The sequence below is a fragment of the Inhella sp. genome, from assembly GCF_041912635.1.
GTDB lineage: Bacteria > Pseudomonadota > Gammaproteobacteria > Burkholderiales > Burkholderiaceae_C > Inhella.
Map to the genome: position 1 here is coordinate 56,353 of NZ_JAYRMO010000012.1, position 55,768 is coordinate 112,120.

Annotated in this window: 51 protein-coding genes (2 of these 51 running past the window's edge); 19 read left to right on the forward strand and 32 right to left on the reverse strand. The window is 68.6% G+C overall.

Annotated elements, in window-relative coordinates:
- Both ACE3QP_RS09025 and ACE3QP_RS09030 read left to right on the forward strand, forming a co-directional pair.
- Positions 1–53: the 3' portion of a M3 family metallopeptidase gene (locus tag ACE3QP_RS09025; RefSeq protein WP_374435364.1), read on the forward strand. Its footprint begins 1,960 nt before the window's first position; only the last 53 of its 2,013 coding nucleotides appear in the window; its start codon lies beyond the left edge, outside the window; it ends in the stop codon at positions 51–53.
- A 24-nt stretch (positions 54–77) separates the two neighbouring features.
- Complete coding sequence (locus tag ACE3QP_RS09030) at positions 78–533, forward strand: type IV pilin protein (protein ID WP_374435365.1); 456 nt, start codon at positions 78–80, stop codon at positions 531–533.
- Positions 534–590: 57 nt separating this feature from the next.
- Here the strand turns inward: ACE3QP_RS09030 and ACE3QP_RS09035 are convergent, their stop codons facing one another.
- The 10 genes from ACE3QP_RS09035 to ACE3QP_RS09080 form a co-directional block, all read right to left on the reverse strand.
- Positions 591–3,596 (reverse strand): EAL domain-containing protein, encoded by a 3,006-nt coding sequence (locus ACE3QP_RS09035; protein ID WP_374435367.1) that lies wholly within the window; start codon positions 3,594–3,596, stop codon positions 591–593.
- Positions 3,589–4,200: a FecR domain-containing protein gene (locus ACE3QP_RS09040; protein WP_374435369.1), complete on the reverse strand. Its 612-nt coding sequence runs from the start codon at positions 4,198–4,200 to the stop codon at positions 3,589–3,591. The genes ACE3QP_RS09035 and ACE3QP_RS09040 overlap by 8 nt, the downstream gene beginning before the upstream one ends.
- Positions 4,201–4,318: 118 nt before the next feature.
- Positions 4,319–4,735, reverse strand: coding sequence for a RidA family protein (locus ACE3QP_RS09045; protein ID WP_374435371.1), 417 nt, complete (start codon positions 4,733–4,735; stop codon positions 4,319–4,321).
- Complete coding sequence (locus tag ACE3QP_RS09050; protein ID WP_374435373.1) at positions 4,728–5,156, reverse strand: acyl-CoA thioesterase; 429 nt, start codon at positions 5,154–5,156, stop codon at positions 4,728–4,730. The genes ACE3QP_RS09045 and ACE3QP_RS09050 overlap by 8 nt, the downstream gene beginning before the upstream one ends.
- Complete coding sequence (locus ACE3QP_RS09055) at positions 5,153–6,766, reverse strand: AMP-binding protein (protein WP_374435375.1); 1,614 nt, start codon at positions 6,764–6,766, stop codon at positions 5,153–5,155. The genes ACE3QP_RS09050 and ACE3QP_RS09055 overlap by 4 nt, the downstream gene beginning before the upstream one ends.
- A gap of 2 nt (positions 6,767–6,768) precedes the next feature.
- On the reverse strand, positions 6,769–7,905 hold the full coding sequence (locus ACE3QP_RS09060) for an acyl-CoA dehydrogenase family protein (RefSeq protein WP_374435377.1): 1,137 nt from the start codon (positions 7,903–7,905) through the stop codon (positions 6,769–6,771).
- 541 nt (positions 7,906–8,446) lie between these two features.
- On the reverse strand, positions 8,447–9,298 hold the full coding sequence (locus ACE3QP_RS09065) for an enoyl-CoA hydratase family protein (RefSeq protein ID WP_374435379.1): 852 nt from the start codon (positions 9,296–9,298) through the stop codon (positions 8,447–8,449).
- Complete coding sequence (locus tag ACE3QP_RS09070; RefSeq protein ID WP_374435381.1) at positions 9,295–9,804, reverse strand: MarR family winged helix-turn-helix transcriptional regulator; 510 nt, start codon at positions 9,802–9,804, stop codon at positions 9,295–9,297. Before ACE3QP_RS09070 ends, ACE3QP_RS09065 begins: the two co-directional genes overlap by 4 nt.
- A complete protein-coding gene (locus tag ACE3QP_RS09075; protein WP_374435383.1) occupies positions 9,801–10,556 on the reverse strand; it encodes an SDR family NAD(P)-dependent oxidoreductase in 756 nt (251 codons plus the stop codon). Before ACE3QP_RS09075 ends, ACE3QP_RS09070 begins: the two co-directional genes overlap by 4 nt.
- Positions 10,553–12,883, reverse strand: coding sequence for a bifunctional salicylyl-CoA 5-hydroxylase/oxidoreductase (locus ACE3QP_RS09080; RefSeq protein ID WP_374435385.1), 2,331 nt, complete (start codon positions 12,881–12,883; stop codon positions 10,553–10,555). Before ACE3QP_RS09080 ends, ACE3QP_RS09075 begins: the two co-directional genes overlap by 4 nt.
- Positions 12,884–13,037: 154 nt before the next feature.
- Between ACE3QP_RS09080 and rfbF the strand changes: the two genes are divergently transcribed.
- The 6 genes from rfbF to ACE3QP_RS09110 all read left to right on the forward strand — a co-directional run bounded on the left by rfbF (position 13,038) and on the right by ACE3QP_RS09110 (position 19,828).
- Complete coding sequence (rfbF, locus tag ACE3QP_RS09085) at positions 13,038–13,808, forward strand: glucose-1-phosphate cytidylyltransferase (protein WP_374435386.1); 771 nt, start codon at positions 13,038–13,040, stop codon at positions 13,806–13,808.
- A 184-nt stretch (positions 13,809–13,992) separates the two neighbouring features.
- A complete protein-coding gene (locus tag ACE3QP_RS09090) occupies positions 13,993–15,810 on the forward strand; it encodes a thiamine pyrophosphate-binding protein (protein WP_374435388.1) in 1,818 nt (605 codons plus the stop codon).
- Positions 15,800–16,849 carry an FkbM family methyltransferase gene (locus ACE3QP_RS09095; protein ID WP_374435389.1) on the forward strand — a complete coding sequence of 350 codons (1,050 nt, stop codon included), beginning with the start codon at positions 15,800–15,802 and terminating at the stop codon, positions 16,847–16,849. The genes ACE3QP_RS09090 and ACE3QP_RS09095 overlap by 11 nt, the downstream gene beginning before the upstream one ends.
- A 1-nt stretch (position 16,850) precedes the next feature.
- Positions 16,851–17,939, forward strand: a complete 1,089-nt coding sequence (locus ACE3QP_RS09100) for an N-acetylneuraminate synthase family protein (protein WP_374435391.1) — start codon at positions 16,851–16,853, stop codon at positions 17,937–17,939.
- A 4-nt stretch (positions 17,940–17,943) separates the two neighbouring features.
- A complete protein-coding gene (locus ACE3QP_RS09105; RefSeq protein WP_374435393.1) occupies positions 17,944–18,969 on the forward strand; it encodes an NAD-dependent epimerase/dehydratase family protein in 1,026 nt (341 codons plus the stop codon).
- Position 18,970: 1 nt separating this feature from the next.
- Positions 18,971–19,828 carry a class I SAM-dependent methyltransferase gene (locus ACE3QP_RS09110; protein WP_374435395.1) on the forward strand — a complete coding sequence of 286 codons (858 nt, stop codon included), beginning with the start codon at positions 18,971–18,973 and terminating at the stop codon, positions 19,826–19,828.
- A 44-nt stretch (positions 19,829–19,872) separates the two neighbouring features.
- On the opposite strand, the gene ACE3QP_RS09115 is transcribed toward ACE3QP_RS09110, so the two are convergent.
- The 4 genes from ACE3QP_RS09115 to ACE3QP_RS09130 form a co-directional block, all read right to left on the reverse strand.
- The gene (locus ACE3QP_RS09115; RefSeq protein ID WP_374435396.1) at positions 19,873–21,384 is read right to left on the reverse strand and encodes a hypothetical protein; all 1,512 of its coding nucleotides are present in this window, start codon (positions 21,382–21,384) and stop codon (positions 19,873–19,875) included.
- Between the two features lie 126 nt (positions 21,385–21,510).
- Positions 21,511–21,933 (reverse strand): GtrA family protein, encoded by a 423-nt coding sequence (locus ACE3QP_RS09120; RefSeq protein WP_374435398.1) that lies wholly within the window; start codon positions 21,931–21,933, stop codon positions 21,511–21,513.
- Positions 21,930–22,919, reverse strand: coding sequence for a glycosyltransferase family 2 protein (locus tag ACE3QP_RS09125; protein ID WP_374435399.1), 990 nt, complete (start codon positions 22,917–22,919; stop codon positions 21,930–21,932). The genes ACE3QP_RS09120 and ACE3QP_RS09125 overlap by 4 nt, the downstream gene beginning before the upstream one ends.
- Before the next feature lie 50 nt (positions 22,920–22,969).
- On the reverse strand, positions 22,970–24,451 hold the full coding sequence (locus ACE3QP_RS09130; RefSeq protein ID WP_374435400.1) for a peptide MFS transporter: 1,482 nt from the start codon (positions 24,449–24,451) through the stop codon (positions 22,970–22,972).
- Positions 24,452–24,624: 173 nt separating this feature from the next.
- Here ACE3QP_RS09130 and ACE3QP_RS09135 point away from each other — a divergent pair, with 173 nt between their 5' ends.
- Both ACE3QP_RS09135 and ACE3QP_RS09140 read left to right on the forward strand, forming a co-directional pair.
- On the forward strand, positions 24,625–25,650 hold the full coding sequence (locus ACE3QP_RS09135) for a diguanylate cyclase domain-containing protein (RefSeq protein ID WP_374435402.1): 1,026 nt from the start codon (positions 24,625–24,627) through the stop codon (positions 25,648–25,650).
- A 106-nt stretch (positions 25,651–25,756) separates the two neighbouring features.
- A complete protein-coding gene (locus ACE3QP_RS09140) occupies positions 25,757–26,521 on the forward strand; it encodes an ankyrin repeat domain-containing protein (RefSeq protein WP_374435404.1) in 765 nt (254 codons plus the stop codon).
- Between the two features lie 15 nt (positions 26,522–26,536).
- On the opposite strand, the gene ACE3QP_RS09145 is transcribed toward ACE3QP_RS09140, so the two are convergent.
- Positions 26,537–27,340: an MBL fold metallo-hydrolase gene (locus tag ACE3QP_RS09145; RefSeq protein ID WP_374435406.1), complete on the reverse strand. Its 804-nt coding sequence runs from the start codon at positions 27,338–27,340 to the stop codon at positions 26,537–26,539.
- A gap of 87 nt (positions 27,341–27,427) precedes the next feature.
- Between ACE3QP_RS09145 and ACE3QP_RS09150 the strand changes: the two genes are divergently transcribed.
- The gene (locus tag ACE3QP_RS09150) at positions 27,428–28,453 is read left to right on the forward strand and encodes a GlxA family transcriptional regulator (RefSeq protein ID WP_374435408.1); all 1,026 of its coding nucleotides are present in this window, start codon (positions 27,428–27,430) and stop codon (positions 28,451–28,453) included.
- Positions 28,454–28,488: 35 nt separating this feature from the next.
- Here ACE3QP_RS09150 and ACE3QP_RS09155 read toward each other — a convergent pair whose 3' ends face one another.
- Complete coding sequence (locus ACE3QP_RS09155; protein WP_374435410.1) at positions 28,489–29,649, reverse strand: MFS transporter; 1,161 nt, start codon at positions 29,647–29,649, stop codon at positions 28,489–28,491.
- Entirely contained in the window at positions 29,646–31,061 is a 1,416-nt protein-coding gene (rmuC, locus tag ACE3QP_RS09160; RefSeq protein ID WP_374435412.1) for a DNA recombination protein RmuC, read from the reverse strand. The genes ACE3QP_RS09155 and rmuC overlap by 4 nt, the downstream gene beginning before the upstream one ends.
- Before the next feature lie 83 nt (positions 31,062–31,144).
- Between rmuC and ACE3QP_RS09165 the strand changes: the two genes are divergently transcribed.
- Complete coding sequence (locus ACE3QP_RS09165) at positions 31,145–32,002, forward strand: alpha/beta hydrolase (RefSeq protein WP_374435414.1); 858 nt, start codon at positions 31,145–31,147, stop codon at positions 32,000–32,002.
- Positions 32,003–32,005: 3 nt separating this feature from the next.
- Positions 32,006–32,743, forward strand: coding sequence for a hypothetical protein (locus ACE3QP_RS09170; protein WP_374435416.1), 738 nt, complete (start codon positions 32,006–32,008; stop codon positions 32,741–32,743).
- Here ACE3QP_RS09170 and ACE3QP_RS09175 read toward each other — a convergent pair whose 3' ends face one another.
- From ACE3QP_RS09175 to ACE3QP_RS09190, 4 genes are read right to left on the reverse strand one after another with little or no spacing between them, the layout of a single operon-like run.
- Positions 32,744–33,700, reverse strand: a complete 957-nt coding sequence (locus ACE3QP_RS09175) for a 2-hydroxyacid dehydrogenase (protein ID WP_374435418.1) — start codon at positions 33,698–33,700, stop codon at positions 32,744–32,746.
- Positions 33,697–35,091, reverse strand: coding sequence for a sodium:proton antiporter (locus ACE3QP_RS09180; RefSeq protein WP_374435419.1), 1,395 nt, complete (start codon positions 35,089–35,091; stop codon positions 33,697–33,699). The genes ACE3QP_RS09175 and ACE3QP_RS09180 overlap by 4 nt, the downstream gene beginning before the upstream one ends.
- Positions 35,092–35,095: 4 nt before the next feature.
- Positions 35,096–35,800: a nitroreductase gene (locus tag ACE3QP_RS09185; protein ID WP_374435420.1), complete on the reverse strand. Its 705-nt coding sequence runs from the start codon at positions 35,798–35,800 to the stop codon at positions 35,096–35,098.
- Positions 35,769–36,737 carry a histone deacetylase gene (locus ACE3QP_RS09190; RefSeq protein ID WP_374435421.1) on the reverse strand — a complete coding sequence of 323 codons (969 nt, stop codon included), beginning with the start codon at positions 36,735–36,737 and terminating at the stop codon, positions 35,769–35,771. Before ACE3QP_RS09190 ends, ACE3QP_RS09185 begins: the two co-directional genes overlap by 32 nt.
- Positions 36,738–36,877: 140 nt before the next feature.
- Here ACE3QP_RS09190 and ACE3QP_RS09195 point away from each other — a divergent pair, with 140 nt between their 5' ends.
- On the forward strand, positions 36,878–37,426 hold the full coding sequence (locus ACE3QP_RS09195) for a phasin family protein (RefSeq protein WP_374435422.1): 549 nt from the start codon (positions 36,878–36,880) through the stop codon (positions 37,424–37,426).
- Between the two features lie 196 nt (positions 37,427–37,622).
- On the opposite strand, the gene ACE3QP_RS09200 is transcribed toward ACE3QP_RS09195, so the two are convergent.
- Positions 37,623–38,969, reverse strand: coding sequence for a ferric reductase-like transmembrane domain-containing protein (locus tag ACE3QP_RS09200; protein WP_374435423.1), 1,347 nt, complete (start codon positions 38,967–38,969; stop codon positions 37,623–37,625).
- A gap of 84 nt (positions 38,970–39,053) precedes the next feature.
- Here ACE3QP_RS09200 and ACE3QP_RS09205 point away from each other — a divergent pair, with 84 nt between their 5' ends.
- Entirely contained in the window at positions 39,054–39,785 is a 732-nt protein-coding gene (locus ACE3QP_RS09205; protein WP_374435424.1) for a transferase, read from the forward strand.
- A gap of 84 nt (positions 39,786–39,869) precedes the next feature.
- A complete protein-coding gene (locus ACE3QP_RS09210) occupies positions 39,870–41,261 on the forward strand; it encodes a hypothetical protein (RefSeq protein WP_374435426.1) in 1,392 nt (463 codons plus the stop codon).
- Here the strand turns inward: ACE3QP_RS09210 and ACE3QP_RS09215 are convergent.
- The 4 genes from ACE3QP_RS09215 to ACE3QP_RS09230 form a co-directional block, all read right to left on the reverse strand.
- Positions 41,253–41,741 (reverse strand): PepSY domain-containing protein, encoded by a 489-nt coding sequence (locus ACE3QP_RS09215; protein WP_374435428.1) that lies wholly within the window; start codon positions 41,739–41,741, stop codon positions 41,253–41,255. The genes ACE3QP_RS09210 and ACE3QP_RS09215 overlap by 9 nt on opposite strands.
- An 86-nt stretch (positions 41,742–41,827) precedes the next feature.
- Positions 41,828–43,195, reverse strand: coding sequence for a sensor histidine kinase (locus ACE3QP_RS09220; RefSeq protein ID WP_374435431.1), 1,368 nt, complete (start codon positions 43,193–43,195; stop codon positions 41,828–41,830).
- Positions 43,192–43,848 (reverse strand): response regulator transcription factor, encoded by a 657-nt coding sequence (locus tag ACE3QP_RS09225; RefSeq protein WP_374435433.1) that lies wholly within the window; start codon positions 43,846–43,848, stop codon positions 43,192–43,194. The genes ACE3QP_RS09220 and ACE3QP_RS09225 overlap by 4 nt, the downstream gene beginning before the upstream one ends.
- 2 nt (positions 43,849–43,850) lie before the next feature.
- The gene (locus ACE3QP_RS09230; RefSeq protein WP_374435435.1) at positions 43,851–44,183 is read right to left on the reverse strand and encodes a PepSY domain-containing protein; all 333 of its coding nucleotides are present in this window, start codon (positions 44,181–44,183) and stop codon (positions 43,851–43,853) included.
- Positions 44,184–44,287: 104 nt separating this feature from the next.
- Between ACE3QP_RS09230 and ACE3QP_RS09235 the strand changes: the two genes are divergently transcribed.
- Positions 44,288–44,992: a cytochrome b/b6 domain-containing protein gene (locus ACE3QP_RS09235; protein ID WP_374435436.1), complete on the forward strand. Its 705-nt coding sequence runs from the start codon at positions 44,288–44,290 to the stop codon at positions 44,990–44,992.
- A gap of 67 nt (positions 44,993–45,059) precedes the next feature.
- On the opposite strand, the gene ACE3QP_RS09240 is transcribed toward ACE3QP_RS09235, so the two are convergent.
- The 6 genes from ACE3QP_RS09240 to ACE3QP_RS09265 all read right to left on the reverse strand — a co-directional run bounded on the left by ACE3QP_RS09240 (position 45,060) and on the right by ACE3QP_RS09265 (position 51,726).
- Positions 45,060–46,121 (reverse strand): ABC transporter ATP-binding protein, encoded by a 1,062-nt coding sequence (locus ACE3QP_RS09240; protein WP_374435438.1) that lies wholly within the window; start codon positions 46,119–46,121, stop codon positions 45,060–45,062.
- A gap of 1 nt (position 46,122) precedes the next feature.
- Positions 46,123–46,968 carry a carbohydrate ABC transporter permease gene (locus tag ACE3QP_RS09245; protein ID WP_374435440.1) on the reverse strand — a complete coding sequence of 282 codons (846 nt, stop codon included), beginning with the start codon at positions 46,966–46,968 and terminating at the stop codon, positions 46,123–46,125.
- Complete coding sequence (locus ACE3QP_RS09250) at positions 46,965–47,843, reverse strand: carbohydrate ABC transporter permease (protein ID WP_374435441.1); 879 nt, start codon at positions 47,841–47,843, stop codon at positions 46,965–46,967. The genes ACE3QP_RS09245 and ACE3QP_RS09250 overlap by 4 nt, the downstream gene beginning before the upstream one ends.
- A gap of 283 nt (positions 47,844–48,126) precedes the next feature.
- Complete coding sequence (locus ACE3QP_RS09255; protein ID WP_374435444.1) at positions 48,127–49,365, reverse strand: ABC transporter substrate-binding protein; 1,239 nt, start codon at positions 49,363–49,365, stop codon at positions 48,127–48,129.
- 20 nt (positions 49,366–49,385) lie between these two features.
- Positions 49,386–50,543 carry a carbohydrate porin gene (locus ACE3QP_RS09260; RefSeq protein ID WP_374435446.1) on the reverse strand — a complete coding sequence of 386 codons (1,158 nt, stop codon included), beginning with the start codon at positions 50,541–50,543 and terminating at the stop codon, positions 49,386–49,388.
- Positions 50,544–50,676: 133 nt separating this feature from the next.
- Positions 50,677–51,726 carry a LacI family DNA-binding transcriptional regulator gene (locus tag ACE3QP_RS09265; RefSeq protein ID WP_374435448.1) on the reverse strand — a complete coding sequence of 350 codons (1,050 nt, stop codon included), beginning with the start codon at positions 51,724–51,726 and terminating at the stop codon, positions 50,677–50,679.
- A 118-nt stretch (positions 51,727–51,844) separates the two neighbouring features.
- On the opposite strand from ACE3QP_RS09265, the gene ACE3QP_RS09270 reads away from it, so the two are divergent.
- Together ACE3QP_RS09270 and ACE3QP_RS09275 are read left to right on the forward strand one after the other, a co-directional pair.
- Positions 51,845–53,584 carry an IlvD/Edd family dehydratase gene (locus tag ACE3QP_RS09270; RefSeq protein WP_374435449.1) on the forward strand — a complete coding sequence of 580 codons (1,740 nt, stop codon included), beginning with the start codon at positions 51,845–51,847 and terminating at the stop codon, positions 53,582–53,584.
- Between the two features lie 41 nt (positions 53,585–53,625).
- Positions 53,626–55,768, forward strand: partial view of a TonB-dependent receptor gene (locus ACE3QP_RS09275; protein WP_374435451.1) — the 5' portion only. 158 nt of this gene lie beyond the right edge of the window; only the first 2,143 of its 2,301 coding nucleotides appear in the window; it begins with the start codon at positions 53,626–53,628; its stop codon lies off the right edge, out of view.

Genomic DNA, 55,768 nt, shown 5'->3' on the forward strand with positions numbered 1-55,768 from the left:
GGGGACGGGAGCCGCTGGTGGATGCGTTGCTGCGGCAGCAGGGGCTGGGCTGAGCAGGCACCACGAAACCCGTCAACATGCCGAGCCACCAGAAACCCCAGCGCGCCGCCGGTTTCACGCTGGTGGAGTTGCTGCTCGCCATGGTCGTCATCGCGATCTTGGCCGCGCTGGCCTACCCGAACTTCATCAACCAGATCCGCAAGGCGCGGCGCTCGGAAGCAGTGGCGGCCCTGCTGGCCGTGGTGCAGGCACAGGAGCGCTGGCGGTCCAACAACCCCAACTACGCCAGCGACCTCACCAGCACCTGGCCCACCGGCCTGGGTCTGCCGGACAAGTCATCCGGCCAGTACTACGCCATCGCACTTTCCGCCTGCGCCCCGGCCGAACCGGCCACATGCTTTGTGGCCACCGCGACGGCCATGCCGGGCCGTTCACAGGCCGCCGACCAGGGTTGCACCCAGCTGACGGTGATCGTCAAGGCCGGGAGCCCCAGCTACCTACCCAGCGACAGCCACCGCTGCTGGTCCCAGTAGGCGCGCCCGTGGTCCGCGTGCGGCCCAGACTCCTCGTATGGCGCCTGCCGGGCGGGCTCAGACCCGGCCTTCCTTTTGCTGCTTCTCGATCATCTTCAGCGCCTCCTCCACCGGCAGCGCCTTGCCGAATAGCCAGCCCTGGCCGATGTGCACGCCCAGCTCATGCAGCAATTGGGCCTGGCGCTCTTCTTCCACGCCTTCGGCCAAGGCCTGCTTGTCGAGTGCCTTGACCAGGCCAACGATGGTGCGCACGATCTCGACGGCGTCTCGGCCGGCGTGCAGACGCATGACGAAGCTGCGGTCGATCTTCAAGGTGTCGAAGGGGAACTGGTGGAGGTAGGCCAGGCTGGAGTAGCCGGTGCCAAAGTCGTCGATGGAGATCTTGAAGCCCATCTTGGCGAGCTGCTGCAGGGCCTCGGCCGTCTGGTGCGGGTTGGCCATGGCCATGCTCTCGGTCACTTCGAGCTTGATGCGGTGCGGATCGAGACCCTGCAGGCGCGCCAGCACGTCGCGCGCATCGGCCATCAGGTCGCCCTCGGTGAACTGACGGCTGCTGAGGTTGACGGCGATCTCGCCGTCAAAGCCCAGGGCGTCCCAGGCACGCAGTTGGTCGGTCACCGCCATCAGGGTCCAGCGGCCCATGGCGACGATCTGGCCGGATTCCTCGGCGTAGGGGATGAAGTCGCCCGGCATGATGAAGCCGCGCTCGGGATGGATCCAGCGGATCAGGGCCTCGAAGCCGAGCAGCTTGCGGTCCTCCAGCCGCACCAGGGGCTGGTAGTACATACGAAACTCGCCGCGCACCAGGCCAAGATCGATGTTGTCGTGCAACCAGCGGCGGCTGGTTTCGAGCAACTGATCGGCCGGGTCGTAGGCGCGCACCCCACCACGCTGGCGGGTCTTGGCCAGGGCCAGCGCCATTTCTGCGCTGGCCAGTAGCTCGGCGGCATCCTGCGGGCCCTGGCTGCGGTGCGCCCAGCCCACGGTACCGGCCACCTCCAGCCTCCGCCCATTGACCAGCAGCGGCTCCCGCAATTGCTCTCGCACCCAGTCCGGCGTGCGCTGGGCGTCCTGCCCGGCCGGCAGCAACTCGGCACCGAACGCCAGCGCGAACACATCCGCCCCGAGGCGTGCCACCGATTGCCCCTGCCCCTCGCGCTGGCCCAGGCGGCGCGCCACGGCCCGCAATACGCCATCGCCCACCTGGGTACCCTCGGCCTCGTTCAGGGCACGAAAGTCGTCCAGGCCGAGCAGCACCACACCCAGCGGCGCGCCTGTGGCAAAGAGCTGCTCCAGGCGCTCGATGAAGAGGGAGCGATTGGCCAGGCCGGTGAGGCGATCGTGCAGCGCGTCGTGCACGAGCTGGCGCTGCAGGCGCAGGGTGTCGGAGATGTCGGTGAGCGAGCCGGCCATGCGCGTCGGCCGGCCTTGGGCATCGCGCGTGGCCATGCCGCGTACCAGCAGGGCGCGCTCCTGCTCACCCTCGCGGAACTGCAGCACATGGTGCAGCTGCAGGCTGCGGCCTTCCAAATGGTCCTGCAGCGCGGCATCGAAGGCAGAACGGGCGTTCGCATCCAGGGGCACGGTGAAGGCGTCCATGGCGCGGGCCTGGCTTTCCTCCTGCCCCATCAGGCCGAGCCAGCGCTCGCTGAAGTGCACCTCGCCGGCCGCCAGGTCCCAGTCCCACAGCCCGTCATTGGCACCCTGGGCGGCCAGCGCGTAGCGCTCCTCGCTGGCGCGCAGCGCGGCCACCGCGGCTTCCTTGCGCAGGCGCTCGCCATGGCCGCGCAACAGCGTGGCGCCCAGCACGGCGGTGATCATGGCCAGGCCCGGGTAGGCCAGCGACAGGAAGCGGTGATTGGCAACGAAATCCCATTGCGCCCAGCCCAGCAGCAGCAGGCCCAGCGCCCCCAGCACGGCGCCGGCGCGCCGGCCCGACCAGTTGGCCAGCGCCCCGGCCGCGGCCAGGGGCAGCAGCAGCATGGCGGCCAGTTCGATCAGCGGCGCGAACTCGCTGACGCGCAAGTTGCGCCCGGTGATGAGGTTGTCGGTGACGGTGGCCAGACGCTCCATGCCGGGAAGGCCGGAATCGAAGGGGCTGGGCACGGAATCGCTGGTGCCGAAGGCGGTGGCGCCGACGATGAAGATCCGGCCCTTGAGCTGATCCGCCGGCACCTTGCCGTTCAGCACGTCGATGTAGCTGAGGGTGGGGAAATGCTCGGCCTTGCCGTAGTAGTTGACCCATTGGCGCGAGGCGGCGTCCAGCGGCACCTGCAGCGGTCCCCAGCGCACGGCCTGACCGGCCACGAACTCGGCCTGGCTCCAGTCCAGATCCAGCGCCACGCCGGCCAGGCGCAGGGCCATGGTGGGGAACCATTCACCCTGCCAGTGCAGGGCCGGCAGGTCGTAGCGCAGGCTGCCATCCACACCACGCTTGGAACTGACATGGCCGACGATGCCGGCCGCCTCGGCCAGCACGGGCGTGGGCGCGATCAGGCCCTTGGGCACCATGGCCACGGATTCCGCCGCCAGCGCCTCGGCCTTCGCGCGCATGTAGGCGTGAGCCAGCAGCTGCTCCAGCGGCGCGCCGGCCATGGCCGAACTGTCGTCCGGCAGGGCCAGCGCAATGGCTTTGGCCATGCCGGGGGCTTGCAGGGCGGCGGCCAGGGCACGGTCGGCCTCCTCGCCGCCGGGCTCGGGCATCAGGATGTCCAGCGCCACCGCCTTGGCGCCGGCCGCGGCCAGGCGGGTGATGAGCTCGGCGTGGCGAGCGCGGTCGGGCGCGGCACCACCCAGGGCCTGCAGGGTGCGGTCATCGATAGACACCAGGGCCACCGGATGCCGGGTGCCCGGTGCCAGCGGGCCGCGCACCTGCATCTGCAGGTCCAGGGTCAGGCGGTCGATGCGCTCCAGCAAGGTGCCGGCGCGCTGCGACCACAGCACGATGGCCAGGGTGGCGGCCAGCAGGGCCACCAGCAGGTAGCCCCGTTCGGGCCGGTCCCGGCGGCTGGGCCGGGCGGGCCGAACGCCTGGCGAGGCCGCGTCCGCGGCCGGCTCAGACACCGCTCAACCGGTCCAGCGTGGCTTTGATGCGCGTCTCCGACCAGGCCGCCGCGGCGCTGCAGCCCTTGCCGGCCACACAGTCGGTGCCCATCAGCCCGGCCAGCGCAATCAGCGGCAGCGCGGCGGTGATGGAACGGGTCTGCGGCCGCGCGGGTTGCACGTCCACGCTGCCGCTTTGCATCAGCACGGCCGTCTTGTCCTCGGAGGGCACGTCGACCGCGAACTCGGTGCCGCGCACGGCTGTCACCGCACTGGGCGTGCGCAGGGTCCAGGCGCCGCCGGCACTGACCTTCTGCCCCACCAGGCCCAGGCGCAGGAAGAAGCGCGCATCCTTGCGCTCCGAGCCCTCGGCGCTGAAGGACTCGATGCGCAGCTGGCTGTTTTCGGCCAGCACCAGCGAGGAGCCGTCGACGCAGCGCAGGCGCACGCGCGATTTGGCACCCGTCTGCAATTCATCGCCCACGTTCAGTCCGCTGCCGGCCTTGAGCACGGTGCTGCCGCTGCGGGCTTCACCAATCAGGGCGGCCACCTCGCACACCGGCGCGGCCTGGCTGGCGGCAGCCATCAAACCCAGACCCAGGCCCCAAAGGCTTCGGAATGTCATCTCGTTCTCCTTGCGGTTGCCAGGATGCTAGTCCTGGTTTAGATGGTCCTACACCGAGGGGGCATCGAACAAGGTGCCAGTGGCCCGGAAACAGGGGAATGCCCGGTCCCGCAATCCTTCAAGGCACCACGGCGGTGCACTCAATCTCGACCTTGGCGCGGTCCTCGATCAAGGCCACCACCTGGACGGCGCTCATGGCCACCGCGTAGTTGCCGATCAGCTCCTTGTAGGCCTGGCCCACGGCGCGGCCGGCGGCCAGGTATTCGCGCTTGTCGGTCACGTACCAGGTCATGCGCACGATGTGCTCGGGCCCGGCACCGGCGGCGGCCAGCACGGCCAGCACGTTCAAAAGGGCCTGGCGCGCCTGTTCGGCAAAGTCGTCGGAGTGAAACTGCTGCTGCGCGTCCCAGCCGATCATGCCGGCCACAAAGACCTGGCGGCCCTGGGCCGCCACGCCATTGGCATAGCCCCGCGGGCGCGGCCAGCCCTCGGGCAGCAGGGTCTGATGGGGAGAAGGCTTGAAGACATCAGCCATGGGCGGCCTCCGCGTTGAAGCGCTGCAGCGCCGCCAGTACATCGGCGGGCAGCTCCATGGCGCGATGGGTGTCGAGATCGGTGCTGACGAGGGTCTGGCGCGCCGCCACGCGCAGCTCGCCGCCAGCGCCGCGCAGTTCCAGCGCCAGCGTGAACGAGCGCCGGCCAATGCGTTCCAGACCCAGGCTCAAGCGCACCGCATCGGCCTGGCGGCTGACGGCGCGGAACTCGGTGTTCAGCGCCACCGTGGGCAGGCCGACGCGACGCGGGCCGAGCAGATCGGCGTAGTCGATGTGCAAGGCCTCGTTGAACCAGTCCTCCACCAGGCCCTGGAACAACACGAAGACCTGTGGGAAGAAGACGATGCCAGCCGGGTCGCAATGGCTGAAGCGGATGCGTTCAGGCTTCTCAAAGCGGTTCATCCGAGCTCCTTCAGCTTGAAGCGCTGCAGTTTGCCCGTCTGGGTGCGCGGCAGCGCCTCCACGAACACCACTGAGCGCGGGTACTTGTAGGGCGCCACCGTGGCCTTCACATGCTCCTGCAGGGCCTTGGCCAGTTCCGGCCCGGCGGCAAAGCCCGGGCGCAGCACCACGCAGGCCTTGACGATCTGGCCGCGCTCCTCGTCCGGCACGCCGGTGGCGCCGCATTCGGCCACCGCCGGGTGGCTCATCAGCGCCTCCTCCACCTCGGGCGCGGCAATGTTGTAGCCGGCCGAGATGATCATGTCGTCGGTGCGGGCGTGGTAATGAAAGTAGCCCTCGGCGTCCATCGAATAGGCGTCGCCGGTGTAGTTCCAGCCGTCCTTGACGTACACGGCCTGGCGCGCATCGTTCAGGTAGCGGCAGCCGGTCGGGCCCTTGACGCGCAGCTTGCCCACCTCGCCCGGCGGCAGCGGGCGGCCGTCCTCGTCCACCACCTCGGCGCGGTAGCCGGGGATGGCCTTGCCGGTGGCGCCGGGCCGGGCCGCTTTTTCATCGGCCGAGATGAAGATGTGCAGCAGCTCGGTGGCGCCGATGCCGTCGATCAGTTCGATGCCGGTGGCCTGCTTCCAGAGCGCGCGGGTGGCGGCGGGCAGGGCCTCGCCGGCGCTCACGCATTTGCGCAGCCGCGTGGCGCGGATGGCGTCGCCCTGCTGGGCCAGCACGCGGTAGTTCGTGGGCGCAGTGAAGAGCACGGTGCCGCCGTACTGCCGCAGGCCTTCAAGCAGTTGCGGCGGCGCGGCCTTCTCCAGCAGCGCCGTGCTGGCACCAATGCTCATCGGGAACAGCACCAGGCCGCCCAGGCCGAAAGTGAAGCCGAGCGGCGGGCTGCCCATGAAGACGTCGTCGGCCTGGGCCTTCAGCACATGCGGCGGCCAGCAGGCACAGATGGCCATCACGTCGCGATGGAAGTGCATGGTGGCCTTGGGGATGCCGGTGGTGCCGGAGGTGAAGGCCAGGATGCAGGTGTCGTCGGCGGCGGTGGCCACGTTCTGGAAGGGCGCGTCGTGCCGGGCCATCAGCGCCTCCAACCCGCCCTCGCCTTCCTGACGGTAGCAGCGGATCTGGCGCAGCTGCAGGCTGGCGGCCGCGGCTTCGAGCAGGTCGGCCGCCAGCGTCGCATCGCAGAGCGCATGCGAGACCTGGGCGATCTCGATCATGGTCTTGAGCTCCTTGGCGCGCAGCAGCGGCATGGTGGCCACGGCGATGCCACCGGCCTTCATCACCCCGAACCAGCAGGCCACGGCCATGGGGTGGTTGGGCCCGCGCAGCAGCACCCGGTTGCCGGGCACCAGGCCCATGTCCTGCACCAGCACCTGGGCGATGCGGTCGGCCTGCTCGCGCAGCTGGCGGTAGGTCCAGCGGATACCGCTGCCCTGCAGGCACAGGCGCTCGCCCCAGCCCTTCTCATCGATGGCTTTGTCCAGCAGCTCGGTGGCGCAATTCAGTTGGGCGGGGAACTGCAGGTCGGGCAGCTCGAACAGGAACTCGGGCCACTGCTCGCGCGGCGGCAGGTGCTCGGCGGCGAAGCGGTCAACGTGCGCGGTGGACATGCTCAGTTCCCCTTCAGGAGTTCTCGACCAATGATGAGTTGCTGCACTTCGGAAGCACCTTCGTAGATGCGCAGCGAACGGATCTCGCGGTACAGGCGCTCGACCATCTGGCCGCTCACCACGCCCAGGCCGCCATGCAGCTGCAGTGCGGCATCGATGACCTGCTGTGCGCCCTCGGTGGCGGCCAGCTTGGCCATCGCGGCCTCCTTGGTGACGGGCCGGCCCTGGTCGCGCTGCCAGGCGGCGCGGTAGGTCAGCAGGGCCGCGCTGTCGAGCGTGAGCGCCATCTGCGCAAGCTTGGCTTGTGTGAGCTGGAAGTCGGCCAGCAGGCCGCCGAACATGGCGCGGCTCTGGGCGCGCTGCAGACCTTCATGCAGCGCGCGGCGGCCAAAGCCCAGCGCGGCGGCGGCGACCGAGCAGCGGAACACGTCCAGCGTGCGCATGGCCAGCTTGAAGCCCTGGCCGGGCTCGCCCAGGCGCTGGCCGATGGGCACGCGGCAGTTGTCGAAGCGCAGGCGCGCCAGCGGGTGCGGGGCAATGACCTCGATGCGCTCCGCGACCTGCAGGCCTGGGGTGTCGGCATCGACGATGAAGGCGGTGATGCCGCGTGCGCCCGGGGCTTCGCCGGTGCGGGCGAACAGCACATAGAAGTCGGCGATGCCGCCGTTGCTGATCCAGGTCTTTTCGCCGTCCAGCACATAGTGTTCACCGTCCAGCCGGGCGCTGCACTGCATGGCGGCCACGTCGGAGCCGGCCTGCGGTTCGGAGAGCGCGAAGGCGGCAATCGCTTCGCCGGCGGCCACGCGCGGCAGGTAGCGCTGCTGCTGCTCGGGTGTGCCGTCCAGGCTGATGGCACCGGAGCCCAGGCCCTGCATGGCGAAGGCGAAATCGGCCAGGCCGTTGTGGAAGGCCAGGGTTTCGCGGATCAGGCAGATGGCGCGGGTGTCGATGCCACGGCCTTGCTGGGCGACGGCGTGATGGAGCCAGCCGGCTTGGCCGAGTTGGTGGACGAGGTGTTTGCAGGTCTGGTCGACGTCGTTGCCGTGGTCGGCGTGGAGTTGCTCGCTAGCCCACGCTGCAAGCCGCTCCTCTAGGTCGCGATGGTGGGGTTCGAAAAAAGGCCAGTCGGTTTGCTTCATGGCTTAGGTCGCTTTGCGTGAGAGCCCGCCGGGTCTCGCCCCGGCAGGCGAGTTCCTTCTGGCGTGACCCAAAAGGAACCAAAAGGTCAAGCCCCGATGCGCATAGGGGCAGCAGCCCAAACAGCCAACAGCCGAGAACCGGCGCAATGGTTGAAGTCCGGGCTGTTCGGCTGTTGGCTGTATGGAGTTCCCCCTATGCCAAGCCGAGGGGCTGAGGCCGGACACAAACAGCCCATGCGGGCTGTTTGTGCCTGCCGAAGGCCAGCGCCTCTGGCGCTGGCACAGAAGAGCGGGCCCGCGCGCGTGAGCGCGCCTCGTGCTCTGACTTGGCGCAACTGTTTGAGCGGAGTGAGCGAAGCGAACGCAGCGAGTTTTGCGCCGGGCCCGCTCTTCGAGCACCGCAGGGCACCCCAGCCGCAGGCTGGGGCGCAGGCATCGGGGTCGCCTTTCTTTGCCTTCATTCTTTGGCGAAGCAAAGAAAGAAGGTCGCCTGCCGGGGCGAAATCCCGGCGGGCTCTCACGACGACACACCAAAGCCACCTCAATCGCCCTTGAACACCGGCCGCTCCTTCCGCACAAACGCCTCATACGCCCGCTTGAAGTCCTGCGTCAGCATGCAGATCGCCTGCGCCTGCGCCTCCGCCTCTATGGCCTGCTCCACCGTCATCGACCACTCCTGATGCAGCATGGTCTTGGTGATGCCATTCGCAAAGGTGGGCCCTGCCACCAGCTGCGCGGCCAACGAATGCGCCTCGGCCAGTAAGGAATCCGGCGCACAGAGCCGATTGAAGAAGCCCCAGCGCTCACCCTCCTCGCCCCCGAGCGAACGCCCGGTATAGAGCAGCTCCGAAGCCCGCCCCTGCCCGACGATGCGCGGCAGCAAGGCGCAGGCGCCCATGTCGCAGCCGGCCAGGCCGACGCGATTGAACAGGAAGGCGGTCTTGCTGCGTGCGGTGCCCAGGCGCAGGTCCGAGGCCATGGCCAGGATGGCGCCGGCGCCCGCGCACACGCCGTCGATGGCCGCCACGATGGGCTGCGGGCATTGGCGCATCGCCAGCACCAGGTCGCCCGTCATGCGCGTGAACATCAAAAGCTCGGGCGCGGGAAGCTCGATCAGCGGCCCGATGATTTCGTGCACGTCGCCGCCGGAGCAGAAGTTCTCCCCCGCGCCGGCCAGCACCACGGCGTGCACGTCGGTGGCGCACTTCAGGCTGCGGAACAGATCGCGCAGCTCCGCGTAGCTGTCGAAGGTCAGCGGGTTCTTGCGCTCGGGGCGGTTGAGCGTGATGGTGGCCACGCCGCCCTCGCAGTGCCAGCGGAAGTGGCGCGCCTCGTAGGCCGCCAGCTCGCGGCGGTTGCCGGCAGCCAGGGCCGGGTCCAGGGGTTTGCTCATGCCTTGTTCTCCGGTTGGGCCAGGTGCACGCGCAGCTGCCCCAGCAATTCGTACAAACGGTTCGCACCTTCAAAGCCACCCAGCAGCTCGATCAGCCAGGCCTCGTGCTCGGCGGCCATGGCCAGGAAGTGGCTGCGGCCCTGCGCGGTGAGCTTGAGGATCCAGCTGCGCCGGTCCTCGGGGTCGGGCAGGCGCTGCACGAAGCCCTCGGCTTCGAGCTGGTCGGTCAGGCCGGTCACATTGCCGCCGCTGACCATCAGGTAGCTGCCGAGCTGCTTCATGCGCAACCCTTCCGGGTGGCGCTCCAGCTGGGCCAGGTAGTCGAAGCGCGGCAGCGTCGTGGCAAAGCGCTGGCGCAGCCGGGTGCGGATCTCCTGCTCGATCTGCGTGCTGCAACTGAGCAGGCGCAGCCACAGGCGCACGGTGCTGTGGTCTTCCAGCACGCTGCGTGCCTCGCGGCCGATGGCCTCCTCGCCCAGCACCGCGGCGAGCTTGGCGGGCTTCAATTCATCACCTCGCCACCGCTGACCGAGATGGCCTGGCCGGTGATCGAGGCCGCGCCGGCGCTGCACAGCCAGGCCACGGTGTCGGCCACCTCCTCGGGCTGGATCAGGCGGCCCTGCGGGTTGTGGCGCGCAAACTCGGCGCGCGCCGCCTCCACGCTGCGGCCGGTCTTCCCGACCACGTTCTCGATCGAGCGCTGCAGCAGCTCGGTGTCGGTGTAGCCGGGGCAGACGGCATTGACGGTGATGCCCTTGCCGGCCAGCTCCAGCGCGGCCGAGCGCGTCAGGCCCAGCACGCCATGCTTGGCCGCGGCGTAGGCGGCCACATAGGCATAGCCGCGCTGCGCGGCCGTGCTGGCCACATTGACCACGCGGCCCCAGCCGGCCGCCTTCATGCCCGGCAGCGCGGCGCGCAGGCAGAAGAAGCTGCCGCTCAGGTTCACGGCCAGCATCTGCGCCCAGAGCTCGTCGCTGGTGCGCTCCAGCGGACTGCTGAGCGCCTGGCCGGCGTTGTTGACGAGGATGTGCACGGGATCGATGGCTGCAAACGCCGCCTCGACGGCGCGCGGGTTGCTGACATCGCACACCAGCGCATGGGCCTGCAGCTCGTTGGCGAGCTGCTGCAGGGGATCGAGCTGACGCCCCAGCAGCGTGAGCCGCGCGCCTTCCCCGGCCAGACGGCGTGCGATGGCCGCGCCAATGCCCTTGCCCGCGCCCGTCACGACGGCATGCCGTCCTTGCAAGTGGGTGCTCATGATTTGCCCCCGGCGGCGGAGGCGCGCGCGAAGCCGGCTTCGAGCTGCGGCTTGGCGCTGCGGTAGGGTTTGGGCCAGGCCAGGTCCTTGAAGCCGATGCGTGCGGCCTCGGTCAGCGTCCAGGCCGGGTTGGCCAGATGCGGTCGGGCCACGGCGCAAAGGTCGGCACGGCCGGCCGCGATGATGGTGTTGACGTGATCGGCCTCGCTGATCGCGCCGACCGCGATGGTGGGGATGCCGGCTTCCTGGCGGATGCGGTCGGCAAAGGGCGTCTGGAACATGCGCCCGTAGGTGGGCTTCTGCTTCTTGCTGACCTGGCCGGAGGAGCAGTCGATCAGGTCCGCGCCCGCTTCCTTGAAAGCACGCGCGATCTGCACCGCATCAGCCGGCGTGATGCCGCCCTCGACCCAGTCGTGCGCCGAGATGCGCACCGAGATCGGCAAATGCTCCGGCCAGACGGCGCGAAGGGCGGCGAACACCTCCAGCGGGTAGCGCAGGCGGTTTGCAAGCGTGCCGCCGTAGTCGTCCTCGCGCCAGTTCGTCAGCGGTGAAATGAAGCTGGACAGCAGATAGCCATGCGCGCAATGCAGCTCCAGCCAGTCGAAACCCGCGGCGGCGGCGCGGCGCGTGGCGGCCACGAAGTCGGCCGTCACGCGGTCCATGTCGGCGCGCGTCATCGCCTGGGCGAAGGCGCTCACGCCCTCCAGGTACTGCTGGCCCGAAGCGGCCAGCAGCGGCCAATTCGGCTCGGGGCCATCGGCCGGCAGCGGCAGGTCCTCGCCATCCCAGGGCCGGCGCGTCGATCCTTTGGGGCCTGCGTGGCCGAGCTGCATGCCGATCTTGGCGTCGCTCTGCCTGTGCACCCACTCGACGATGCGCGCCCAGGCTTCGCCCTGCGCATCTGTCCACAAGCCCGGGCAACCCGGGGTGATGCGGGCGTCGCGGCTCACGCAGGTCATCTCGGCCATCACCAGGGCCGCGCCGCCCACGGCGCGGGCGCCCAGGTGGACGAGGTGGTAGCCGCCCACCAGGCCGTCTTCGGCCATGTACTGCGCCATCGGCGAGACGATGACGCGGTTTTTCAGCGTCACTCCACGCACCGTGTAGGGCGTGAACATCGGTGGCACGGGCTTGTCGGCCTGCAGCGGCGTGCGCGCCGCCAGCCAGCGCTCGTAGCCCTCCAGCCAGGCCTTGTCGCGCAGGCGCAGGTTTTCGTGGCTGATGCGCTGGCTGCGCGTCAGCATCGAGTACATGAACTGCTCGGGCTCCAGTTGGTCGCAATAGCGCTCGCCGCAGACCTCGAACCATTCCATCGCGTTCCAGGCGGCGTTCTGGATCTTCAGGGTCTCAACGCGGCGCAGCTCCTGGTAGCGCGCCAGCACGGCCGGGATCTGCTCGACCCCATGGCCGGCCAGTTCGAACTGGTTGGCCAGCTCGATCGCGTCCTCGATCGCCAGCTTGGTGCCGGAGCCGATGGCGAAATGCGCGGTGTGCACCGCGTCGCCCATCAGCACCACATGCGCGCCCTGGTCATTGCGCAGCCACCACTGGCCGCACACCACGCGCTGGAAGTTCAGCCAGGCCGAGCCGCGCAGGTGGCGGGCATTGCTGAGCAGCTCGGCGCCCTCCAGCGTCTCAGCGAACAGGCCCTCGCAGAAGCGGATCGACTCCTCGGGCCCGGCGCGGTCCAGCCCATGAGCGAGCCAGACGGACTCCGGGCACTCGACGATGAAGGTGCTGGTCTCCTGGTCGAACTGGTAGATGTGCGCCTGGAACCAGCCATGCGGCGTGCGGCGGAAGTCGAAGGTGAAGGCCTCGAACAGCTTCTTCACGCCCAGCCAGATGTAGCGGTTGGGCCGGGTGATAAGTTCCGGCTGGAAGGTGGCGGCGTAGCGGTTGCGGATACGCGAGTTGATGCCGTCGCTGGCAACGATCAGGTCGGCGTCGGCGAACGCCAGGTCGGACTCGACCTCGCTGTCAAAGCAGAGTTCGACGCCCAGCTCCTCGCAGCGCGCCTGCAGGATGTTGAGCAGCTTCTTGCGCCCGATGCCCACGAACCCATGTCCACCCGAGCGGATACGGCGGCCCTTGAAGCGCAGCTCGATGTCGTCCCAATGCGCGAACGAGGCCTCGATGGCGGCGGCGGTGGCCGCATCGCAGCGCTGCATGTTCTCCATCGTCGCGTCGGAAAACACCACGCCCCAGCCGAAGGTGTCGTAGGGGCGGTTGCGCTCCACCACGCGCACGCGGTGCTCGGGGTGGCGGGCCTTCATCAGCAGGCCGAAGTACAGGCCGGCCGGGCCGCCACCGATGCAGACGATGTTCATGCGGACGCTCCGAGTTGAATCGATTGGCGTTTACTTTATGAATTAATCATTTAGTTCACAAGCATATCGGCAACAGGGAATCCCGCCGGCATGCTCGCAGGTCTGCATGGCTACACTCGGTCGCACCTCCGCAACCGCAGCAAAGCCAACACCGATGAAGGCTGTCATCCTGGCCGGCGGCATGGGCACTCGCATCGCGGAAGAGACCCATCTGCGGCCCAAACCCATGATCGAAATCGGCGGCCAGCCGATCCTCTGGCACATCATGAAGATCTATGCCGCCCATGGGGTGCAGGACTTCGTTGTCTGCTGCGGCTACAAGGGTTATCTGATCAAGGAGTACTTCGCCAACTTCGTGCTCCATCGCTCCGATGTGACCTTTGACTTGTCGAGCGGCACCATGGAGGTCCATGAGCGCCATGTCGAGCCCTGGCGAGTGACTTTGGTGGACACCGGCGAGAACTCGGGCACGGGCGGACGCCTACGAAAGGTGTCACCGTATCTGCGCAATGAAGACGATTTCTGCTTTACCTATGGCGATGGCGTTGCCGACATCAATGTCACTGCGTTGATCGCTAAGCACCGCCATTCGGGCCTGCTGGCGACGGTGACTGCCGCCGTGCCCCCCGGTCGCTTCGGGGCGCTGGATATCGAAGGCGATCGCATCAGAGCTTTCAGGGAAAAACCACGCGGTGACGGGGGGGTGGTCAATGCCGGCTTTTTCGTCCTGCAACCCTCGGTGCTCGATCTGATTGACGATGAAGCCACCGCCTGGGAGCAGGCGCCCGTGGAGCGCCTGGCCACTGCGGGACAACTGGGCGTGTACCAGCATCCCGGCTTCTGGCACCCAATGGACACATTGAGAGATCGCACCCATCTGGAGCAGCTCTGGGCCGAAGGGCGCGCGCCCTGGAAGTGCTGGTGACCTCTGCACCGCGACGTCGACCCTCCCCTCTATTGCCCTCAACAGGCACCCAGCAAGCCGGGCACCCTCCAACAAGCCTCCAATCTCACGACATGAAGAGTGTTTCCCTGAGTGCAGCTCCCTGCCTACTGGCATCCCAGCCAGCGCGCTGTGACAAGCGCGCGGCGCCCACGAGTGCGCGAGCATGAGCCGTCCCCTCAACGCGTCGCAACGTGTGGCCGGCTGGCTCGCCGCACAGGGGCTGGAACAGGTGTTTGCCGTCACCGGCGGTGGCGCCATGTTCCTCAATCATGCATTGGCCACGGAGCCCGGACTGCACATGCAGTTCATGCACCATGAGCAGGCCTGTGCCATGGCCGCCGAAGGCTATGCCCGACTTGCCAACAAGCCAGCGCTGGTCAACGTCACGACCGGACCCGGCGGTCTGAACGCGCTCAACGGGGTGTGGGGTGCGTTCACCGATTCGGTGCCCATGATCGTGGTGTCCGGCCAGGTGAAGCGTGCCACCGCACTCAGCCACACCCCAGTAGCGGGGCTGCGGCAGTTGGGCGACCAGGAGCTGCCCATCGTTGATGTCGTACGCCCGCTGGTGAAGGGCGCTTGGGCAATTGCGTCGCTCGCAGAACTGGGTGAGGTGCTGCCACAGGCCTGGGCGCTGGCTACCCAGGGGCGGCCAGGGCCGGTTTGGCTGGACATCCCGATTGATCTGCAGTCTTCACCGGAACCCTTTGAGTTCATCCCGGTACCGACGGCCCAGCCAAAGGCAGCCGACGCAGAACAGGTGCAGACCGCGCTCCAATGGTTGCAGGAAGCACATCGCCCAGTGCTGCTGGGCGGCAGCGGTGTGCATTGGGCCGGCGCGCGCAGCGAGTTCCTTGAACTGGCCGAGCAGTTGGGGCTGCCCGTCTGCACGGCCTGGACACATGACCTGATCGACAGCTCGCACCCCTTGTTTGCCGGCCGCCCCGGCACGATCGGCACCCGAGCCGGCAATCTGTGTCTGCAGCAGGCTGACCTGGTGCTGGTAGTCGGTTCGCGCCTGAACATCCGGCAGGTCAGCTACAACTGGGCCAGCTTCGCGGCCCATGCTCGCATCGTCATGGTGGATGTGGACCCGGCCGAGCTCAGCAAGCCTCTGGTGAAGCCGCACCTGCCCATTCAGGCCGATGCCCGCTGCTTCCTGCAACAGTTCTTGCAGGCAGCCCGCCGCTCCGAGCTGCCGAACTTCGGGCCTTGGCAGCGGTGGTGCACGGAAATCCAGGACCGCTTCCCTGCCCTTGAGCCGAGCAATGTGAGCGACTCCGATCACATCAATCCGTACGCTGCGGTGCAGGCCTTGTTCGAGGCCCTACCCGAACGGGGAGTGGTGGCCTGCGGAAATGCCAGTGCCTGCATCCTGCCCTTCCAGGTCGGACGTTTGCGCACAGGCCAGCGCCTGTTCAGCAACTCCGGCTCGGCCTCCATGGGCTACGACCTGCCGGCGGCCCTGGGGGCCGCCATCGCAGATCCGACCCGACGTGTGGTCTGCCTGGCCGGCGACGGCAGTCTGCAGATGAATGTGCAGGAGCTGCAAACCCTGCGCGACAGCCAGGCCAATGTCTGCGTCGTGGTGCTGGCCAACGATGGCTATCTGTCCATCCGCCTGAGCCACCAGAACCACTTCGGCACCGTGCTCGGTGCCGATGCCGCTTCGGGCTTGCACTGCCCGGACTATGTGGCCTTGGCGCGCGCGTATGGTTTGCCGGCATTTGACATCCACCACCCCAACGAATTGCAGCGCTTGCGCGAGGCCCTGTACACGATTGGCCCCTTGCTGGTGCAGCTTCATGTTGACCCGCTCCAAGCCTTCTCGCCCAAGTTGCAATCAAGGCTGGACGAGCAAGGACGGTTCCAGACGCCGGAGCTGGATGACGTATTTCCCTTCCTTCCTGCTCGCGAACTAAACGAGTTGCGGCGCAGTGGGCAGGCTATTCGATCGGAGAAGCGCCCTCATGACCGTTGAACCCATCCACATCTTTGGCGCAGGGCTGTTTGCACGGGCGCTGGCGAAGGCGCTGCAGGCACAAGGCCGGCCAGTCGCTGCATTTCTGGTGTCTGGCGCGCCCCCTTCGCCTCAGATCGACGATCTGCCTTGCCGGACCCTTCAGGCGCAAGATCTTGAAGCCGCTCCACTCTGGATTGCGGCCTTCAACCACCGGCATGACTCTGACTACGGCCTGCTGCAGGTTCAACTGTTGGGCTTGAACCCGCACGCCCGGCTGGTCTGGCCCCAGGAGGCTTTCGGCCAAGTCGCCCAAGCCATGGGGTTTCGTTACTGGCTTCACCCTGTCGAGGACTATTCCAAGGCGTCCAGCGAGATTGCCGCTGCACGTGCACGCCTTGAGGATGAGGACAGCCGACGCACGCTGGACGACATCATTCGTTTTCGCTCGGTTCCTGGCTGCTTCGCCATGCCACCCCGCCCCGATCCGGACACGCAGTACCTGCCTTCGTGGCTCCGAGCCGCGCTACAGGCCAGTGGTCGCAGTCAACTCAGAATCGTCGACGGCGGCGCCTACCAAGGCGAAACTTTGCGCGAACTGAACGAGATCGTCCCCATCGCTCACGCTTGGGCTTTTGAGCCCGATCCAGCCAATTTCAAGGTGCTGGCCAAACAGCAATGGGACTACCCGGTGGAATGCATTGCCGCCGGCTTGTCGGATGCGGAGGCCCAGCTTTCGTTCAGCGACGGCGTGGGCGAGGCCAGCAGCATCAGCGAGGCCGGCGCGCTCAAGGTGCGCGTCTGCGCCGTGGATGAGGTGCTGACCAACGCAGAGGTGAACTTCATCAAGCTCGACATCGAGGGCCACGAGCTGCAGGCCCTGCAGGGCGCACGCCGCACCCTGCTGCGCTGCCGACCGGCGCTCGCGATCGCGGCGTATCACCGCTGGGACGATCTTTGGCAACTCAGCAGCTTCATTGCCTCGCTTGGCCTGGGCTACCGCATGCGCCTCAGCGTGCACCAGCACAATAGTTTCGAAACCGTGCTCTTCGCTTACTGATATGGACAAGTGCTTCAGCGATCTCTTCGTACTTGAACTGGCCAACAACCACTGGGGCCGGGTGGAACGTGGCCTGGCCATCATCAAGGCCTTTGCGCAAGTGGTTCGGTTCAACAACGTCAAAGCTGCCATCAAGCTGCAGTTCCGCGATGTTGACCACTTCATCTCCCCGAACTTCAAGGGGCGTGAGGATCTGCGCTACATCAAGAAGACCGAGGCCACAAAGCTCGAACGCCATGAATACGCAACGCTGGTTGATGCAATTCGGGAGCAGGGCTGCATCCCCATGGCGACAGCATTCGACGAGGCCAGCGTGGACCTGTGCGAAGAGTTCGACCTGCCCATCATCAAGGTCGCCAGTTCCGACCTGAACGACTGGTTTCTGCTGGAGCGCATTGCCAAGACGCGCCGCCCAGTCATCGTGTCCACCGGAGGCAGTTCAGAAAAAGACATCGACGACTTGGTGAGCTTTTTCGGCAAGCGGCACATCCCGCTTTCGCTGAACCACTGCGTGTCACTCTATCCTTCCGAGGACGACGAACTGGAACTCAACCAGATCGACTACCTGCGCAAGCGCTATCCCGAGCTGGTGATTGGGTACTCCACGCACGAATACCAGGACTGGCAAAGCTCCATGCTCATCAGTTACGCCAAGGGCGCCAGGACCTGGGAGCGCCATATCGACATCGAGGCCGATGGCATTCCCGTCTCACCTTATTGCTCGCTGCCGCAGCAGGTTGACACTTGGTTCAAGGCGTACCACAAAGCACGCCAGATGTGCGGGGCCAACGGTGGCAGCAAGCGCATACCCAGCCGCCGCGAAGTGGAGTACCTGGATCAGCTGGTGCGTGGCGTGTACCTGAAGCGTGACCTGCCCGCAGGCTACGAGTTTCATCACCAAAGCATTGATCGCGACTTCGTGCTTGCCATCCCCTTGCAGAAGGGCCAGCTGTCGTGTCGCGAGATCATGAACGGCCAAGTGACCGCGCGCGAGCTGAAGGCGGGGCAGGCGCTGATGGTGGATGACCTGTCCGGCCCGTATGCGAACACACCGGCTTTGCGCGAACTGATCTACAACCGCGGCATCTGAGACCTTGCCGACCCTGCCTGACTTTCTCGCCGAAGACTTCGAACGCCTTGGCGAAGCGCTAACCCTGCGCGCGCGCCAGCTCGATGGGCATCGCCTGATCCTCTCAGGTGCAACCGGATTCTTCGGCCAGAACCTGCTGGCGCTTTTCGTGCACCTCTGGCGTGCCGGTGCCCGCTTCGAGGTCACCGCACTAAGCCGCTCCCCTGCCGCATTCGTGGCCGCGCATACGTGGGCCGGCGAGCTACCCTGGCTGCGCTGGGTCCAGGGGAATGCGCGGGAACCCTGGCCAGTGCGGGAGCGTCACGACTTGATGCTGCACGCCGCCACCGACACCCACGCCGCCGCCCATCTCGACCTTCAAGCCGTCTTTGACGAGCAACTCAGCATGGCACGCAATGCAATGGCGTGCGCCGCAGCTTGCGGTGTCCAACGGCTGCTGCTGACCGGCTCCGGAGCGCAGTACGCGGAAGCCACGGCCCCCCTCAAGGAAGACGCAGCTGCCTGTGACCCTGGCAGCCCTTCCAGTGCCTATGGCGAAGGCAAGCGGTGCGCTGAAATGCTCGGCGCGCTGCATGCGCGATTCCACGGAACGGCCATGGTGAACACTCGCTGCTTCGCTTTTGTCGGGCCGGGCCTCGCACTTGACGGGCATTTCGCCATTGGAAATTTCATCAGCAGTGCCCTAGACGGTCGGCCGCTCAAACTGAGCAGCGCCGGCGGCGCCACACGAAGCTATCTGTATGGGGCAGACCTGGCGCTTTGGCTGACTCTGTTGCTGCTCGAAGCGCCTGCCGGCAGCACCTTCAATGTGGGATCCGATCGCGCGCTTACGGTACTGGAACTCGCTCACCGAATCACGTCAGCTTTACACCCCGGATTGGCTATTGAAGTCGGCAGCTCACCGGCCCAGGGTGCCCGCCATTTTTATGTACCCGACACCGGGCGGGCGCGTCGAGCAGGGCTCGATGTCTGGACCTCACTTGACCAAGCCATTGAGCGCACGGCGCGATGGCATCGTGCCGCAATCTGACATGCCTTCGATCGCCAATCGCTGCATAGCCTGCGAGCACAGCCCACCCGAACGTCAACCTGCTGTGTTGATGCCCTTTGTCGCTTGGCGAGCATTTGGCTGGGAGTCGTGCGAGATCACGGCAGACTGGGGGCTTCGCAGTGTTCCTCAGGGGCTGGCGCTGCCACTCTGCAACAGCTTGCATTGCCCGAACTGCGGAATGCTGTTTTTGGATATGCGGTTTGACGATGCGGACATGAGCAGGCTTTACCGCGACTACCGTGGCGACAGCTATGTTCAGGAAAGGGAGCACTTCGAGCCAGGCTATGCCGCACGCAACCAGGCACTGACATCGGATCATCCGCACATCCAAGCTGCCGAGGCTGTGTTGCGTCCATGGCTGCCGGACCAGCCAGCCATCCTCGATTGGGGCGGAGACACTGGCCGCAATACGCCTTTGCGCCAGGTGGCTCGCCTGCACCACATCTACGATATTTCCGGCCGACTGCCTGTAGAAGGCGCGGTGCCGGTGAGCACACCGACTGCGGCGGCCTACGACCTGATTGTGTTGAGCAATGTGCTCGAACATGTTCCCGATCCCAGATCATTGCTCGGTGAGGTGTCGCGAGTCATGTCGCCCTCCAGCAAGTTGTACCTGGAACTCCCGTTCGAAGCACTGATGCGCGAATCCGAAACCCAGCATGGCGCTTGGCGAAGCAAGCGTCACTGGCATGAGCATGTGAATTTCTTCAGTTCGAAGGCCTTGACCTCCCTGATCCAGCGCTCTGGCCTGGAGGTCCTCAGCGCCAACTTCATCAGCCTGCCAGATGGTGCTTTGCAGTTCGCCTGGGTTTGTGGGCCAGCAACAGGGCGGCGCTGAGCCGGCCAGTGGCGCCGCCCAACAAGGGGCACCCCTCAGAGGCGCTAGCTCCTCCAGGGCACACCAAAGTGGCGACGCTGCCCCAAGTAGTAGGCCAGTGAGGCATAGCAAACCAGCGCGTAGAGCAGCACATTCGAAAACAAGATTGCCGGCACGTGGCCCTTGACCGTGAAGATCACGAACGGCAAAAACAACGTTGAGAAACGAAGCAGCAAGGCCAACTCGGCCTTACCGGCGGTGATGCAGGCAAAGCCCATCAGCCAGGTGAGGTACCACTCCTGGTTGGTTGCATTCACCAGAACGAAGTACAGCAGCGTGCTGAGCAGACACAACTCGGCCAGCGCCATTAACCATTCTTCGCGCAGGCGACGCACATAAACGGCCAGGAGAACCGAATAGCCAAGCACATAGGCCAGCTTTAATTCATTGGCGACGCGCGCGTAGGAAAAATAGTTGTCCAGCCAATTAAGCTCAAAGATCACCAGAGAGAAATTGAGGGCCACCATCACGTGGAAGAGGCTGTTGCGGAACACCCCGATCCCTTGGCTGGCCACGCGCATGAACTGGTCGGCGCTTCCTGGGTAGAGCAGGTGAGCCAACGCGGCCATGGCCGCAAAGCCGAGTATCAACAACAGTACAGCGCGTAGGCGCTGCTGCCTTGAGTCCATCGGCCGGATTAGCAGTGCCAGGCAGGCGATGGGCAGATAGATAAGTGCAAAGTATTTGGTGCTGAAGGCCACGCCAAGCGCGACACCGGCCCACATCGCGCGCCCTTGCTTGAGCATCATCAAGGTTGCCAGCACGGCGACGTTCATAAAGTGATCGTTGTGCGCGCAAGTCTGGATGGCAAACAGGATTACCGGGTTGAGCGCGTACAGAAAGAGCGCCGGAACAGCCATGCGCGCTGGCGCCAGCCGATAAACCAGCCAGCTGGCCACGCCATGCAGCAGTCCGTTCACGATCTTGTAGATGACCAGAGCCAACTTGTCGCTGCCGAGCGAAATCGCCGCGACGCCTGCTGCCAGCTTCTGGAAAACCGGGCCATATCCGGTAGTCCCAGCCAGAAATCCCGGGAAGACATTCGCAAACATGGGCTCCGTCAGCGCGCCAGGCACCTTGCTCATGGAGACCAGATACGGATTCAAGCCGTAGTGTGACTCCAACCAGCCCGTGCCAATGTAGAAGAAAACATCCGGGCTCACCCAAGGCATCCCCAGGCTGTAGACCAGGGTCAGCAGCGCGCCATAGGCAGCTACTCGACGCACGGAAACGCTGCCGGGCGCCGCCTCCCAAAGTCGCAGGGCGATACGCGCATAAACGAGTCCGATTGCCAGCATCAGCGCGAAGTGCATCGCGCGCCCAAAGTCCACTGGGTCGCCTATGGACCAACGTTCGCCCTCATAGGCGCCAAGGAAGTAGTCGAACTCGAATCGCGTCAGCACCAATGGGCTTTGCAGCCACAGTGGCACCGAAGGGAGCATTGCGAGCAAGGATAGTGCCGCGTAGACAAGCCACAAGCGCCGGGAGCCGGCCGGGAACGGGTGAAGGTTGTTCATCGTGCCTTGTTGGATCGGCCTGTTTGACGTCGGCCCACGGTCATCCGAGCGACCGGATGCGATTGAGTGGGGGTGGAGTATCTGGCGCAGTCGGGCGACTCCTGCGTATGCACGGTCCACCACGGGTCACTGCCGTGGCTCTTCCTTGCGAACGAACACCAAATGTTGGTTCAACAGCCACCCCGCCATAACGGCCACCACAGTGGCACAAGCCTGAGCCCACCAGGCGCTCCGCTCCAAGACGCCCACCACCAAGCCATGGATCAGCAGACCCAGTACCAATATGCCCAAATAGCCAAACTGGCTTCGCATCCAAGCGTGCAGCAGGCCGGAGCGGGTACGCGGCCAGCCGCGCCGAAAAACGAGTCGACCCTGGCTGAAAAAAGCAAAGCTCACCGCAAGCACGTGGGCAATCACCACAATGAACAAATAAGGCACATGGTCACGCAGACCCAGGTAGCAGACGGCAAAGATGCCGTAGCCGGCTCCGGTGTTCAGCAGACCAACCAGCAAATACCGCGCAAAATCCGGCCACGCCACAGCCTTCACTCGTCGCCCATGCGCATCGCTGGCTGAGCGGAGTGGGAGGGCAAGCTGGAAGCTGCCGGTAGGTTGACCCGTTCCCGCTCAATCACCAAAGGCCGACGAACCACCTGGGTGTGGATCGCGGACACATACTCGCCCAGAATGCCGATAAACAGCAATTGCACCGCCCCAAAGAAGAACAGCCCAATCACCAATGGTGCGGTGCCCAACGCAAACTGATCCCACCACACCAACTTTGCAACCAAATAGCCCAGCGACACCATCAGACTCAGCGTGCTGAGCAAGAAGCCCGCCATCGTCGCCAGACGCAGAGGCATTTTCGAGTGACTGGTCACACCTAGCATGGCCAAGTCATACAGGGTGTAGAAGTTGTTCTTGGTGATCCCACGCTTACGCCGTGCCTGCTCGAATTCGACGGTGGCATAACCGATGCCAAGGTCGGAAATCAGCCCTCGAAAGTACGGGTAAGGATCACCAAGCTCGCGAACGATCTGCACAACCGATCGGTCGTATAGGCCAAACCCCGTGAAGTTCGGAATCAGCTTGATGTCGGACATGCGCCCCAGCACCCGGTAGTACAGCCGACGAAGCACCGCCATGGCCCAGGTTTCCCGGCTCGAAGGCTTGACTCCGACCACGATCAGATGCCCCTCGCGCCACCGCTGCAGAAACTGCCGGATCAGTTCCGGCGGGTCTTGTAGATCGCTCGCCATCGCAATGATGGCGGCCCCCTGGGCCTGATACATGCCATGCAAGGGGGAGCGGATATGTCCAAAGTTGCGAGCATTGACGATCAGTTTGACCCGCGGGTCCGCTGCCGCGAGCCTCTTAACCTCGGCCACCGTCCCATCGGTGGAACCGTTGTCCACATAAATGTGCTCGAAGTCGTACTCGCTTTGCCCGTCGAACTGGGCCTTGATACGCCGATGGAGCTCTTCAACGTTGCCCTCCTCATTGAGGCAACTCGTGACGATGGAGATCAGGAGCATGTGGGGATTCTCACTGGTACAGATTCACGAATCGCCCGGGCGCAGCGCACTCAGTGGGCCGACTTGGCATCGCTAGGCCGGCCTGGGCCGATCAGTCGGCTCAGCCAGGGCACCAGGGCCACCAACACCACCCCCACCACCAAACTGCCCAAACCCAGCTGAGTGAACAAGGTGGCATAGGCCGGGTTGCTGGTGAGCGGCGAGCCGTCGGCCGGCTGGGCCACCAGCCCGGAGAAATCGGCCGCGAACAGCGAGGCCAGGCCGGTCACCATCATCCAGCTGCCCATCATGACGCCCTGGTACTTCTGCGGCGCCAAGCGGCCGATCATGGCGTAGCCGATCGGCGAGATCAGCAGCTCGCCCACCGCCTGCAGCACATAGCTGAGCGCCAGCCACACGAAGGCCACGCGGCCATCCGCCCCGGCCAGTTGGATGCCCAAGGGCAGGACCAGGAAGCCCAGGCCCATCAGCAGCAGGGCGGCGGCGAACTGCTGGGGGATGTCCACCGGCCAGCCGCGTGCGCGCCAGCGCTGGAACAGCACCGCCAGCCAGGGGCCGCCGATGACGATGACGATGGTGTTGATGTTCTGCACCCATTGCGGGGCGATGGCCAGGCCCGCCACCTCCATGCGCACATTGCCCACGGCAAAGAGCTGTAGGCCGCTGGGCGCCATCTGGTAGAGCGACCAGAACACCAGCGAGCCCAGCGTGAGCACCAGGTACACCACCATGCGGCGGCGCTCGGCCACCACCGGGTGGCGCAGCGTCAGCACCAGCAGGGTCAGGCCGATGGCGGCGCTGATGCCCTTGAGCAGCCAGGAGGTCTCGCCCGGGTGGCGCAGCAGCCAGGCCAGCACCGGCACCAGGCCAACGAGGATGGCCAGGCCCACCGCAAAGCGCAGGCGGAACTGCGCCGGCGTGGCCTGCAGCAGAGGGGTGTCGCGGTCAGCCAGCACACGCCAGTACACCAGGGTCAGCGCGATGGCGGCGATATTGCCCACGGTGGCGAAGCTGAACAGGCTGCCATAGGCCTGGCTGAGCTGGTAATGCCCGGCCACCGCAAAGCCGATGAAGAAGCCGACGTTCATGCCGGCGTAGTTCCACAGGAAGGCGCCCTCGCGCCGCGTGTCCTCGGGCGCGAAGCGCTGCGTGAGCATCATGTTCAGGCAGGTGACATTGAGGCCGCTGCCGGTCAGGAACAGGGCCAGGCCCCAGATCAGCGGGGTCTCGCCGCCCAGCGCGATGGCCGCACAGCCGGCCGCCTGCAGCACCATGCCACCCAGAAACAGATTGCGGTTGCTGAGGAAACGCCCGCCCAGGTAGCCACCGAACAGGTGCAGGCCGTAGTTGAAGGCGCCGAACACGCCCATGATGAGCGCGGCCTTTTCGTTGCTATAGCCCAGGGCCTGGCTGGCATAGAGCACCAGGCTGGAATACAGCACGGCATAGCCGAGCGTGGACACCACTTGGATGAAGAAGAGCACGCCCGCCCCTTCAGGGATGCGGGCCAGGGTCTGGCGCAGGGAAGTCATGCGGGCATTGTCGGCAGCGCCCTGGGCCCCACTGCCCCGGGGAAGCGCGCAGCCGCACCCGGGGTCGGGGAAGGCACTCGGCCCATGCGCGGATTAGCATTCGCCCACCACAGGGAGCAGCGCCTGGCAGTGAGGGCCCGCAGAGGCAGAGCCAGCCGACACCGTGGGTGCCCATGACCCTCTCGCAGAGCAAACTGCTCGAAGTGATTGCGCTGCAATCCGACATCGCCCGCTTGGGTCTCGACCTGGGCAGCGTGATGACCCTGGTGGCCGAGCGATTGCTGCCGCTGACGGGCGCCGATGGCGCCGTGGTGGAGTTGGCCGAAGGCGAGCACATGGTCTACCGGGCCGTGGCCGGTTCGGCCGCACAGTCCTTGGGCTTGCGCGTCGCGCGGGCGCAAAGCCTTTCGGGCCTGTGCGTGCAGCAGGGCCAGCTGCTGCGTTGCGATGACGCCGAGACCGATCCGCGCGTGGATCGTCAAGCCTGCCGCCGCGTGGGCCTGCGCTCCATGCTCGTCATGCCCCTGAACCACCAGGGCTCGGTGGTCGGCGTGGTCAAGGCCTTGTCGGGCCAGCCGGCGCACTTCAAGCCAGAGGACGAGTCGCTGCTGGGCTTGCTGGCCGACCTGATCGCCGCCGCCATGTTTCACGCCGGGCAGCACGCAGCCGACGACCTTTACCACCGCGCCACCCACGATGCGCTGACCGGACTGGCCAACCGCGCCCTGTTCATGGACAGGCTGCGCAGCCTGCTGGCCCAGACCGAGCGCGAACCCGAACGCCGCGGGGCCGTGTTGCTGCTGGACATGGACGGCCTCAAGCCCCTGAACGACAGCCTGGGTCATCGAGCCGGCGATGCCGCGCTGGTGGAGCTGGCGCGGCGCCTGAGTCTGATCGGCCGGGTTTCCGACACCGTGGCCCGCCTGGGCGGCGACGAGTTCGCGCTGCTGATCTGGCCCATCGAGGGTGTGGATGCTGCGCAATCGGTGGCGACGCGCATCCGTCAGGCCCTGCTGCCGCCGTGGGGCTTTGCCGGGCGCGAGCTGGCACTGTCGGCCAGCCTGGGATTCGTCGTCTTCCCGGTGGAGGGGGTGGTTGCCGACACCCTCATCGAGCTGGCGGACCAGCGCATGTATGCCGACAAGCGCAGCCGCCAGGTGGCGAGGGAAAGCCTCCGCCCAGCCCGCGCGCCGGGCTGATCCGACGCCGCACCTCAGGCGGCGTGCGCCCACACCGACTTTCGGCACTGCGCGGCCCGCGCCGGAATCAGCATGCTGCCCGGCTTTCACGCCTTGAAGGCTGGCCATGGTGCGCATCCTCGCCCTTGCCCTGACCCTTGCCGCCCTGGCTCCGGCCCACGCCGCCACGGCGTACGAGGACCTGGCCGCCGCCATCCGGGCCGGCGACGGCAAGCGGGTGGGCACCCTGCTGGCAGCGGGCACTTCGGTGGAAGCCACCGACCGCCCCGAACAGGCCGCGCCGCTGCTGATCGCGGTGTCGCGCGGCCACCAGGTCATTGCGGAGCGCCTGCTGGCGCACCGCGGCACGCTGCACACACCCGATGCCGCCACCCAGGCCCTGCTGAGCGCGCTGGACGCCGACGACCCCGCCGCCCTGCGCCGCGCCCTGGCCAACGGCGCCTCGGCGAGCGGCAGCGACGAGACCGGCCGCCCGCTGCTCGCCCGCGCCGCACGCGAAGGCCGGCTGCAGGCCGTGCTGGCCCTGCTGGAGGCCGGTGCGGCGGTGGACGCGCCCGACCCCATCGGCTTCACGCCGCTGATGGAAGCCTGCCGCGAAGGCCATCTGGAGGTGGCGCAGGCCCTGCGGGCACAGGGCGCCCGGGTGGACCGCGCCGCCCTGCCTTCCGGCCTGGCCATGACCCCGCTGCACCTGGCGGTGGCGGGCGAGCGGCCGGCGCTGATCCGCTGGCTGGCGGCCCAGGGCGCGCCCCTGGACGCCCGCGACAGTGAAGGTGCCCCGCCGCTGGCCTGGGCACAGGGGGATCAGCGCAAGGCGCTGGCCGAGCTGCTGCTGGAGCTGGGCGCCCAGCCGCTGCCGCCCAAGACCTGAGCGGGTGGCCCGACCTCAGGCGGCGCAGGCGAGTGAGGGGGCGGCCAGGCTCAGGGTCTCGCCATCCTCCGGCACGCACAGGCGCGCTGCCAGGCCGGCCGCCTGGGCGGCCTGCCGCAGCTCGGCGCGCGTCACGGGGCAGTGGCTCAGGGCTTCCAGGTGGTTGGCCACCACCAGGCCCTGCGTCAGGCGGGTGCAGGTCAGCACCTCGTCCACGCCCATGATGAGCTCGCCACCGAAGTCGAAGTGTGCGCCGCCGGCCGGCAGCACGCAGACATCGGGCTGCTCGCGCTGCAGGAACTCACGGATGTCCGGCGTCAGAACCGTGTCGCCGGCCAGGTAGAGCGTGGGTTCGCCCGGCAGCTCGATGAAGTAGCCCACGCCATGTTCCATCAGCCGGCCCACCAGGCCGCGGCCATGGGTGCAGCGCAGGGTGCGGATGCGCCCCCCCAGGAAGGGCTGGGGTTGATCGTGCCCGGGCGCCAGGGCCTGCACGTTCAGGCCGCGCATGCGCAGGTGCTCGGCGTCGTGCGGGGTGCAGATCACGGGCAGCTGGCGCTCGCGCAGCCAGGCCTTGCCGGCGCGGTCCAGGTGGTCGAAGTGGCCTTTCTGGCAATGGGTGATCAGCACCTGCGTGACCTGCTCCAGCACACCCGCTGCCGCCGCGGGCAGGCCCACGGTGGGGTTGCGCTCGCGCCGGCCGTCGAGCAGACGCAGCGGCGGCAGCGCGTGGCGGGGTGCCAGCATCGGGTCCACCAGGATGTGGTGCGGCCCGCTGTGAATAACCAGGGTGGCGCTGCGAAGTTGCGTGATCTGCATGGCGGAATCTCAGGGTGGATCAGGCCGCCATGCTCGGCGGGTTCAGCCATCTGGCAGCATGGCGACATCGCCATCTTTGGGTTCGATATGGCCACAACGCCCACCACAGCCGCCGAGCCCCTGCGCATCGCGCTGCTGGCCTACCCCGGCTGCCTGGGCACCGAGCTGCTGGGCCTGGCCGACCTGCTGCGGCTGGCGGGGCAGCTGGCGCAGGCAATGGATCAAACGACAGGCACAACGACAGGCCCAGCGCTGCCGCCGCCCCCGGCGCTGGAGCTCGTGGCCCTGCGGCCCGGCCCGGTGCGCCTGGCGGGCGGCTTCGTGCTGAGCCCCGGGCGCCCGCGGGGCCGCTACGGCCTGCTGCTCGTGCCCGGCATGGAGCTGGGCCGGCCCGAGGCCTTGGCGCCGCAGCTGCAGGCCCTGGCCGACGAGCAGCGCTTCATCCGCCGCTGCGCGGCCCGGGGCAGCGTGGTGGCCACGGTCTGCCTGGGCAGCTTTCTGCTGGCCGAGGCCGGACTGCTGGACGGCCGCCGCGCCACCACCTCCTGGCTGTTCGCCCCAGCCTTCGCGGCGCGCTACCCGCAGGTGCAGCTGCAGGCGCAGGAGCTGCTGGTGGAAGACGGCGCGCTCTTGAGCAGCGGCGCCGTCAGCTCGGTGTTCGACCTGGCCCTGCACCTCATCAAGCGCCTGTACGGTGCCCGCGTGGCCAGCCGCACCGCCCGCGTGACCCTCCTGCAGCCCCTGCGCAGCAGCCAGGCGCCCTATGTGGACGAGCGCCTGCTGCCGCCCGCCCCGCCCTCGTTCGCGCAGGCGGTGCGCGGCTGGCTGGAGGCCCGCCTGGCCGAACCCTTCGACCTGGCGCGCCTGGCCGCGGCCTTTCACATCAGCAGCCGCACCCTGCTGCGGCGCATCCGCCAGGAAACCGGCAGCACGCCGCTGGCCCTGCTGCAGCAGGCACGCGTGCAGAAGGCCAAGCAGCTGCTGCTCGGCAGCCGCCAGAGCACGGCCCAGATCGTGGCGGCCGTGGGCTACCAGGACGTGCCCACCTTCGCCCGCCTGTTCCGCCGCCTGGTGGGCGAGAGCCCGGCGCGCTTTCGGCAGCGCGGGCGCTGACGCGCGTCAGCCGCCGCCCTCGGGCGCCCGCCCGCTCAAACCGCGCGCAAGACCTTGGTGGCCGGCCACACCGCCGCCACCATCGCGGCGGTGAGCCACAGCGGCCCGCCCACGCCGGCCAGGCCGGCCAGCAGGCCGAAGCCCATTGGCAGCGTGACGCCCGCCGCGTTGGTGGCCATCATGCGCAGGCCCAGCACCTGGCCGTGGCGCTCGGGCGGGGTGGCGTGCGTCAGCGCCGCCAGCACGGTGGGCTGCACCGAGCCCAAGGCCAGGCCCAGGCAGGCCGAACCCAGCATCAGGCCCAGCGGCCCGGGCAGGAAGGCGTAGACGGCCGACATCGCCATCGTCACGCCCATGGCGCTGCGCAGCATCAGGCGTTCGCTCCAGGCGCCGGCGAAGCGGATGATGAGCAGGCGCACCGCCATGCCGGCGATCGAGAAGCAGGCCAGGATGGCGCCGATGGTGGAGGCCGAATAGCCGCGCGCATGGCCGAGCACGGGCACAACGAAGCTGTGCGCATCCCAGGCCGCGGCAAGCACCAGGTTGATGACGAGCAGCTGGCGCAGGCTCTTGGTCTCCAGCAGGTCCCAGGCGGGGCGGGTGCTGACGCGCTGCGTCAGCACCGGGCGCGGCAGGTGGCGGCGCTCACGCAGCAGCCACAGGCCCACCGGCACCATCAGCACCGCGGCACCGAACGCGGCGCGGTGGCTGACGGTGTCGATCAGGGCACCGGCCAAGAGCGGCGCCAGGGTGTTGGAGAGCGCCGGGCCCAGCGCCACCCAGGAATACATGCGCTGGGAGGCGCTCTGGTCCGTCAGCTCGCGGGCGCGCTGCGCCACCTCGCGCTGCACCGCCACTGCCGCCACACCAATGGCGCCGCCGGTGCCGATGGCGCCGATGACCAGGGTGCTGACATGCGTCCACAGCAGCGGCGCGGCCGTGCCTACCAGGGCCAGGGCGGTGGCCAGCTTCAACGGCCGCCACAGGCCGTAGCGGTCGGCCCAGGCCCCCGCCGCCGGGCCCAGCAGGGCTGGGGCCAGGGCCACCAGGGCGAGCAGCACGCCCACCGTCACCTCGCCATGGCCGGTATGCAGCAGCCAAAGCGTGCTGGCCACGCGGGTGGTGGCCATGCAGGCGTGCACGGCCACGATGGCGGCGATCAACCGCCAGAAGCCCGCGGGCAGTGGGTGGCTCAAGCGGGTTCGTCCTCAGGGTCGGCGATCTCCAGCAGACGCTGCGCCTCGGTCTCGGGCAGGGCCTCCACGGTCTTGAGCTGGCGCGTCATCGCGCGCGTGCGCACCTCGGCAGCATCGATGGTGTTGCTGGCTTCCTGCAGCTTCTTCTTGGTCTTGGCCAGCACCTCGCCGAACTTGCCGAACTCGGTCTTGACGGCGCCCAGCACGCTCCAGACCTCGGCACTGCGCTTTTCCAGCGCCAGGGTGCGAAAGCCCATCTGCAGGCTGCCCAGGGTGGCCAGCAGGGTGGTGGGGCCGGTCAGCATCACTTTGTGTTCACGCTGCAAGGCCTCGAAGAGGCCGGGGCGGCGCAGGGCTTCGGCGTACAGGCCCTCGGTGGGCAGGAAGAGCAGCGCGAAATCGGTGGTGTGCGGTGGGGCCAGGTATTTGTCGGCAATGGTGCGGGCCTCCAGGCGCAGGCGCGCTTCCAGGGCCTTGCCAGCGGCCTCGGCGGCGGCCACGTCGGCGCGCTCCTGGGCATCCAGCAAGCGCTCGTAGTCCTCGCGCGGGAACTTGGCGTCGATCGGCAGCCAGATCGGGCTCTCCCCTTGACCCGGCAGCTTGACGGCGAACTCGACGCGGGCGTTCGAGCCGGGCACGGTGATGACCTCGCGCCCGTACTGCTCGGGCGTGAACACCTGCTCCAGCAGCGCGGCCAGCTGCACCTCGCCGAACACGCCGCGCGTCTTCACGCCGGTGAGCACGCGGCTCAGGCTCCCCACGTCACGCGCCAGGTTCTGCATGTCGCCCAGGCCGCGGTGCACCTGCTCCAGGCGCTCGGCCACCTGGCGGAAGCTCTCGCCCAGGCGCTGCTCCAGCGTGGCATGCAGCTTCTCGTCCACGGTGGCGCGCATCTGCTCCAGCTTGGCGGCGTTGTCCTGCTGGATACCGGCCAGGCGCTGCTCCACCGTGTGGCGAAGATCGGCCATGCGCTGCTCGTTGGCGCTCGTCAGCGCCGCCAGCTGTTCGCGCAGCTGCGTGGCATTGCGCATCAGCGCCGCATCCAGCGCCTCGCGCGCCGCGGCCTGGGCCTGGTTGAGCGCGCTGGTGGTGCTTTGCAGGCCCTGCATCAGGCCCTGCTGCAGCCCGGCCACCTGCACGCGCAGGCCGTCGATCTGCTCGTTCTGGGTGCGCGCCACGTCGCCACCCTGTGCCATCAGGCTGGTCTGGAACTGGCCGAGCTGACCCAGCAATTCCTGCCTCAGGGCCTGAGCCTGGCGCTGGCTGTCGTCGCGCAGGCCGCGCTCACTGTTCAACAAGGCTTGCTGCACCGGTTGCAGGTCCGCCACGGGGGGCGGCCGTTTCAGCAGCAGGAACACCAGCACCAGCGTCACCAGCGCAAGCAGCGCTGTCACAAGCTCTAACCAAGGCATGGCCCGCATTCTCGGGGCAAGCACTCACCCGCTGCCCGCGCGTCCCCACAATGGCCGCCCCCCGCACTCTGCTTTGTTTCGCCATGCGTCGCTGCGCCCTGGTGCTGAGCCTGACCACCCTGCTGGCCTGCGCCGCTCCCGCCGAACCACCGGCGCCGCGCATCACGCGCGGCCTGACCGTCTGCCAGGTGGAAGGCCAGTCCCTACTGGGCGACCTGTACCAGCCCCCGGCCGGCGCGCACCGGCGGCGCGCGCTGCTGTTCGTGCACGGCGGCGGCTGGAGCACGGGCAGCCGCGCGGACTACGAAGCCCTGGCCCGCAACCTGGCCCGCCTGGGCTACACCGGCCTGAGCGTGGACTACCGCCTGGCCCCCGCCGTGCACCACCCGGCCCCGCTGGAAGACCTGAAATGCGCGCTGCGCTGGCTGCGCAGCCAGGCGGCAGCGTGGGAGGTGGACGGCCAGAAGTTGGCGGTGATCGGCGGCTCTGCCGGCGCCCATCTGGCCGCGCTGCTGGCCTACACGCCGGACGACCCGCGCTTCGAGGGCCGGGGCCTGCCGCGCAAGGGCAGCACGCGCGTGGCCGCGGCCGTGCTGCATGGCGGGCCGTACGACCTGAGCGCGCTGGCCGGCGCCAGCGCGCAGGCACGCGGCACGGTGCAGGCCCTGCTCGGCACCCGCAGCCCCACGGCCCTGCAACTGCGGGAGGCCAGCCCCACCCATTACGTTCGTCACGGCGCGGTGCCGAGCCTGATCCTGCACGGCGAACTGGACCCCGTGGTGCCGGTGGAGCAGGCCTACCGCCTGGCTGCCGCCGGGGTGCAGGTCAACGCACCGGGCCGCTTGATCGTGATCCCCGGCGCCGGCCATGCCGACTTTGGCCGCGACCCCGATGCCATCGGCCGTGCGCTGGTGGAATTCCTTGCCCAATCCCTGCCATAGACCATGCGCCTGATTCCCCTTGCTGCCCTGCTGCTGACGGTTCTGCCGGTGCAGGCCGACACCCTCTCCGACCTGAAGGCCGCCCTGCAGCGCCTGCAGGCCGAAACCCCAATCCGCGGCCAGGTGACGCTGAAGAGCGAGAACCGCAACAACGAAGGCAAGGACGACGCCGAGGTGCAGCCCGGCCAGGCCCAGCTGAGCTTCGAGGACGGCCCGCAGGGCCTGCGCCTGGCCTACCCGCAGACGCTGCTGAACAAGGCGCTTTCGGAAGACCAGGCCAAGGACCAGGACCCGAAGGCCGCCACCCCCACGGCCAACGGCCTGCGCGAGCTCGGCTACAAGGAAGTGCGCGAGCTGACCCGCCCGGCCGAGGTGCTGAGCCGCCAGCTGGCGCGCGCCACGCTGAAGGGCGAGAAGGCCGACAGCTGGCAGGGCAAGCCGGCCAAGCTGCTGAGCTTCGAGCTGCAGCAGCGCCGGCCGGACAAGTACGTGAAGAAGTACGAAGGCCAGCTCGATGTGTGGGTGGCCGCCGACGGCACGCCGCTGGCCGCGCGCAGCACGCAGAAGATTTCCGGGCGGGCCTATGTGGTCATCAGCTTCGAGATGAGCTCACAGGACGAGTGGCACTTTGGCGTCAGCGGCGAGCGCCTGGTGGTGACGCGCAAGCTCACCACCGGCAGCGGCAGCGGCGCGGGCGAGAAGGGGCAGCAGCGCCGCGAGTTCGCGCTGCAGCTCAGCTGATCAAGCCGGAATCGGCGTCGGCCCCGGCTCCCCGCGCGCCCAGGCCAGCAGGTTGTCCACCGCGCACTGCACCATTGCCTGCCGGGTGGGCAGGGTGGAGCTGGCGATATGGGGCGTGAGCAGCGCGTTCTCGCAGGCCAGCAGCTCAGGCGCCACCGCCGGCTCGCCCTCGAACACATCCAGGCCCGCCGCGGCCAGGCGGCCGGCGCGCAGCGCGGCAGCGAGCGCGCGGTCGTCCACCACGCCACCGCGGGCGATGTTGATGAGGGTGGCGCTGGGCTTCATCTGCGCCAGCTCGGCCGCGCCGATCAGGTGGTGGGTGGCCGCGCTGTAGGGCACCACCACCATCAGGTGGTCGGCCTCGGCCAGCAGCTCGGGCAAGGGGCGCCACTGGGCGAACTCGCAGTCCGCCACCGGCTGGCGGTTGAAGTAGCGCACCTGCATGTCCAGGCCTAGCGCGGCGCGGCGCGCGATGACGCCACCGATGCGCCCCATGCCCACGATGCCCAGCACCGTGCCGCACACCGGCGCGCCGGCGAACTGGTCGATGGACCAGCCCTGCCAGTGCCCGGCGCGCACATAGCGCTCGCCCTCGCCCACGCGGCGTGCGGTGGCCAGCAGCAGGCTCAGGCCGAACTCGGCCGTGGTCTCGGTCAGCACGCCCGGCGCATGGCTGAGCTGCAGGCCGCGCGCGCGGCAAGCCGGCACGTCGAGGTTGTTGTAGCCCACGGTGATGAGGGCGACGGCACGCAGCGCCGGGCAGGCGGCCAGCAGTTCGGCGTCCACGCGCTCGCTGCCCGAGCCCAGCATCCCCCAGCAGCCTTGCAGGCGCGCGCGCAGCGCGGCCGGCTCCAGCGCGGTGTCGCTGTTGTGCAGGTCGAGCTCGTAGTGGGCGCGCAGCGGCTCCAGCAGCTCGGGGAACAAGCGGCGCGCCACCAGCAGTTTGGGTTTGCTCATCTGAAGAAGATCCAGCTCATCAAGGCCAGCACCGGCAGCAGCAGGCCGCAGCTCCAGGCCATGTAGCCGAAGAAGCTGGGCATGGCGATGCCGCGGTCTTCGGCTATCGCCTTGACCATGAAGTTCGGGGCGTTGCCGATGTAGCTCATCGCCCCCATGAAGACCGAGCCGGCCGAGATGGCGGCCAGCGTGGCCGCACCGCCTGCCATCAGCTGCGCGGCATCCCCACCTGCCAGGTTGAAGAAGACGAGATAGGTGGGCGCGTTGTCCAGGAAGGCCGAGAGCCAGCCGCTGAGCCAGTAGTAGGCCAGCGGGATCGGCTGGCCTTCGGCCGTGGAGACCCACTGCACCAGGCCCGCAAACGGGCCGTTCAGCCCGGCCTGCAGCATCACCAGCACCGGCATCATGGTGAGGAAGATGCCGATGAAGAGCTTGGCCACCTCGGCCATCGGCGCCCAGCTGAACTGGTTGCGCTCGCGCACGCCCTTGGGGGTGAGGGCGAGCGAAAGCAGGGTCACGCCGACGAGGCCCAGGTCGCGCACCAGGGATTGCAGGGCCAGCGGCGTGCCGAACAGGTCGAACACGACGCCTGGCTTCCACAGGCCGCTGAGCAGCACCAGGCCCACCACCAGGCCCAGGGGCAGGAAGTTGATGGCGCCGTCCAGCCCCAGGCGCGGCGTGTCCGGCGTCGGGTCCACCGGCAGCACGCCTTCCTTGGCGTACCAGTGGCGGTCGATGGCATAGAACATCGCCAGCAGCAAGCCGACGACGAAGAGCATCTCCGGCCCCACATGCCGGACCGTCCAGAAGAAGCTCACGCCCTGCAGGAAGCCGAGGAACAGCGGCGGATCGCCCAGCGGCGTCAACGAGCCGCCCGCGTTCGAGACGATGAAGATGAAGAACACGATGACGTGCACGACATGGCGCCGGTTGTCGTTGGCACGGATCAGCGGGCGGATCAGCAGCATCGAAGCGCCGGTCGTGCCCATCACCGAGGCCAGGACCGCGCCCAGCGCCATGAGGCCGGTGTTCAGCGCCGGCGAGCCATGCAGATTGCCGCGCACATAGATGCCGCCCGAGGCAGTGAACAGTGCCACCAGCAGCAGCACGAAGGGCAGGTACTCGGCCAGCAGGGTGTGCCACACCGCCCCGGCCGTCACGCCCAGCCCCTGCGTGGCCGCCAGCGGCAGCACGAAACAGGCGGCCCAGAACAGCGCCACCTTGCCGAAATGGTGGTGCCAGAAGCGCGGTGCCAGCAGCGGGCCCAGGGCGATGGAGAGCAGCATGCCCACGAAGGGCAAGGCCCAGAGCGGGCCGAAGGCGCTGGCATCCAGGCTGGCGGCCTGCGCGAGGCCCGGTGACAGCAACAGCAGCAGGGGCCAGGCACGCATCGCGTTACTCGTGGAAGGTGGTGAAGCGTTCCACCGGCGCCCGCTCGGTCACCAGGCGGTTCTCGGGGGCATCGGGGTTCGCATAACCCAGGGCCATGCCGCACAGCAGCATCTGTTCGGGCGGCAGCGCCAGCCACTCGGCCAGCTGGGCGTGGTAGTGGATCCAGGCGGCCTGCACGCAGGTGTCGAGCCCCTGCGCGCGCGCGGCCAGCATCAGGTTCTGCATGAACATGCCGCAGTCCAGCCAGGAGCCTTGCGTGAGGCTGCGGTCGATGGTGAACAGCAGGCCCACCGGCGCGCCGAAGAAGGCGTAGTTGCGACCGTGCTGCTCGTGCATGCGGGCCTTGTCGCCCTTGCCGATGCCCAGCAGCGCGTACAGGTCCAGGCCGATCTTGCGGCGGCGCGCGGCGTACTCGGGCTTCCACTCGGCCGGGTAGTAGCGGTATTCGGCCTGCAGCTGGGCGGCCTGCTCGGGGTCGTGGTGGATGGCCTGGGCGCGCTGCACCACCTGCTGCAGGCGGGCCCCGGTGAGCACATGCACCTGCCAGGGCTGCAGGTTGGCGCCGGAGGGCGCGCACGCCGCGTCGGCGAGCAGGCGCTCGATCAGCGCGCGCTCCACCGGGCGCGGCAGGAAGGCGCGCACCGAACGGCGTTCGCGCAGCAGCAGGGAAAGGACATCAGCCGCCGGCAGCGGCTCCGAAAGCGTCATCGGGGGTCGGATTCTGGGAAGGCGCGGGATTGTTCCACTCGGCCCACAGCGCCAGCGCCTGCTCCACGGTGGCCTGCTGCACGTCCAGCAATTGCTCCAGCTCGGTGGGGTAGCCGCCAGCCATCAGCAGCACCGTGGGGGCGCGATGGCGGCGCAGCCAGGCGAACACGCGCGCATCACGCGCCGCCATGCCGGCCGTGCTCAGGCCCAGGCGGCCGAGTCGGTCGCCTTCGTGCGGGTCGGCCCCGGCCAGGTAGAAAACCAGCTCGGGCGGACGCGGCAGGCGGCGTTCCACCTCGGCCAGGGCGGCGTCCAGCGCCTGCAGGTAGGCGGTGTCGCCGCAGTGGTCGGGCAGGTCCATGTCCAGGTCGCCCGCCACCTTGCGGAAGGGAAAGTTCTTGGCGCCGTGCAGCGAGAGCGTGAACACCGTGGGGTCACCGGCGAACAGGGCCGCCGTGCCATTGCCCTGGTGCACATCCAGGTCGATCACCAGCACCTGGCCCACGCCGCGCTGGCGCTGCGCCCAGCGCGCGGCCACTGCGGCGTCGTTGAAGACGCAGTAGCCGCCGCCCTGTGCCGCGCTGGCATGGTGGGTGCCACCGCCCAGGTTCATGGCCAGGCCCTCTGCCAGCGCGGCGCGGGTGGCGGCCAGCGTGGCGCCCACGGAATGCAGGGCTCGCACCGGCATGCCGGGGTGCCAAGGGAAGCCGATCTCGCGCTGCTCGGCGGCGCTCAAGCCGCCCTGCAGCACCTTGTCCACATAGGCGTCCGTGTGCACGGCCCGCACGGCCGGCAGCGCCGCCTTGGGCGCGGCCTGCAGGCGCAGGCCCGGCACGCGCGCGGCCAGGCGCTCGCGCAGGGCGCCGTACTTGTGCTGCGGAAAGCGGTGCCCGGGCGGCAGGCTCAGGGGCTGGGCGTCGAAGTGAAAGGCCTGCATGGGCGGCTTCGTGAAGATTTTGTTGCGGCGCACAAAAAGTGCTTGCCAGAGCGTCGAGCTTGCTGAATACTTCGCTCCATGTTGCGGTGCACAAAAAACACCGCTGTCGATCCCGACGCTGTTTTTATAGGAGCCTCATCATGTTCGTGACCCCTGAGCAATTCTTCGCCAACCAAAAGACCGCCGCTGCCGCCCTGTTCGGCTTCCAGGCCAAGGCCTTTGAAGGCGCCGAGAAGCTGGCCGAGCTGCACCTGCAACTGGCCAAGACCGCGCTGACCGAAGCCGCCGAGACCACCTCGGCCCTGCTGTCCGTCAAGGACGTGCAAGAGCTGGTGGCCCTGCAGACCAGCCTGCTGCAGCCCAGCGGCGAGAAGGCCACCGCCTACAGCCGCCACGTGGCCGACATCACCCTGAGCACCGGCGCCGAGCTGGGCAAGCTGGTGGAAGAGCAGATGGGCGAAGCCAAGTCGAAGTTCGACGGTCTGGTGGAGAACCTGGCCAAGAACGCCCCGGCCGGCACCGAGAACGTCGTCGCCCTGGCCAAGTCGGGCCTGGCGGCTGCCAACAACGCGTTTGAGTCGGTGCAGAAGGCGGCCAAGCAGGCGGCTGAAGTGGCTGAGTCGAACTTCAGCACGCTGACCGCGACGGCGGCCAAGGCTTCGCGGGCTTCGAAGAAGGCTGCGGCTTGAGCTTCCTGCTGGCCGGCGCTGTGCGCCGGTAAGCGCTAAGGGATAGCCCCGCCAGGGCCAGAGGCCCTGGCGCGTCGGCAGGCACAAACGGTCCTCAGGACCGTTTGTGTCCAGGCGACGTCTCCTCGGTCCTTTGATAAAGGGGATCGATTGACCCCACCAGGCAACTGGTGGGGTTTTTTTATGTCTGCGCCCCTCAGCGCAGCCGAAACAGCTCCTGGTGGAAGCGAGCCGCCGGCAACCCCAGGGCCAGCAGCTCGCGCTGCAGGCTGGTGCCGAAGGCGGCCGGGCCGCAGAACCAGAACTCGGCCTCGGCCCAGTCGGGCACCAGCTCGCGCAGGCGCTCCAGCGTCAGCAAGCCATCGCGCGCGTCAATCAGCACATGCAGGCGCACGCCGGCGGCCTCCGCGTCTGCGCGCAAGTGCTGCAGGGCGCGCTCGTCCACCTGGGCGGTGCAGTGGATCAAGTCCACCTGCGCGCCCGCGCCGGGCCGGTGTGCCAGGGCCTGGAGCCGGGCCACGAAGGGCGCGATGCCGATGCCCGCACCCACCCAGACCTGGCGCGCACGCCCGCCCTCGAAGTCGAAGCGGCCGTAGGGGCCCTCCACCGTCACCGCATCGCCCGCGCGCAGGCGCTCGGGCAAGGCGCGGGTGTAGTCGCCCAGGCCCTTGATGAGGAAGAGCAGGCGGCCGTCGCCCTGCCAATCGGAGGCAATCGTGAAAGGGTGCGGGCCCTCGCTGGCGTCGAAGCAGACGAAGGCGAACTGGCCCGCCTGGTGGCCGGGCCAAGACGAGTGCAGACGCACGCGCACCGCGCTCACACCCACGCCGTCCAGGCGCTCCAGCGCCTCCACTTCGCCCAGCGCCCGCCGCCCGGCCCGGATGCGCCCGGCCAGGCTCAGCAGCGCGGCCAGCGCGCCGGCGGCCAACAGCCCCGCCAGCAGCAGCCCGAGCACGAGGCCGATCGGCGGCATCCAACTCGCCCAGTTCAGCAGCACCAGGCCATGCCCCAGCAACAGCAGGTAGAGCAGGCTCAGGAGGCGGTGCGTCTTCAGAAACCAGCGGTACGGAAAGCGGCGCAGCAGCGCCAGGCCGCCCAGCGCCAGAAGGGCATAAAGGCCCCACTCGCCCACGGCCTCGGCCAGGCTGCGCTGGCCCTGCAGCCATTCCTGCCAGGCGGTGGTGGTGAGCGCACGCGGGCCGCGGCTCCAGCGCGTGAGCCAACCTGATTGCACAGCCCAGTGCGGCGCCTGCACCAGGGCCCAGTGCAGCAGGGAAAAGCCGAGCGCCGCCCCACCCAGCCAGCGGTGCAGGCGGATCATCTTGTCCAGCCCATCCAGCAGGCGCTCCAGCACGGGCAGTCGCAAGGTCAACACCAGCGCCAGACCCATCGCGCCCAGGGCCAGCAGGCCGCTGGCCTGCAGCAGCTGGCCACGCCAGGCCGCCAGGGTCTGCGCTGCAGCAAACTGCGGCGCGGCCGCCAGCAGCCAGAGCAGGGTGAGGCCGAGCAGCGAGACCAGAAAGGCGATGCGAATGGGGCGCATGGCAGGGGTTTGAAGGGCGTGCAGCAGCCAGTGTGCGGCAGCACGCCGGACAATGGCGCTTCCACCCGCCCTGCCCTGCCGCCCGTGCCCGATTCCCCCGTCCCGCCCTTCGTCTGCCGCACCGAGGACACCAAGTCCCTGCACTTCAGCCTGCACGCGGTGCAGAGCCGCATGCGCGTGGACCGGCCGGACCGCCTGGAGCTGGCCTACACCCGCACCATGATGGGCTTCCTGGCCCTGCAGCCGGCGCCGCGGGCGATTGCCATGATTGGCCTGGGTGGCGGCTCGCTGGCCAAGTTCATCCACCAGCAGCTGCCGCAGGCCTTCCTGAAGGTGGTGGAGATCAACCCGCACGTCATCGCCCTGCGCGAGGAATTCGAGGTGCCGCCCGACAGCGAGCGCTTCCGCGTGCGCCTGGCCGATGGGGCCGACTTCGTGCGCAGCCCGCCGCAGCCCTTTGACGTGCTGCTGGTGGATGGCTTCGACTACGACGGCCAGCCGCCCGCCCTGGCCTCGCAGGCCTTCTACGACGACTGCGCCGCCCTGCTCAGCCCCGAGGGCGTGCTGGTGGCAAACCTCTACGCCGGCGACCCCGACTACGAGTGCCAGCTCGCGCGCATCGAGCGCGCCTTTGCGCACCAGGTGCTGCAGCTGCCCGACCCGGAGTGCAGCAACACCATCGTGTTCGCCGGGCGCCAGCCGCTGCGCGCCCGCCTGGGCGAGGCCCGCAACCCCGGCCTCAGCCCCGCCGCCTGGGCCCAGGTGCGGGGCGGGGTGCGCGCGGTGCAGCAGGCGCTGGCACAGCGCACCGACTGACTTTCGGCCCGGATACGGGTTTGCCCTAGCCTGCGCAGCCCTTGTGCCTGTGCCGGAGTCCTGCCTGTGTCTGCTGCTTCCCCGATGTCGCGCCGCCAGGGCCTGCTGGCCCTGGCCGGGCTGGGTTTGAGTGCCTGTGGCGGGGGTGGCGGCAGCGCCCCACCGCCGGTGGAGCCCCCACCGCCGCCACCGCCACCGCTGCAGCTGGCCGTCAACGGCCGCGCCGTGGTGAAGCTGCGCAGCAGCGCCAGCCGCTGGGTGGGGCTGGTGGAGCGGGCGCGCCCGCTGGAGGAGCGCAGCCGGCCCGAGCGCGAACTTTGGGTTTCGGGCCCGCAAGGCCAGGGCAGCCCGCGCGTGCTGACGGCCGAAGCCGGGCGCTCGCTGCTCGACTTCGCGCTGCATCCCTCGGGCGAGCTGAGCCTGCTGCAGGCCAGCGACCGCGCCCTCTTCCTGCAGCGCCGCAGCGCCAGCGGCGATCTGCTGCACGAGCAGGCCTTTGCCGACCCGCAGGCCGCCAGCGACCCCTTCATGGACGACCCGCTGCAGCTGCGCGACCCCACGGCCCTGCTGCCACACACCACGCGCGATGCCGCCCGCCTGGCCCCGCTGGGCGAAGACCTGGCGCTGGCCTTCCGCTCCGGCCGCCAGGCCGTGGTGCTGCACCGCCTGGGCTGGCGCGCTGCCGCCGGCTTCGAGCCGCAGTGGCGCCGCCTGGTGGAGCCGGGCGTGGCCATCGGCGCGCGCTTCGTCACCTCGGGCAGCTTCGACCCCTTCAAGAGCCTGGACCACCAGTGGCGCCTGTTGCTCGACAGCGGCCCGCAGGGCCAGCTGGCCGTGGCCCTGAGCCTGGACTTCACCGAGCTGGCCGCCGGCCATGGCGCCTACTTTGGCGAGCCCATCGACCCCGAACTGCGCACCGGCGCCCTGCTCACCCAGTACGCCCCCGATGGCCTGCGCCTGGGCAGCACGGTGCTGAACACCCAGCAGCGCAGCGAGCCGCATGCGCTGCGCTGGGTGGGTACCCGATGGGCCCTGGCCGGCCGCGTGCGCAGCCAGCAGACGGCCGAGGGTTGGGATGCTTACCTGGCCCTGCTGCCGGCAGGCGCCGCGGGCGTGGCGCAGTACCGCGTGCTGCAGCTGGACGCCGGCGAACTCATCTTCGACGTGGCCGCCCAGGCCGATGGCCGGCTGCTGGTGGCGGGCGTCAGCGGCTACACGCAGAACCCGGCCGGGGCCAGCATCTCGGAAGCCGCGAACCCCCTGCTGGCCCAGCTGGATGCCGAGGGCCGGCTGCTGCAGCGCCTGGCCCTGCCCGCGGGGCCGCGCCACAACCAGCTGCGCAGCCTGAGCCCCTGGCAGGGGGCCTGGCTGCTGGGCGGGCTGGCGGACGGCCCCGGCACGCATTCGGCCGATGCCGACCCCAGCCTGCTGCGGCACGACGGCTATGTGCGCGAGTGGCGCGCGGCTTCAGCGTGAGCGCACGGCGCCGGTCTGCGGGTCCAGCGCCAGCTTGACGCGGCGGCCCTGCGCGTCTTCGGCACGCACCTCCACCCGGTCGCGCTCGCGCTCGATCTTGCGGATGGCGCGGTAGCCGGCGCCTTCCAGCTGGCTCAGCAGCTGGCCCAGGTCCAGGCCGCTGGCCTGGGCTTCGCGCGGGGCCGAGCCCGGCTTGCTTTGCAGCACCGCGCCGGTGTGGGCATCGAGCTCCAGCTTGACCCAGCGGCCCTCACGGTCCTGGGCCTTGGCCTCGACGCGCTCGCGCTCCTGTTCCAGCTCCTGCACCTGGCGGTAGCCAGCCGCCTGCAGGCGGGCGTGCAGCTGGGCCAGGGTGAGCGGCGCGGCGGCGCTGGCGGCGGACGGCTGCATGGTTTGCGGCGCAGGCGTTTGGGCCCAGGCCAGGCCGGCGAGCAGCGCGGAAGAAATCAATGCCGTGGTGATGAGGCGGGTGGCGTTCATGGTGCTTCTCCTGAGGTGAACAGCCCGGATTCAGACTGCGCCCCCACTGTGCGATTCAGCCCCTGAACCGGGCCTGAACAGGCCGTTCAGACATGCGGTGGCACATGCGCCGGCAGCTCCAGTTCCGCGCACAGGCCGCCCAGTTCGGCCTCGCCCAGGCGCAGGCGGCCGCCGTAGAGCTCGGCCAGCTCGGCCACGATGGCCAGGCCCAAGCCGCTGCCGGGCAGGCTTTCGTCCAGGCGGCCGCCGCGCGCCAGCGCCTGCTCGCGGCGTTCAGGCGGGATGCCGGGGCCATCGTCTTCCACCTTCAGCAGCAGGCGCTCGCCCTGTTGCGCGCCGCTCAGGCGCACCCTCATGCGGGCCCAGTGGCAGGCGTTGTCCAGCAAGTTGCCCAGCATCTCCTGCAGGTCCTGCGCCTCGCCGGCGAAGGCGAGGTCCGGCAGGCCACTGGCGTCGAACTGCAGGCCGCATTCGGCATGCACGCGCGCCAGCACGCGCAGCAGGCCGGCCGCTGCCGGGGCGATGGGCGTGTGCAGGCCCGGCTGCGTCTGGGCCGCCGCAGCACGGGCGCGCGCCAGATGCCAATCCACCTGGCGGCGCGCCTGGCGCACCTGTTCGGTCACCAGCAGGGCCAGCGCGGCCTCGCCGGGGCCGGCCTGTTCGGCGGCCTGCTGCAGCACGGCCAGCGGGGTCTTCAGCGCGTGGGCCAGGTTGCCGGCCTGCGTGCGCGCGCGCGCCAGGCCCTCGGCTTGTTGGCTGAGCACCTGGTTGAAGCCCTGCACCAGGGGCTGCAGCTCGCTGGGGTACTGGCCCTCGATGCGCTGGGCCTGGCCCGCGCGCAGCGCTGCCAGCGCGGCCTGCAGGCGGCGCAGCGGCGCCAGGCCGATGCCCACCTGCGCCCAGGCCGCCAGCGCCAGCAGGCCCAGCAGGGCCGCCAGGGCCAGGGCCAGCGTGGTGTTGAAGCGGCGCAGCGTGGCGTCCATTTCGCGGCGCTCCGCCGCCACCAGCACGCGCCAGGGGCCCGAGCCCTCGAAGCGCACGCTGCGCTCCACCAGCAGCAGGGCCGCGCCGTTCGGGCCGACGATCTCGTGAACATGCACCTCGCCATCGGCCAGGGCATCGGGCGGGGCCTGCAGCTGGGCGTCCCACAGCGAGCGGGCGCGCAGCAGGCCGGGCGCGGCCGGGCCATCGATCTGCCAGTACAGGCCCGAGTAAGGCCGCATCCAGCGCGGGTCGCTCAAGGCCTTGGAGTCCAGCTGCACGCCCGCTGCGCCGCCAGGTTCCAGGCGCGCCGTCACCTGGTCCAGCTGGCTCACCAGGGTGCTGGCGAACTGGCGCGTCACGGTGTCGCGGAACAGCCCGGCCAGCAGCACGCCAGCGCCGGACACGATCAGCACGGCGGCCAGCGCCGTCAGCCCCAGCAGGCGCCAGCGCAGCGAGGCCGCCGCCCTCATGCCGCCAGCCGGTAGCCGAGCCCGCGCACCGTCTCCAGCGCCACGCCGGGCAGTTTGCGGCGCAGGCGGCCCACGAAGACCTCAATGGTGTTGGAGTCGCGCTCGAAGTCCTGCGCGTACAGGTGCTCGGTCAGCTCGGTGCGCGACACCACTTGGCCGGGCCGGTGCATCAGGTAGGCCAGCAGACGGTACTCGTGCGCGGTCAGGTTCACCGTGGCGCCGTCCAGGCTCACGCGCCCGCTGCGCGTGTCCAGGCTCAGCGCCCCGCAGTGCAGCAGCGGCGATGCCAGGCCTTGCGCGCGGCGGATCAGCGCGCGCAGCCGTGCCAGCAGCTCTTCGGTGTGGAAGGGCTTGGCCAGGTAGTCGTCGGCACCGGCGTCAATGCCGGCGACCTTCTCGTGCCAGCTGTCGCGCGCGGTCAGGATCAGCACCGGCAGCGTGCGCCCCGCAGCGCGCCAGCGCTGCAGCACGCTCAGGCCATCCAGCCCGGGCAGGCCCAGGTCCAGCACCACGGCGTCATAGGGTTCGGTCTGACCCAGGTGCAGGGCGTCCGGGCCCGTGGCGGCCTCGTCGACCGCGTAGCCGGCCTCCAGCAGGGTGCGGCGCAGCGGCTCGCGCAACTGGGTGTCGTCTTCAACAAGCAGCACGCGCATGGTCAGTCTGGTGCCGAGGCCGGTGCGCTGCGCACGCGCTGCTTCAGCACCGTGCCGCTCTTGGCATCGACCTCCAGCTTCAGCAGCCGGCCACCCGCCTGCAGCAGCTTGATCTCGTAGATCCAGCGGCCATCGTCGCGTTCCAACTCGATCTCCAGCACCTGGCCCGGGTGGCTGCGCTGCAGGCGCTCCAGCAGCTGCGGCAGCGGCAGCACCTCACCGGCCAGCACCGCGGCGCGCACACGCTCAGCCTCGCCGCGCTCGCCCGCCGCAGCCCAGCCGCCCAGCAGCACCAAGCCGAGGGCGAAGCAGAAGGAGCGGGCGCGGGCTTTCATGCCGCCGATTGTGAGCAGCTTGTCTGAACCGGAGATGAACGCGTGCTTCAGCTTCGCTTCAAGCCCCGCTGCAAAGAATGGCCGCCATGCTTCAAGGAGCCGCCATGAACCCGACCCGCCGCGTCACCGACGCCCCCACCCGCGTCTTCCACGCCCTGCTCGCCCTCGGCTTTGGCCTGGCCTGGCTGACCGGCGATGCCGACGACTGGCGCGCCCTGCACGTGGCACTGGGCTACGGCATCGCCGGACTGCTCACGGCCTGGCTGCTCTACCAGTTCTTCGGCCCGCGCCCGGCCCGCTGGGCGATGCTGCTGCGCCGCGTCAGCGGCGGCCCGGCCTGGCTGCGCGAGGCCCTGCAAGCCGGCGCCAGCCCCCGACCGGGCTTCTGGCGCCAGGGCCAGAACCTGCTGCTCGCCGCCCTGCCCCTGACCCTGCTGCTGGGCCTGCCCCTGCTGCTGCTCAGCGGCCTGTTCACTTACCAGGAATGGTTCGGCCTGGAAGAGGCGATGGAGGAGGTGCACGAGTTCTTCGCCAACAGCCTGGGCCTGATTGCCCTGGCCCACCCGGCCCTGCTGCTGCTGAGCAGCTGGCTGCGCGGCCAGAACCTGCTGCGGCCGATGGGCAGCGGCAAGCTGCCGGGGGCGGGGCCGGACTTGGTGCGTAGCGACCGACGGGCAGTGGCGGCGCTGCTGGCCTTGGGCTTGGTGGCGGGGACGGGGTGGGTGTGGACGCAGGAGCGCGGGGCGGTGGCGGCTGTGGAGCATGGGCACCGTGGAGAGCGGGGGCACCATGACGATGACGACGACTGACTGGGCACGCCCTCGCCATTGAGTCCGCCGGGGCTCCCACGCGAAGCCCCACACGGCGCAGAGTCGCTCAAGCCACCCTGCGCTGCGTCCCCGCATCAAACAGATGCACCGCCTCCGGCACCCAGCGCAGGTGCACCGCATCCCCCACCCGCTCGCGCACCTCGCCGGGCACGCGCGCCGTCAGCCGGCCCACGGGGGTGTCGGCACACAAATAGGTCTCCGGCCCCGTGGGCTCGATCATGTGAACGCGCCCCGGCAGCCCCTCCCCCGCCAGCTGCAGCGCCTCCGGCCGCAGGCCATACAAGCACTCAGCACCGGCCCCTGCAAGCGCTGCACCTTGCTCGGCGTTCAAGGCCAGCTCGAGCCCATGCGCCGCCAGCCCCGCCCCCTGCCGCTGCGCCGCAATCCAATTGATCTGCGGCGAGCCGATGAACTCGGCCACGAAGACGGTGGCCGGCCGCGTGTAGATCTCGTGCGGGGTGCCGAACTGCTGCACCTGGCCGTCCTTCATCACGGCAATGCGGTCCCCCAGGGTCATGGCCTCGACCTGGTCGTGCGTCACGTACACCGTGGTGGTGCGGGTGCGCTGGTGCAGCAGCTTGATCTCGGCGCGCATTTCCACGCGCAGCTTGGCATCGAGGTTGGAGAGCGGCTCGTCGAACAGAAAGAGCTGCGGCGCGCGCGCGAGCGCCCGGCCCATCGCCACGCGCTGGCGCTGGCCGCCGCTCAGCTGCGCGGGGCGGCGTTCCAGCAGGTGCTCGATCTGCAGCATGGCCGCCACCTTCTTCACGGTGGCCTCGCGCTCGGGCTTGGGCACCTTGCGCATCTCCAGGCCGAAGGCGATGTTCTGCGCCACGTTCATGTTGGGGTAGAGCGCATAGCTCTGGAACACCATGGCGATGTCGCGGTCCTTGCTGGGCAGCGCGGTGATGTCGCGCTCGCCCAGCAGGATGCGACCGCTGGTGGGTTGTTCGAGCCCGGCGATCATCGACAACAGGGTGCTCTTGCCGCAGCCCGAGGGGCCGACCAGGATCAGGAACTCGCCGGGCTCGATGGCGATGTCGATGCCCTTGAGGATTTCGGTCTGGTGGAAGGTCTTGCGGATGCCTTCGATCTTGAGTGCTTGCATGTCAGCCTTTCACGGCGCCGGCGGTGAGGCCGCGCACAAAGTACTTGCCGGCCAGGACATACACCGCGAGCGTGGGCAGCGCCGCGATCAGCGCGCCGGCCATGTCCACGTTGTATTCCTTGACGCTGCTGCTGGTGTTGGCCAGGTTGTTCAGGCCCACGGTGATGGGCTTGTTGTCGAAACCGCTGAACACCGCGCCGTAGAGGAAGTCGTTCCAGATGGCGGTGAACTGCCAGATCACCGTCACCACCGCAATCGGGCCCGAGAGCGGCAGCAGCACGCGCCAGAAGAAGGTCCAGAAGCCCGCGCCATCCAGCTGCGCGGCCTTCAGCAGTTCGCCCGGCACGCCCAGGTAGTAGTTGCGGAAGAACAGGGTGGTGCTGGGCAGGCCGGCCAGCACATGCACCAGCACCAGGCCGCCCAGGTGGTCGGCCAGGCCGAACCAGCCCAGCACCTGGCTCATGGGCAGCAGCACCACCTGCATGGGCATGAACACGCCGAACAGCAGCAGCGCGAACAGCAGCTCGCTGCCACGGAAGCGCCACTGCGTCAGCACATAGCCGTTCAGTGCGCCCAGTGCCGTGGAAATGGCCACCGCCGGCACCACCATGGCCACGGAGTTCCAGAAATAGGGCTTCAGGCCGCCGCATTGCATGCCGGTGCAGGCCGTGCCCCAGGCCTTGGCCCAGGCGCCGAAGTCCAGCGTCTGCGGCAGGCTCAAGAGGCCGCCGGCGCGCACCTCGTCCATGCTCTTGAACGCAGTGGCCAGCATCACATAGAGCGGCAGCAGGAAGAACAGGGCCAGCAGCAGCAGCGCGCCCCAGAGGATCAAGCGATGCGGCTTCATGCCTTCTTGCTCCGCAGTTCCGAATACAAATAGGGCACGACGATGGCCGCCAGCGTGGCCAGCATCATGGTGGCGCTGGCCGCACCCAGGCCGATCTGGCCGCGCGTGAAGGCCATCGTGTACATGAAGGTGGCCGGCAGGTCGGTGGCATAGCCGGGGCCGCCCGCGGTGAGCGCCATCACCAGGTCAAAGCTCTTGATGGCCAGGTGCGCCACGATCATCAGCGTGGAGAAGAACACCGGGCGCAGGCTGGGGATGAGGATGCGCCAGTAGATGCGCGGCAGGCTGGCGCCATCGACCTGCGCGGCCTTCAAGATGGAGTCGTCGATGGAGCGCAGGCCGGCCAGGAAGAGCGCCATCACGAAGCCGCTGCTCTGCCAGATCGCCGCGATGACGACGCAGTAGATCGCCATCTCGGGGTCGATCAGCCAGCTGAACTGGGCGGATTCGAAACCCCAGTCGTGCAGCAGCTTCTCCAGGCCCAGGCCGGGGTTGAGGATCCACTTCCAGGCCGTGCCGGTGACGATGAAGCTGAGCGCCATCGGGTACAGGAAGACCGTGCGCAGCGCCCCTTCCGCGCGCACCTTCTGGTCCAGCAGCACCGCCATCAAGAGGCCCAGGGCCATGGCGCCGCCGATGAAGAGCCCGCCGAACACGGCCAGGTTGCGCAGCGCCAGCCACCAGCGCTCGTTGCCCCACAGGGCCTGGTAGTGCACCAGGCCGGCCCACTCGTAATTGGGCAGCAGGCGGCTGGCCGAGAAGCTGAGGTAGCCATTCCAGGCCATCAGGCCGTAGATGAAGGCCAGGCCCAGCGCGAATGAAGGTGCGAGCACCAGCTTGGGCAGCCAGGGTGTGCGCGCGAGGGGTGTGTTCATAGCCGCAACCAAAAAAGGGCCCCGCCCTGCCCTGTGGGCAGGGCGGGAATCCCAAACCGGCGGGAGTGCCACCGGCATGCAGACAGGGGCGGTGGGCGCCCCGAGGGTGAAGAGCTTGCCCGCCAATAAGCGGGGTCGGCGCGGCGGTCGCTTTGGGCGCCGGGCGGCGTTGCAAATCCTCGCAATGCCTCCGGGCATTGCTGCGGTGTTGCGCCTTGCCCGGCATCCCAAATCGGCTCGCCAGCCTCCGCCCGCCTATTGACGGACAAACTCTTGGCCCGGCTTACTGGGTCTTGGCGGCGGCAGCGATGCGCTGCTTGGCCTGCGCCACGGTCATGGTGTCGTTGTTCCAGAACTGGCTGACGACGTCCTTGATCGCACCTTCGGCCGCCGAGGGCACGGCCATGCCGTGGGCGATCGAGGGCACCAGGCTGCCGGCCTTGGCGGTGGCCAGGAAGTCCTGGTTGCTCAGGCGCGCGCAGTCGTCGAACTTGTCCATCTTCAGGTCGGTGCGCACCGGAATGGAGCCCTTGTTCAGGTTGAACAGCTCCTGGAAGGCGGGCGACATGACGGCGGAGGCGAAGTCGCGCTGCGCGGCCTGGGCGTCGGCCTTCTTCAGCTTGAAGAGGGCGAAGCTATCCACATTGAAGGTGAAGGCCTTGGCGGTGCCGGGGGCGGCCACGCAGACGAAGTCCTTGCCCGGCGCCTTGCCGGCGGCGATGAACTCACCCTTGGCCCAGTCGCCCATCAGCTGCATGCCGGCCTCGCCCTTGATGACCATGGCGGTGGCCAGGTTCCAGTCGCGGCCGGGGGCGTTCTTGTCGGTGTAGGCCTTCACGCGGCGGAAGGTCTCCAACACCTTGTCCATGGTGGCGCTGTTGATGGCTGCGGCATCCAGCTGCACCAGGGCCTTCTTGTAGAAGTCCGCGCCGCCCACGCCCAGGGCCACCGATTCGAAGGTGGTGAAGTCCTGCCAGTTCTGGCCGCCATGGGCGAGCGGAATGACGCCGGCCTTCTTCAGCGCCTCGGCGGCGGTGAAGAACTCGTCCCAGCTGCTGGGCGGCTTGACGCCGGCCTTCTTCAGCACCTCGGCATTCGCCCAGAGCCAGTTGACGCGGTGCACGTTCACCGGCGCGGCCACGTACTGGCCCTGGTACTTCATGACGTCGCTGACGACCTTGGGCAGCACACCGTCCCAGTTCTCGGCCTTGGCCACGGCGTCCATGTTCGCCAGCAGGCCCTCGCGCGCCCATTCCTGGATGCTGGGGCCCTTGATCTGGGCCGCCGCCGGGGCATTGCCCGAGACCACGCGGCTCTTCAGCACCGTCATGGCCGAATCGCCACCGCCACCGGCCACGGCGAAGTCCTTCCAGCTGTGGCCCTTCGCCTGCAGGCTGGCCTTGAGCCCTTGGGCGGCCTTGGCTTCGCCGCCGGCGGTCCACCAGTGCAGCACTTCCACTTCGCCGGCTTGCGCGGCGCCGAACATCAGGCCCAGGGCGAGCGCGATCACTTGCTTGTTCATCTTGGTCTCCATGAGCTTGTTCAGAACCACCACTCGACCTGGGCACCAGCGCTGGTGCCGGAGGTCTTGTTGGCGAAGGCGGCGTTGCCGGTCACGTTACCTGCGGCCTTGTTCCAGCGCGCATGCGTCACGTACAGGCGCAGCTCGGGGCGGGACCAGAAGCTGTTGTCGATCGACAGCGCCGGCCCCACGGTCAGCTTGCTCAGGCGTGCGGTGCTGCCGCCCTCGGGCTTGTATTGCGAGACGCCCAGCTCGGTCAGGAACTTGAGGTTGCGGCTCATGCCCACGCTCACGCGCCCGCCCAGCGAGGCCGAGGTGGTGTCCTTGCCCGACTTGTCGCTTTCCTTGGCCAGCAGCAGGTGCAGCTGCCCGCCCACCGCGCCGCTCTGGCCGTTCAGGGCGTTCACCAGGCGCCAGCCCTTGGCCTGGCTGCCGGCCGTCAGGTCGCCGAAGTTGCTGTTCACGGCGGCCGAGCCCTGGGCGTACTGCAGCCACAGGGTGTTGGACAGGCCGGTGCCGAAGAGCTTCTTCTGATCGTGCCGCAGCGACAGGCCGGCCCCGGTGGTGCCGCCCTGGAAGTCGCCCTTGGTGAGGGTGGCGAAGACGTTCAGCGCGGCATCCTGGTTGGCCGGCAGGTTCAGCCACTCAAAGTTGATACGGTGGCCGGGCTTCTGTGGCTGGTCGTCGTTCTTGTAATAGGCCACGCCAAAGCGGCCGCCCAGGTTCTTGACGCCAAAGCCCACGCCTTTCATCTCGACGATCTGGGTGTCGGTGATGTGCACATCGCCGCGGCGGCCGCGCTCCTTGCCGACCCAGAAGGTGGCCTCGGGCGCCAGGTCGATGCCCTTGACCTCGGCCCAGAGTTGCTCGATGGCCAGGCCCTTGCCGTCGGTGTCGGTGTTACCTGTGTAGTGGTTGGTCATCAGGCTGACCTTGTACTCAAGGCCGTCCTTCTTGAAGGCCTGGTCGAGCTGGAACTCGCCGTACAGATCGCATTCATTGCCCAGGCGGTACTTCATGCCGGAGCTGCCGCCGTTCAGGCCGTAACAGGCGCGGTTGGCGTTGTTGCTGGTCAGGCCCGGGCCGGCGCGGAAGTAGCCGGTCCAGTCCAGGGCCTGGGCCGCGCCGCTGGCGAGCAGCAGCAAAGCCAGGGGCGCAAGCTTGCGCGTGGGGTTCATGGGGTCTCCTCGGTCCTTGTTGTGCTGCTGACAACGGGTTCCGGGGCCCGCATTCAGCAATCGTTCAGCTTTGCTAGCGGAGCGGATGTTAAGGAGGCGTTAAAGAAACGCGATGGGTGTTTTCCTTAATGCTTCATGAATGGCGCGGCGTGCTGCCGCGCGCCACCAGCTCGCAGGCCAGCGCCTGCCCCTCGGGTGGGCCGCCGCTCTGCAGGGCGGCCAGCAGGCTGCGCGCGGCGCTGCGGCCGATCTCGGCATTGGGCGTGTGCACGGTGGAGAGCATGGGCCGCACCTGGCGGCTGATGGGGAAGTCGCCAAAGCCCAGCAGGGCCGGGCCGCTGCTGGGGGAACTGCCCAGGGCTTGCAGGTCCACCCAGGCGCCGGCGGCGAGCAGGTCGTTGGCAAAGGCCACGGCGCTGGGCGCGGGCTGGCGCGCCAGCAGCTGCTGCAGCGCCCAGCGGCCGGAGTCGAAGCTGTCGCCAGGCGGGGCCTGCACTTCGTCCAGCCGGGCGCCGGCCTGGGCGGCGGCGGCGGCAAAGCCGGCGTGGCGCTCCCGGGCGCGGTAGTCCTCGGCCACCGGGTTGTCCACATAGCCAAGGTGGCGGTGGCCCAGCTCCAGCAGGTGGCGCGCCATGCGCATGCCGATCTCGCGGTGGTCGAAGCCGATGCGCGCAGGGGCCCCGGGCTCGTTCGGCGCGTCGGGGCGGTCCCAGATCTCCACCACCGGCGTGCCCTGCTCGCGCAGGCCGTTCAGCAGTTGTTCAGCGGCGGCGGAATGGCGGCGGCCGGTGAGCACCAGGGCGCTGGGCGACCAGGCCATCAGCGCGCGCAGCTGGCGCTCCTCGCGCTCCAGCGAGTAGTTGGTTGGCATCAGCATCAGCTCGTAGCCGCTGTCCATCAGGCCCTCGCTCAGGCCCTGGATGGTCTCGGCAAAGATCGAGTAGCCGAGGTTGGGCACCAGCGCCGCCACCACGCGCGAGCGCCCGCTGGCCAGCTGGCCGGCCTGGGCATTGGGCACGTAGCCCACTTCGTCCACCGCGGCGCGCACGCGGGCGGCGGTTTCGGGGGCCAGCTTGTCCGGGCTGTGGAAAAAGCGCGACACGGTAATCCGCGTCACGCCAGCAGCCTGCGCCACGTCGTCCAGCGTGGGGCGGCCATGGCCGCGGCGGGGTCTGCGACTCACGGCCAAAGCGGGCGCCAGCCCGTTACTAAGGGTTTCCTTGAATGGCTCAAAACCTCTCCTGCATCGAATGATGTTAGCGGTAACACAGCACTTTTGAGTGCGAAAGCGCCTGCAGACCATGACAAGCAAAGCCCTCGCCGATTTGCGCAGCCGTCGCTGGTTCGACGCCACCGACATGCGTGGCTTTGCGCACCGCCAGCGTATCCAGCAAATGGGCCTGCGCCGGGAGGACGTGCTGGAGCGCCCGATCGTCGCGATCATCAACACCTGGAGCGACCTCTCGCCCTGCCATGCGCATCTGCGCGAGCGGGCCGAGAGCATCAAGCGCGGCGTGCTGATGGCCGGTGGCATGCCCTTCGAGCTGCCCGCGCTCAGTCTGGGTGAGGTGATGGTCAAGCCCACCACCATGCTGTACCGCAACTTCCTGGCCATGGAGGTGGAGGAGTTGCTGCGCTCTCTGCCGGTGGATGGGGTGGTGCTGCTGGCCGGCTGCGACAAGACCACGCCGGGCACGCTGATGGGCGCCATCAGCACCGATCTGCCCACCCTCTTCTGCCCGGCCGGCGGCATGCTGAGCGACCGCTACCTCAAGCAGGGCGAGCCGGCCCGCGTGGTGGGCGCCGGCACCCACACGCGCATGTTCTGGGACGAATACCAGGCCGGCGCCATCTGCGACAACGAGTGGGTCAATCTGGAAGCCAAGATGACCCGCTCGCCCGGCACCTGCAATGTGATGGGCACGGCCAGCACCATGGTCTCGATGGTCGAGGCCCTGGGCCTGGCCTTGCCCGGCGCCACCGCCATCCCGGCGATGGATTCGGCCCATGTGCGCATGGCCACCGCCTGCGGCGAGCGCATCGTGCAGATGATCTGGGAAGACCTCAAGCCCTCGCGCCTGCTGACCCGCGGCTCCTTCCTGAACGCCGTGGCGGCGCAGATGGCGCTGGGCGGCTCCACCAATGCCGCGGTGCATGTGATGGCGCTGGCGCGCCGCGCCGGGGTCGAGCTGAACCTGGACGACCTGGACGCCATGGCCCGGCGCGTGCCGGTGCTGGCCAACCTCTTCCCCAGTGGAGACCGGCTGATGGAGGACTTCCACTACGCCGGTGGCCTGCCCGCGCTCTTGAACCGCATCCGCGCGCACCTCAGCCTGGATGAGTTGACGGTGACCGGCCAGCGCCTGGGCGAGACGATTGCCGGCCGCGAGAGCCTGGACGACGAAGTGATCCGCCCGCTCGATCGGCCCGTAAGCGAGGCCGGCGCCCTGGCCGTGCTGCGCGGCAACCTGGCCCCCGAAGGCGCGGTGATGAAGACCAGCGCCGCCAGCCCGCGCTACTTCCACCACATTGGCAAGGCCCTGGTGTTCGACAACCCCGCCGAGATGATGGCGCGCTGCGCCGACCCCGAGCTGGACTGCGACGAGAACACCGTGATGGTGCTGCGCAACGCCGGCCCGGTGGGTGCGCCCGGCATGCCCGAGTGGGGCGGCCTGCCCATCCCCAAGAAGCTGCTGGAACGCGGCGTGCGCGACCTGGTGCGGCTTTCCGACGCGCGCATGAGCGGCACCCACTACGGCAGCTGCGTGCTGCACATCTCGCCCGAAAGCGCAGTGGGCGGGCCGCTGGCCCTGGTGCAGACGGGCGACCTGATCGAGCTGAACCTGCCCGAGCGCCGCCTGCAGTTGCGCGTGGACGACGCCGAACTGGCGCGTCGCCGTGCCGCCTGGAAAGCCCCCGTTTCGCCCTACCGGCGCGGCTACATCCGGCTCTACCAAGAGCATGTGACGCAGGCTCACGAGGGCTGCGATTTCGATTTCCTGCACGACGCGCTTCCGACCCCCGAGCCGACCATCTTCTGATGGCTGCGACCCCTCTTCCAAACACCCCGCCGGAGACCACCATGCCCTTCACCCCCCGCACCCCTGCCTTTCGCCTGAGCCTGCTGGCCTTGGCGGCTTCCACCGCATTCAGCGCCCAGGCCCAGAGTGCCGAAGCCGCCAAGGAAGAGGCCAAGGACCCGACCAAGCTGGAGGCCGTGGTCGTCACCGCCACCAAGCGCATCCAGCCGCTGCAGAAGACGCCGCTGGCGGTCTCGGTGATCGGCGGCGGCGTGCTGGAGGAGATGAACCTCAACAACCTCTCCACCATCACCGCCCAGCTGCCCACGGTGAACTACCGCAGCAACGCCTCGAACAAGGATTCAGCGCTGTTCATCCGCGGCGTGGGCACCATCTCCACCTCGCCGGGCGTGGAGCCCACGGTGTCGATGGTGCTGGACGGCGTCGTCACCGCCCGCCCCGGCCAGGCCACGCTGGATTTGGTGGAGGTGGACCGCATCGAGATCCTGCGCGGCCCGCAGGGCACGCTGTTCGGCAAGAACTCCTCGGCCGGTGTGATCAACATCGTCACCCGCCCCGCGGCCAAGGGCAAGGGCGGCTACCTGGACCTGTCGGCCTTCCAGGGCGGTGAGCACCGCATCCGCGCCGGCGTGTTCGGAGGCACGAGCGAGCTGCGCGGCTCGCTGTCGCTGATGTCGGCCAAGTTCGACGGCAACGTCACCAATGTGGCCGATGGCAGCAAGGTCAACGGCTACGACCGCGACGGCGTGCGCGGCCGCGTCGAGTTCCAGCCCATGAGCGAGCTCAAAGTCACGCTGATCGCCGACTACACGCGCTCCAAGGACACCACCCCCACCGGCGTGCCTTACGGCACCAATGTGGCGACTTACCCCACCAATGCGGTGACGGCCAACCCGCTCTACGCCGCGGCCGTGGCGCCGGTGATCCCCTCGCCCACCAACCGCCAGATCAACAGCGAGATGCTGACGCGCGTGACGGACACCAACCAGGGTCTCTCGGCCCAGGTGGACTACACCCTGCCCAGCATCACGCTGACCTCCATCACCGCCCACCGCGGCTGGGAGAACCACCAGTTCCAGGACCAGGACCGCCTGCCCAAGCCCTACCGCTCGCTGCCCCAGCAGGCCGATGAAGGCACGCTGGACTTCAGCCAGTTCACGCAGGAGCTGCGCGTGGCCAGCAATGGCAAGCAGACCTTTGACTACGTCGCCGGCCTGTTCTATTTCGACGGCAAGAACGACGAGGTGTACCGCCGCGACGTGACCGCCTGCAACGCCAGCACCGCCACCCCCCTGCCCTCCGGGCTGGTCCCCTGCACGGCGGCTTCCACCGTCGTCGGCAACGGCGTGGCCACCTACGGCGTGCGCAGCAAGAGCAAGGCCGTGTTCGGCGAGGGCACCTTGAACATCAGCCCCGAGCTGCGCTCGATCTTCGGCCTGCGCTACACGCAGGACGAGCTCTCGTACTACCACGGCCGCGTGGCCAGCGCGGCCGGCCTGCCGGGCGTGGGCGCCACGCGCGCCACCGTGAACGGCTCCACCGATGTCGACGCGGTCTCCGGCCGCATCGGCCCGCAGTACGACATCACGCCGGACATGATGGCCTACGCCACCTACTCGCGCGGCTACAAGGGCCCGGCCTACAACGTGTTCTTCAACATGTCGCCCACGCAGGAAAACGTGCTCGCGCCCGAGAAGAGCAAATCGGTCGAGGTCGGCCTGAAGAGCGAGCTGCTGGACCGCCGCCTGCGCGTCAACCTGGCGGCCTTTGACACCGAATACAACGGCTACCAGGCCAATGTGCCCGACCTCGTCAACGGCACCATCGTCACGCGCCTCATCAATGCCGGTGAAGTCAGCACCAAGGGCATCGAGATGGACCTGACCGCCCGCCCCACCGCCGGACTGAACGTGAGCTTCAACGTCGCCAACATCAAGGCGCGCGTCAAGAACTTCAACTGCCCGCCCGGCGCGGCCTCCAGCTGCAACATCAATGGCAAGCCGCTGCCCTTCTCGCCCGACTGGAAGGCCAGCCTGCGCCTGAAGTACACCCAGTCCATCACCGACAGCCTGAGCCTGGACTACGGCTTTGACGCCACCTGGCAGACCAAGGTGCAGTTCGACCTGCAGCAGCAGCCCAATTCCTTCCAGCCCGAGTACACGATTTACAACGCCCGCGTGGCGC

Coding starts and splice junctions, on each gene's coding strand:
- ACE3QP_RS09030 (WP_374435365.1), top strand. CDS start 78: ATGCCGAGCCACCAGAAACCCCAGCGCGCCGCCGGTTTCACGCTGGTG.
- ACE3QP_RS09040 (WP_374435369.1), bottom strand. CDS start 4,200: ATGACATTCCGAAGCCTTTGGGGCCTGGGTCTGGGTTTGATGGCTGCC.
- ACE3QP_RS09045 (WP_374435371.1), bottom strand. CDS start 4,735: ATGGCTGATGTCTTCAAGCCTTCTCCCCATCAGACCCTGCTGCCCGAG.
- ACE3QP_RS09050 (WP_374435373.1), bottom strand. CDS start 5,156: ATGAACCGCTTTGAGAAGCCTGAACGCATCCGCTTCAGCCATTGCGAC.
- ACE3QP_RS09055 (WP_374435375.1), bottom strand. CDS start 6,766: ATGTCCACCGCGCACGTTGACCGCTTCGCCGCCGAGCACCTGCCGCCG.
- ACE3QP_RS09060 (WP_374435377.1), bottom strand. CDS start 7,905: ATGAAGCAAACCGACTGGCCTTTTTTCGAACCCCACCATCGCGACCTA.
- ACE3QP_RS09065 (WP_374435379.1), bottom strand. CDS start 9,298: ATGAGCAAACCCCTGGACCCGGCCCTGGCTGCCGGCAACCGCCGCGAG.
- ACE3QP_RS09075 (WP_374435383.1), bottom strand. CDS start 10,556: ATGAGCACCCACTTGCAAGGACGGCATGCCGTCGTGACGGGCGCGGGC.
- ACE3QP_RS09080 (WP_374435385.1), bottom strand. CDS start 12,883: ATGAACATCGTCTGCATCGGTGGCGGCCCGGCCGGCCTGTACTTCGGC.
- rfbF (WP_374435386.1), top strand. CDS start 13,038: ATGAAGGCTGTCATCCTGGCCGGCGGCATGGGCACTCGCATCGCGGAA.
- ACE3QP_RS09090 (WP_374435388.1), top strand. CDS start 13,993: ATGAGCCGTCCCCTCAACGCGTCGCAACGTGTGGCCGGCTGGCTCGCC.
- ACE3QP_RS09095 (WP_374435389.1), top strand. CDS start 15,800: ATGACCGTTGAACCCATCCACATCTTTGGCGCAGGGCTGTTTGCACGG.
- ACE3QP_RS09100 (WP_374435391.1), top strand. CDS start 16,851: ATGGACAAGTGCTTCAGCGATCTCTTCGTACTTGAACTGGCCAACAAC.
- ACE3QP_RS09110 (WP_374435395.1), top strand. CDS start 18,971: ATGCCTTCGATCGCCAATCGCTGCATAGCCTGCGAGCACAGCCCACCC.
- ACE3QP_RS09115 (WP_374435396.1), bottom strand. CDS start 21,384: ATGAACAACCTTCACCCGTTCCCGGCCGGCTCCCGGCGCTTGTGGCTT.
- ACE3QP_RS09125 (WP_374435399.1), bottom strand. CDS start 22,919: ATGCTCCTGATCTCCATCGTCACGAGTTGCCTCAATGAGGAGGGCAAC.
- ACE3QP_RS09130 (WP_374435400.1), bottom strand. CDS start 24,451: ATGACTTCCCTGCGCCAGACCCTGGCCCGCATCCCTGAAGGGGCGGGC.
- ACE3QP_RS09135 (WP_374435402.1), top strand. CDS start 24,625: ATGACCCTCTCGCAGAGCAAACTGCTCGAAGTGATTGCGCTGCAATCC.
- ACE3QP_RS09140 (WP_374435404.1), top strand. CDS start 25,757: ATGGTGCGCATCCTCGCCCTTGCCCTGACCCTTGCCGCCCTGGCTCCG.
- ACE3QP_RS09145 (WP_374435406.1), bottom strand. CDS start 27,340: ATGCAGATCACGCAACTTCGCAGCGCCACCCTGGTTATTCACAGCGGG.
- ACE3QP_RS09150 (WP_374435408.1), top strand. CDS start 27,428: ATGGCCACAACGCCCACCACAGCCGCCGAGCCCCTGCGCATCGCGCTG.
- rmuC (WP_374435412.1), bottom strand. CDS start 31,061: ATGCCTTGGTTAGAGCTTGTGACAGCGCTGCTTGCGCTGGTGACGCTG.
- ACE3QP_RS09165 (WP_374435414.1), top strand. CDS start 31,145: ATGCGTCGCTGCGCCCTGGTGCTGAGCCTGACCACCCTGCTGGCCTGC.
- ACE3QP_RS09170 (WP_374435416.1), top strand. CDS start 32,006: ATGCGCCTGATTCCCCTTGCTGCCCTGCTGCTGACGGTTCTGCCGGTG.
- ACE3QP_RS09175 (WP_374435418.1), bottom strand. CDS start 33,700: ATGAGCAAACCCAAACTGCTGGTGGCGCGCCGCTTGTTCCCCGAGCTG.
- ACE3QP_RS09180 (WP_374435419.1), bottom strand. CDS start 35,091: ATGCGTGCCTGGCCCCTGCTGCTGTTGCTGTCACCGGGCCTCGCGCAG.
- ACE3QP_RS09185 (WP_374435420.1), bottom strand. CDS start 35,800: ATGACGCTTTCGGAGCCGCTGCCGGCGGCTGATGTCCTTTCCCTGCTG.
- ACE3QP_RS09190 (WP_374435421.1), bottom strand. CDS start 36,737: ATGCAGGCCTTTCACTTCGACGCCCAGCCCCTGAGCCTGCCGCCCGGG.
- ACE3QP_RS09195 (WP_374435422.1), top strand. CDS start 36,878: ATGTTCGTGACCCCTGAGCAATTCTTCGCCAACCAAAAGACCGCCGCT.
- ACE3QP_RS09200 (WP_374435423.1), bottom strand. CDS start 38,969: ATGCGCCCCATTCGCATCGCCTTTCTGGTCTCGCTGCTCGGCCTCACC.
- ACE3QP_RS09210 (WP_374435426.1), top strand. CDS start 39,870: ATGTCGCGCCGCCAGGGCCTGCTGGCCCTGGCCGGGCTGGGTTTGAGT.
- ACE3QP_RS09215 (WP_374435428.1), bottom strand. CDS start 41,741: ATGAACGCCACCCGCCTCATCACCACGGCATTGATTTCTTCCGCGCTG.
- ACE3QP_RS09220 (WP_374435431.1), bottom strand. CDS start 43,195: ATGAGGGCGGCGGCCTCGCTGCGCTGGCGCCTGCTGGGGCTGACGGCG.
- ACE3QP_RS09225 (WP_374435433.1), bottom strand. CDS start 43,848: ATGCGCGTGCTGCTTGTTGAAGACGACACCCAGTTGCGCGAGCCGCTG.
- ACE3QP_RS09230 (WP_374435435.1), bottom strand. CDS start 44,183: ATGAAAGCCCGCGCCCGCTCCTTCTGCTTCGCCCTCGGCTTGGTGCTG.
- ACE3QP_RS09235 (WP_374435436.1), top strand. CDS start 44,288: ATGAACCCGACCCGCCGCGTCACCGACGCCCCCACCCGCGTCTTCCAC.
- ACE3QP_RS09240 (WP_374435438.1), bottom strand. CDS start 46,121: ATGCAAGCACTCAAGATCGAAGGCATCCGCAAGACCTTCCACCAGACC.
- ACE3QP_RS09245 (WP_374435440.1), bottom strand. CDS start 46,968: ATGAAGCCGCATCGCTTGATCCTCTGGGGCGCGCTGCTGCTGCTGGCC.
- ACE3QP_RS09250 (WP_374435441.1), bottom strand. CDS start 47,843: ATGAACACACCCCTCGCGCGCACACCCTGGCTGCCCAAGCTGGTGCTC.
- ACE3QP_RS09255 (WP_374435444.1), bottom strand. CDS start 49,365: ATGAACAAGCAAGTGATCGCGCTCGCCCTGGGCCTGATGTTCGGCGCC.
- ACE3QP_RS09260 (WP_374435446.1), bottom strand. CDS start 50,543: ATGAACCCCACGCGCAAGCTTGCGCCCCTGGCTTTGCTGCTGCTCGCC.
- ACE3QP_RS09270 (WP_374435449.1), top strand. CDS start 51,845: ATGACAAGCAAAGCCCTCGCCGATTTGCGCAGCCGTCGCTGGTTCGAC.